At 74.1% G+C, this 56751-nt stretch carries 53 protein-coding genes and 1 tRNA gene (2 of these 54 running past the window's edge); 31 read left to right on the forward strand and 23 right to left on the reverse strand.

Going from position 1 to position 56751, the window contains the following annotated elements; genetic code table 11:
* The 3 genes from ACMXGY_RS02570 to ACMXGY_RS02580 form a co-directional block, all read left to right on the forward strand.
* Positions 1-1942: the 3' end of a GH92 family glycosyl hydrolase gene (locus tag ACMXGY_RS02570; protein ID WP_483775321.1), read on the forward strand. Its footprint begins 3491 nt before the window's first position; only the last 1942 of its 5433 coding nucleotides appear in the window; its start codon lies off the left edge, out of view; its stop codon occupies positions 1940-1942.
* Between the two features lie 165 nt (positions 1943-2107).
* Positions 2108-3406 carry an AGE family epimerase/isomerase gene (locus tag ACMXGY_RS02575; RefSeq protein ID WP_483775322.1) on the forward strand — a complete coding sequence of 433 codons (1299 nt, stop codon included), beginning with the start codon at positions 2108-2110 and terminating at the stop codon, positions 3404-3406.
* A 511-nt stretch (positions 3407-3917) separates the two neighbouring features.
* Positions 3918-4883: a DUF4190 domain-containing protein gene (locus ACMXGY_RS02580; RefSeq protein WP_483775323.1), complete on the forward strand. Its 966-nt coding sequence runs from the start codon at positions 3918-3920 to the stop codon at positions 4881-4883.
* A 51-nt stretch (positions 4884-4934) separates the two neighbouring features.
* On the opposite strand, the gene ACMXGY_RS02585 is transcribed toward ACMXGY_RS02580, so the two are convergent.
* Positions 4935-5005, reverse strand: a tRNA-Gly gene (locus tag ACMXGY_RS02585).
* Between the two features lie 143 nt (positions 5006-5148).
* Here ACMXGY_RS02585 and ACMXGY_RS02590 point away from each other — a divergent pair.
* From ACMXGY_RS02590 to ACMXGY_RS02640, 11 genes are all read left to right on the forward strand, one after another.
* Positions 5149-5748 (forward strand): TM2 domain-containing protein, encoded by a 600-nt coding sequence (locus ACMXGY_RS02590; protein WP_483775324.1) that lies wholly within the window; start codon positions 5149-5151, stop codon positions 5746-5748.
* A 140-nt stretch (positions 5749-5888) separates the two neighbouring features.
* Positions 5889-6464, forward strand: a complete 576-nt coding sequence (gene dcd / locus ACMXGY_RS02595; RefSeq protein ID WP_483775325.1) for a dCTP deaminase — start codon at positions 5889-5891, stop codon at positions 6462-6464.
* Between the two features lie 62 nt (positions 6465-6526).
* Positions 6527-7600: a hypothetical protein gene (locus ACMXGY_RS02600; protein ID WP_483775326.1), complete on the forward strand. Its 1074-nt coding sequence runs from the start codon at positions 6527-6529 to the stop codon at positions 7598-7600.
* A gap of 206 nt (positions 7601-7806) precedes the next feature.
* On the forward strand, positions 7807-10863 hold the full coding sequence (locus tag ACMXGY_RS02605; protein ID WP_483775327.1) for a Na+/H+ antiporter subunit A: 3057 nt from the start codon (positions 7807-7809) through the stop codon (positions 10861-10863).
* A complete protein-coding gene (locus ACMXGY_RS02610; protein ID WP_483775328.1) occupies positions 10860-11408 on the forward strand; it encodes a Na(+)/H(+) antiporter subunit C in 549 nt (182 codons plus the stop codon). The genes ACMXGY_RS02605 and ACMXGY_RS02610 overlap by 4 nt, the downstream gene beginning before the upstream one ends.
* Positions 11405-12967 carry a Na+/H+ antiporter subunit D gene (locus ACMXGY_RS02615; RefSeq protein WP_483775329.1) on the forward strand — a complete coding sequence of 521 codons (1563 nt, stop codon included), beginning with the start codon at positions 11405-11407 and terminating at the stop codon, positions 12965-12967. The genes ACMXGY_RS02610 and ACMXGY_RS02615 overlap by 4 nt, the downstream gene beginning before the upstream one ends.
* Positions 12964-13563, forward strand: coding sequence for a Na+/H+ antiporter subunit E (locus tag ACMXGY_RS02620; protein WP_483775330.1), 600 nt, complete (start codon positions 12964-12966; stop codon positions 13561-13563). The genes ACMXGY_RS02615 and ACMXGY_RS02620 overlap by 4 nt, the downstream gene beginning before the upstream one ends.
* Positions 13560-13967, forward strand: a complete 408-nt coding sequence (locus ACMXGY_RS02625; RefSeq protein ID WP_483775331.1) for an MrpF/PhaF family protein — start codon at positions 13560-13562, stop codon at positions 13965-13967. Before ACMXGY_RS02620 ends, ACMXGY_RS02625 begins: the two co-directional genes overlap by 4 nt.
* Positions 13967-14362 (forward strand): monovalent cation/H(+) antiporter subunit G, encoded by a 396-nt coding sequence (gene mnhG, locus ACMXGY_RS02630; protein ID WP_483775332.1) that lies wholly within the window; start codon positions 13967-13969, stop codon positions 14360-14362. The genes ACMXGY_RS02625 and mnhG overlap by 1 nt, the downstream gene beginning before the upstream one ends.
* A gap of 47 nt (positions 14363-14409) precedes the next feature.
* Positions 14410-15408, forward strand: coding sequence for a cation diffusion facilitator family transporter (locus tag ACMXGY_RS02635; protein ID WP_483775333.1), 999 nt, complete (start codon positions 14410-14412; stop codon positions 15406-15408).
* A 138-nt stretch (positions 15409-15546) separates the two neighbouring features.
* Entirely contained in the window at positions 15547-16617 is a 1071-nt protein-coding gene (locus ACMXGY_RS02640; RefSeq protein WP_483775334.1) for a CAP domain-containing protein, read from the forward strand.
* A 51-nt stretch (positions 16618-16668) separates the two neighbouring features.
* On the opposite strand, the gene ACMXGY_RS02645 is transcribed toward ACMXGY_RS02640, so the two are convergent.
* The 5 genes from ACMXGY_RS02645 to ACMXGY_RS02665 all read right to left on the reverse strand — a co-directional run bounded on the left by ACMXGY_RS02645 (position 16669) and on the right by ACMXGY_RS02665 (position 21411).
* Complete coding sequence (locus tag ACMXGY_RS02645; RefSeq protein ID WP_483775335.1) at positions 16669-17322, reverse strand: CatA-like O-acetyltransferase; 654 nt, start codon at positions 17320-17322, stop codon at positions 16669-16671.
* Between the two features lie 53 nt (positions 17323-17375).
* Complete coding sequence (locus ACMXGY_RS02650) at positions 17376-17948, reverse strand: methylated-DNA--[protein]-cysteine S-methyltransferase (RefSeq protein WP_483775336.1); 573 nt, start codon at positions 17946-17948, stop codon at positions 17376-17378.
* On the reverse strand, positions 17945-19621 hold the full coding sequence (locus ACMXGY_RS02655) for an AlkA N-terminal domain-containing protein (RefSeq protein WP_483775337.1): 1677 nt from the start codon (positions 19619-19621) through the stop codon (positions 17945-17947). The genes ACMXGY_RS02650 and ACMXGY_RS02655 overlap by 4 nt, the downstream gene beginning before the upstream one ends.
* 33 nt (positions 19622-19654) lie before the next feature.
* Positions 19655-20332 (reverse strand): YczE/YyaS/YitT family protein, encoded by a 678-nt coding sequence (locus ACMXGY_RS02660; RefSeq protein WP_483775338.1) that lies wholly within the window; start codon positions 20330-20332, stop codon positions 19655-19657.
* A gap of 80 nt (positions 20333-20412) precedes the next feature.
* Positions 20413-21411 (reverse strand): alpha/beta hydrolase, encoded by a 999-nt coding sequence (locus ACMXGY_RS02665; RefSeq protein WP_483775339.1) that lies wholly within the window; start codon positions 21409-21411, stop codon positions 20413-20415.
* 116 nt (positions 21412-21527) lie between these two features.
* Between ACMXGY_RS02665 and ACMXGY_RS02670 the strand changes: the two genes are divergently transcribed.
* A complete protein-coding gene (locus ACMXGY_RS02670; protein ID WP_483775340.1) occupies positions 21528-22601 on the forward strand; it encodes an enoyl-CoA hydratase/isomerase family protein in 1074 nt (357 codons plus the stop codon).
* 88 nt (positions 22602-22689) lie between these two features.
* Here ACMXGY_RS02670 and ACMXGY_RS02675 read toward each other — a convergent pair whose 3' ends face one another.
* A complete protein-coding gene (locus tag ACMXGY_RS02675) occupies positions 22690-24060 on the reverse strand; it encodes an LppM family (lipo)protein (protein ID WP_483775341.1) in 1371 nt (456 codons plus the stop codon).
* Between the two features lie 203 nt (positions 24061-24263).
* Here ACMXGY_RS02675 and clpB point away from each other — a divergent pair, with 203 nt between their 5' ends.
* Entirely contained in the window at positions 24264-26888 is a 2625-nt protein-coding gene (gene clpB / locus ACMXGY_RS02680) for an ATP-dependent chaperone ClpB (protein ID WP_483775342.1), read from the forward strand.
* Between the two features lie 41 nt (positions 26889-26929).
* Complete coding sequence (locus tag ACMXGY_RS02685; RefSeq protein WP_483775343.1) at positions 26930-27904, forward strand: diacylglycerol/lipid kinase family protein; 975 nt, start codon at positions 26930-26932, stop codon at positions 27902-27904.
* Between the two features lie 197 nt (positions 27905-28101).
* On the opposite strand, the gene ACMXGY_RS02690 is transcribed toward ACMXGY_RS02685, so the two are convergent.
* Together ACMXGY_RS02690 and ACMXGY_RS02695 are read right to left on the reverse strand one after the other, a co-directional pair.
* Complete coding sequence (locus tag ACMXGY_RS02690) at positions 28102-29847, reverse strand: SpoIIE family protein phosphatase (RefSeq protein WP_483775344.1); 1746 nt, start codon at positions 29845-29847, stop codon at positions 28102-28104.
* A gap of 41 nt (positions 29848-29888) precedes the next feature.
* Positions 29889-30518 carry a PAS and ANTAR domain-containing protein gene (locus ACMXGY_RS02695; RefSeq protein ID WP_483775345.1) on the reverse strand — a complete coding sequence of 210 codons (630 nt, stop codon included), beginning with the start codon at positions 30516-30518 and terminating at the stop codon, positions 29889-29891.
* 227 nt (positions 30519-30745) lie between these two features.
* Here ACMXGY_RS02695 and ACMXGY_RS02700 point away from each other — a divergent pair, with 227 nt between their 5' ends.
* The gene (locus ACMXGY_RS02700; protein WP_483775346.1) at positions 30746-31207 is read left to right on the forward strand and encodes an ATP-binding protein; all 462 of its coding nucleotides are present in this window, start codon (positions 30746-30748) and stop codon (positions 31205-31207) included.
* Positions 31208-31374: 167 nt separating this feature from the next.
* A complete protein-coding gene (locus ACMXGY_RS02705) occupies positions 31375-32040 on the forward strand; it encodes an ANTAR domain-containing protein (protein ID WP_483775347.1) in 666 nt (221 codons plus the stop codon).
* Between the two features lie 51 nt (positions 32041-32091).
* Here the strand turns inward: ACMXGY_RS02705 and ACMXGY_RS02710 are convergent, their stop codons facing one another.
* Positions 32092-32769 carry an ANTAR domain-containing protein gene (locus ACMXGY_RS02710; protein WP_483775348.1) on the reverse strand — a complete coding sequence of 226 codons (678 nt, stop codon included), beginning with the start codon at positions 32767-32769 and terminating at the stop codon, positions 32092-32094.
* Positions 32770-32881: 112 nt separating this feature from the next.
* On the opposite strand from ACMXGY_RS02710, the gene ACMXGY_RS02715 reads away from it, so the two are divergent.
* Both ACMXGY_RS02715 and ACMXGY_RS02720 read left to right on the forward strand, forming a co-directional pair.
* Positions 32882-33574, forward strand: a complete 693-nt coding sequence (locus ACMXGY_RS02715) for a UdgX family uracil-DNA binding protein (RefSeq protein ID WP_483775349.1) — start codon at positions 32882-32884, stop codon at positions 33572-33574.
* A complete protein-coding gene (locus tag ACMXGY_RS02720; RefSeq protein ID WP_483775350.1) occupies positions 33571-34380 on the forward strand; it encodes a YqjF family protein in 810 nt (269 codons plus the stop codon). Before ACMXGY_RS02715 ends, ACMXGY_RS02720 begins: the two co-directional genes overlap by 4 nt.
* A 30-nt stretch (positions 34381-34410) precedes the next feature.
* On the opposite strand, the gene ACMXGY_RS02725 is transcribed toward ACMXGY_RS02720, so the two are convergent.
* The 4 genes from ACMXGY_RS02725 to ACMXGY_RS02740 all read right to left on the reverse strand — a co-directional run bounded on the left by ACMXGY_RS02725 (position 34411) and on the right by ACMXGY_RS02740 (position 38140).
* Positions 34411-35070, reverse strand: a complete 660-nt coding sequence (locus ACMXGY_RS02725; RefSeq protein WP_483775351.1) for a response regulator transcription factor — start codon at positions 35068-35070, stop codon at positions 34411-34413.
* Positions 35067-36425 carry a sensor histidine kinase gene (locus ACMXGY_RS02730; protein ID WP_483775352.1) on the reverse strand — a complete coding sequence of 453 codons (1359 nt, stop codon included), beginning with the start codon at positions 36423-36425 and terminating at the stop codon, positions 35067-35069. The genes ACMXGY_RS02725 and ACMXGY_RS02730 overlap by 4 nt, the downstream gene beginning before the upstream one ends.
* Positions 36426-36533: 108 nt before the next feature.
* Positions 36534-37427 (reverse strand): hypothetical protein, encoded by an 894-nt coding sequence (locus ACMXGY_RS02735; RefSeq protein ID WP_483775353.1) that lies wholly within the window; start codon positions 37425-37427, stop codon positions 36534-36536.
* Complete coding sequence (locus ACMXGY_RS02740; protein WP_483775354.1) at positions 37427-38140, reverse strand: ABC transporter ATP-binding protein; 714 nt, start codon at positions 38138-38140, stop codon at positions 37427-37429. Before ACMXGY_RS02740 ends, ACMXGY_RS02735 begins: the two co-directional genes overlap by 1 nt.
* Before the next feature lie 313 nt (positions 38141-38453).
* Between ACMXGY_RS02740 and ACMXGY_RS02745 the strand changes: the two genes are divergently transcribed.
* The gene (locus tag ACMXGY_RS02745; RefSeq protein WP_483775355.1) at positions 38454-39248 is read left to right on the forward strand and encodes a peptidoglycan-binding domain-containing protein; all 795 of its coding nucleotides are present in this window, start codon (positions 38454-38456) and stop codon (positions 39246-39248) included.
* 145 nt (positions 39249-39393) lie between these two features.
* Positions 39394-40062: a TetR/AcrR family transcriptional regulator gene (locus ACMXGY_RS02750; RefSeq protein WP_483775356.1), complete on the forward strand. Its 669-nt coding sequence runs from the start codon at positions 39394-39396 to the stop codon at positions 40060-40062.
* A 32-nt stretch (positions 40063-40094) separates the two neighbouring features.
* Here ACMXGY_RS02750 and ACMXGY_RS02755 read toward each other — a convergent pair whose 3' ends face one another.
* The 4 genes from ACMXGY_RS02755 to ACMXGY_RS02770 all read right to left on the reverse strand — a co-directional run bounded on the left by ACMXGY_RS02755 (position 40095) and on the right by ACMXGY_RS02770 (position 44752).
* Complete coding sequence (locus ACMXGY_RS02755; RefSeq protein WP_483775357.1) at positions 40095-42419, reverse strand: aryl-beta-d-glycosidase; 2325 nt, start codon at positions 42417-42419, stop codon at positions 40095-40097.
* A 129-nt stretch (positions 42420-42548) separates the two neighbouring features.
* Complete coding sequence (locus ACMXGY_RS02760; protein ID WP_483775358.1) at positions 42549-43223, reverse strand: DUF4190 domain-containing protein; 675 nt, start codon at positions 43221-43223, stop codon at positions 42549-42551.
* Between the two features lie 140 nt (positions 43224-43363).
* Positions 43364-43939 (reverse strand): DUF4190 domain-containing protein, encoded by a 576-nt coding sequence (locus tag ACMXGY_RS02765; protein WP_483775359.1) that lies wholly within the window; start codon positions 43937-43939, stop codon positions 43364-43366.
* Between the two features lie 27 nt (positions 43940-43966).
* Positions 43967-44752 carry an exodeoxyribonuclease III gene (locus ACMXGY_RS02770; protein WP_483775360.1) on the reverse strand — a complete coding sequence of 262 codons (786 nt, stop codon included), beginning with the start codon at positions 44750-44752 and terminating at the stop codon, positions 43967-43969.
* Between the two features lie 73 nt (positions 44753-44825).
* On the opposite strand from ACMXGY_RS02770, the gene ACMXGY_RS02775 reads away from it, so the two are divergent.
* Both ACMXGY_RS02775 and pyrE read left to right on the forward strand, forming a co-directional pair.
* Entirely contained in the window at positions 44826-45590 is a 765-nt protein-coding gene (locus ACMXGY_RS02775; protein ID WP_483775361.1) for an SDR family NAD(P)-dependent oxidoreductase, read from the forward strand.
* Positions 45591-45624: 34 nt separating this feature from the next.
* Positions 45625-46212: an orotate phosphoribosyltransferase gene (gene pyrE, locus ACMXGY_RS02780; protein WP_483775362.1), complete on the forward strand. Its 588-nt coding sequence runs from the start codon at positions 45625-45627 to the stop codon at positions 46210-46212.
* Between the two features lie 25 nt (positions 46213-46237).
* Here the strand turns inward: pyrE and ACMXGY_RS02785 are convergent, their stop codons facing one another.
* Entirely contained in the window at positions 46238-47011 is a 774-nt protein-coding gene (locus tag ACMXGY_RS02785) for an HAD-IIA family hydrolase (protein WP_483775363.1), read from the reverse strand.
* Between the two features lies 1 nt (position 47012).
* Positions 47013-47828: a VTT domain-containing protein gene (locus ACMXGY_RS02790; protein WP_483775364.1), complete on the reverse strand. Its 816-nt coding sequence runs from the start codon at positions 47826-47828 to the stop codon at positions 47013-47015.
* Between the two features lie 105 nt (positions 47829-47933).
* Between ACMXGY_RS02790 and ACMXGY_RS02795 the strand changes: the two genes are divergently transcribed.
* The 3 genes from ACMXGY_RS02795 to fbaA all read left to right on the forward strand — a co-directional run bounded on the left by ACMXGY_RS02795 (position 47934) and on the right by fbaA (position 50616).
* Positions 47934-48776 (forward strand): SDR family oxidoreductase, encoded by an 843-nt coding sequence (locus tag ACMXGY_RS02795; RefSeq protein WP_483775365.1) that lies wholly within the window; start codon positions 47934-47936, stop codon positions 48774-48776.
* Positions 48755-49522, forward strand: coding sequence for a TrmH family RNA methyltransferase (locus ACMXGY_RS02800; RefSeq protein ID WP_483775366.1), 768 nt, complete (start codon positions 48755-48757; stop codon positions 49520-49522). Before ACMXGY_RS02795 ends, ACMXGY_RS02800 begins: the two co-directional genes overlap by 22 nt.
* Positions 49523-49593: 71 nt before the next feature.
* Entirely contained in the window at positions 49594-50616 is a 1023-nt protein-coding gene (gene fbaA / locus ACMXGY_RS02805; RefSeq protein ID WP_483775367.1) for a class II fructose-bisphosphate aldolase, read from the forward strand.
* 194 nt (positions 50617-50810) lie between these two features.
* Here the strand turns inward: fbaA and ACMXGY_RS02810 are convergent, their stop codons facing one another.
* Complete coding sequence (locus tag ACMXGY_RS02810; protein WP_483775368.1) at positions 50811-51137, reverse strand: STAS domain-containing protein; 327 nt, start codon at positions 51135-51137, stop codon at positions 50811-50813.
* A gap of 137 nt (positions 51138-51274) precedes the next feature.
* On the opposite strand from ACMXGY_RS02810, the gene ACMXGY_RS02815 reads away from it, so the two are divergent.
* Positions 51275-53497 carry an ATP-binding SpoIIE family protein phosphatase gene (locus ACMXGY_RS02815; protein ID WP_483775369.1) on the forward strand — a complete coding sequence of 741 codons (2223 nt, stop codon included), beginning with the start codon at positions 51275-51277 and terminating at the stop codon, positions 53495-53497.
* Between the two features lie 19 nt (positions 53498-53516).
* On the opposite strand, the gene ACMXGY_RS02820 is transcribed toward ACMXGY_RS02815, so the two are convergent.
* Together ACMXGY_RS02820 and ACMXGY_RS02825 are read right to left on the reverse strand one after the other, a co-directional pair.
* Positions 53517-53879 carry an STAS domain-containing protein gene (locus tag ACMXGY_RS02820; RefSeq protein ID WP_483775370.1) on the reverse strand — a complete coding sequence of 121 codons (363 nt, stop codon included), beginning with the start codon at positions 53877-53879 and terminating at the stop codon, positions 53517-53519.
* A 58-nt stretch (positions 53880-53937) separates the two neighbouring features.
* On the reverse strand, positions 53938-54372 hold the full coding sequence (locus ACMXGY_RS02825; protein WP_483775371.1) for a DUF3151 domain-containing protein: 435 nt from the start codon (positions 54370-54372) through the stop codon (positions 53938-53940).
* A 358-nt stretch (positions 54373-54730) separates the two neighbouring features.
* Between ACMXGY_RS02825 and ACMXGY_RS02830 the strand changes: the two genes are divergently transcribed.
* Complete coding sequence (locus ACMXGY_RS02830; protein WP_483775372.1) at positions 54731-56017, forward strand: adenylosuccinate synthase; 1287 nt, start codon at positions 54731-54733, stop codon at positions 56015-56017.
* Between the two features lie 73 nt (positions 56018-56090).
* Positions 56091-56751: the 5' end (the start) of a phosphoribosylamine--glycine ligase gene (purD, locus tag ACMXGY_RS02835; RefSeq protein ID WP_483775373.1), read on the forward strand. It continues 662 nt past the right edge of the window; only the first 661 of its 1323 coding nucleotides appear in the window; its start codon is at positions 56091-56093; the stop codon falls past the right edge of the window.

Consider the following 56751-nt stretch of genomic DNA (forward strand, 5'->3'; position numbering starts at 1 on the left):
GCTCACCGAGGGCGACGAGCCCCCGACGCCGGTCGAGGACGCGACGACGGCAGGCCTCGGCACGACGACCGTCGCGGACGGCGACGCGTCGACGAGCGCCGCGGCGCTGACGGACAACACGTCCGGCACGCGCACGACGTTCGCCACGGGTACGCCGACGATCACGTGGGAGGGCAACGGCATCCGGCCCACGGTCGGGTCCTACACCCTCACCTCCGGCGCGAGCGGGACGGCGTCGCCGTCCGCGTGGACCCTCGAGGGCTCGGACGACGGCGAGACGTGGACGACGCTCGACGAGCGGTCCGGCGAGCAGTTCCGCTGGGCGCTGCAGACGCGGCCGTTCACGGTCGCGGAGCCGACGGCGTACGCGCAGTACCGCGTCGTCGTCACCGACACCGCCGGTGAGGGCGCGCTCTCGCTCGCCGAGGTCGAGCTCCTCGCCGACCCGCGCGAGTCGGGCGCCGAGGAGCTCACGCTCTCGGCCGCGGCGGACCGCGACACCGTCACGGGCCGCGAGGTCTCGGGCTCGTTCGCGACCCTCACGGGGGTCGAGGGCGACCCGGCCGCGCTCGACGTGCAGGTGTCGTTCGGCGACGGCTCCGAACCGGTGGCCGGGACGCTCAGGGAGGGCTCGTTCGGCGGGTACGCGGTGGACGCCGCGCACACGTGGACGGCACCGGGGGTCTACCCGGTGACCGTCACCGTCTCGGGCGAGGGGACCGAGCCCGTCTCGGCGGCCTCGTACGTCACCGTCGCGCTGCAGCGCGAGGGCTCGCTCGTGGGCGCCTACGACAACGTGTGCATCGGCGACGCCGGGACCACGGTGGGCAGCTGCGACGGGCAGGGCGTGTTCTTCGACCGCGCCCAGCTCGCCGCGAAGGGCTTCGTCCAGGGCGAGCGCGGCACGGTGCCCGGCACCGACCTCGCGTTCGACGTCCCGGCGATCCCGGCCGGCCAGCCCGACAACGCGACCGGCGACGGGCAGACCATCGAGCTCGAGATCCCCGCGGACGCCGAGCAGCTCTCGGTGGTCGGCACGGGTACCGAGAAGAACCAGCAGGCCTCCGGCACGCTGACGTTCGACGACGGCTCGACGCAGGCGATCGACCTGGGCTTCGGCGACTGGTCGGGCGCGGCCCGCAACCCGGTGTTCGGGAACATCCCCGTGGCCGTGACGGACCACCGCCTGCGCGGTGGCAGCCCGCAGACCGGGACGCCCGCCGCGTTCTTCGCGACGGCGCCGATCACGCTCCCCGAGGGCAAGCGGGCCGTGAGCCTCACGCTCCCGGACCAGCCGGGCGTGCTCGAGCGTGACGGTCGCATCCACGTGGTCGCCGTCGCGCACGACGGCACGTTCGTCGAGCACCCCCCGCTCGAGGTGACGGCCGCCGACGGCGTGAGCCTCGTCGTCGGGCAGGCCGCGGACACCGTGCTCGCCCAGGTGACCGGTGGCCGCGAGGGCGCCGAGCTCCGCGCGGCGGTCACCTGGGGTGACGGCTCCGACGTCACGGCCGGTACCGTGACCGACGGGTCCGTGACCGGGTCGCACGCCTACGCCGCGGCCGGGACGTACACCGCGTACGTCGTGGTCGACGACGGGTGGACGAGCCAGGTGGTCGAGGTCCCCGTGACCGTGACCGACGGCGAGCCCTCCCTCGCGATCGACGTCACCGCGAGCGCCCGGTGCCTCGCGGGCAAGGCCTACGTCGCGGTCCGGGCCACCAACGGCGAGGACGTGCCCGTCGCGATCCGGCTCGTCACGCCGTTCGGCACCAAGGAGTTCCCGGCGGTCGCGCCCGGCACCAACGCCTACCAGTCGTTCGCGACGCGGGCGACGTCGGTCGAGGCCGGCACGGTCACCGTCGAGGCGACCCGCGGCACCGGCGACGAGGAGGTGACGGCGTCGATCACCGCGGACCACGCGGCCGTGAACTGCGGCTGAGAGAAACCCGGCACGCCTGATGGTGTGGACGTCCAGGTGACGTCCATGTCGTGAGGCGAGCCTGCACCACCGGCGGTGCCCCGGGATGATCGTCCCGGGGCACCGCGCCGTACCGGCACCGCGCCCGGTGCGGCACCACGTTCCCAGGACGAGAAGGACCGAGAGATGACCGAGCACCCGACCGAGCAGCAGCCCACGACCGCGGCCGACCCCCGGGTCGACCTCGCGGCCGATCTCACGGCATGGCGTCGCGACCAGCTCGCCGACCTCCTGTACTTCGGCGCGGCCTCGCTGCGGTCGGACGGCGCCGCGCAGTGGCTCGACGACGACGACGTCCCGGACGTCACGAAGCCGGTGCACACCTGGATCACGGCGCGCATGGCGCACGTCTACGCGTTCTCGTCCTTGCTCGGCGTCCCCGGCGCGGGCGAGCTCGCGGACAAGGCGCTGCAGGGCCTGCGGGGCGTGCTCGTCGACGCGGAGTACGGCGGCTGGGTGTCCTCGCGCGGTCCGGGCCCTCGTCCCGGGGACCTCGCCGCGACGGAGGAGGGGTCGGTCGACGGGACCAAGAGCGCGTACGCGCACGCGTTCGTGGTGCTCGCCGCGGCGTCGGGAACGATCGCGGGCCGGGAGGGAGCGCGCGAGCTGCTCGACGCGGCGCTCGCCGTGCTCGACGAGCGGTTCTGGGAGCCCGGCCCCCGGATGCACGCGGACGAGTGGTCGCGCGACTGGTCCGCGCTCGACGAGTACCGCGGGGTCAACGGCAACATGCACGCGGTCGAGGCGCTGCTCGCGGCCCACGACGCGACGGGCGACGCCGAGTGGCTCGGCCGCGCCGCGTCGATCGCGGACCGCGTGATCGGCTGGGCGAGCGAGAACGAGTGGCGCATCCCCGAGCACTTCGACGCGGACTGGGACCCGCTGCCGGACTACAACGCCGACCGCCCGCGCGACCCGTTCAAGCCCTACGGGTCGACGCCGGGGCACGGGCTCGAGTGGGCGCGTCTCCTGCTCCAGGTCGACGTCGCGTCCGGCACGCCCGGCGCGCGCACCGAGGCCGGGGTCGCGCTGTTCGACCGCGCCGTCGCCGACGGCTGGGACGGCGAGCACGGCGGCGGGTTCGTGTACACCGTCGACTGGTCCGGGGTGCCCGTCGAGCCGCGCCGCTACCACTGGGTCGCGGCCGAGGCCGTGGCCGCGGCCGAGGTGCTCGGCCGGGTCACCGGGGAGTCGCGCTTCGCCGAGGCCGCCGCGGGGTGGTGGGCGTGGATCGACCGGTTCCTCGTCGACCCCGAGCGCGGGTCCTGGCACCACGAGCTCGACACCGCCAACCGGCCCGACGGCGTCACCTGGGTCGGCAAGCCCGACGTCTACCACGCCGCCCAGGCCGTGATCCTCCCGGACCTGCCGCTCACGGGCTCCCTCGCGGCGTCGGCCAAGGCGGCGGGCAGCATCCTGGGCTGACCCGGCCGCCGAACCCCGGGTTGCGCGTCACCCCAGCGCCGCAGGGACGCACAACCTGGGGTTCGACGCGCCCCTTTCAGGGGTGTGGACGGCTGACGACCTGCTCAGGGGGTGCCGTGAGCCGGGGATCAGCGCAGGTCGCCGCCCAACGGCAGGGGAGCGCGCTGGACGGGCAGGCGGTAATTCACCCGCGCTCAGGGCTGGGAGCACATCGGGGCACGCCATAGTCTTCTGCCCGTTCTGTAGGTCTTCATGAAGAGAGTCCTCGATGTCGCAGAGTCCGATCGGTTACAGAGTCGGCGACGTCGTCGATGGTTGGCGGCTCCGGCCCGACGGCTCCTGGGAGCCGGCGACAGCACCACCGGCTCCGCAGATCATCGCGGGGGTACCGCAGTTCGCTCCTGCTGCGAGCACGCTGCACGATGCGTCCGGGACGTGGGCGCAGCCGCCGTACGAGGGCCCCTCCGGAGCGGTGCCGGCTCCTGGATGGGCTTCGGCACCGGCGAGTGGAGTGTCCCACCATCGTCGCGATCGGAACACGCCCGCGGTCGTCAGCCTGGTTCTCGGGATCGTCGCCGTCCTGGGCAACTTCTTCTTCATCCCGGGGCTCTTCGCTCTGATCGTCGGGATCTTCGGGATCGACATGTCGAGAAATCTCCCGTCCCGTCGGGGTCGGGCGATGTCCGTGTGGGGAATCGTCCTGGCGTTGCTGGGTGGCGTGTCCGGCGTCATGTGGCTCGGGATCCTCGCTCCGCAGGACACGCCGACGACCTGGGTCTCGGGTGCCGTGCCCACGACGGACACGGAGGCCACCGAAGAGGCGACGCCCCCTGGTCCTCCAGAGGCCGTGGAGTTCGTGCCCGTCGATGCGCACACCTGGGCGCAGATCGTGAAGGACCCCGACGGCTCGTCCGGCTCGACGATCACCGTCTACGCCGAGGTGACGCAGTTCGATGCCGCGACCGGCACGGAGATGTTCAGGGCCAGTGCGGGCGCCGAACAACCCGCGGCCGAGTTCGAGCTCGTCGACAACGCCCTCTTCTTCGGCGGGGCCGACATCCTTGGCGGCGTGATCGCGGGTGACGTCGTCAAGGTCCAGGCGACGGTCGACGGGGCGGAGACCTACGACACGGCCATCGGCGGTGCCATGACCGCCCCGAGGCTCCTCGTCGAGAGCGTGGAGGTCGTCGGATTCCGAGACCTCTCCGGGGACGTCACGGTCGCGCCGGCCTCGCGCGACGAGTTCGGCTACGTGTCCGTGCCGGTCACTGTCGTCAACTCCGGCTCGAAGCCGATGTCCTACACCGTCGATCTTGCCGCCGAGAGCCCGGACGGGGCGCGCCAGCTCGCGACGACCACGGCGTTCGTCGAGAACCTCGCTCCGGGACAGTCTGCGACGGTCGCGGCCGACTTCTACGAGGAGCTGCCGCCCGACGCGACGTTCAGGGTCGTCGCGGTCGAACGATACGACTTCTGAGCAGACGACGAGAGCCCCGCACCTGACCGGTGCGGGGCTCTCGACGCGCTGAGCGGGTGACGGGAATCGAACCCGCGCTATCAGCTTGGGAAGCTGAAGTTCTACCATTGAACTACACCCGCGTGGCGCTGGTGGCGCTCGCCCCCGACCCTCTGGGAGGATCCTCGGCGAACCAGCGCGCGCCCCGATCATAGCGGACGACGCCGGGGATGCCAGAACCGACCGTGGCCCGTGAGGGCCCGGCCCCACCGTCGGAGGAGACACCGTGTCCGAGAACCCGTACCAGCAGCAGCCCGACGCGTCGCAGGGCGCGCCGTACGGGCAGCAGCCCGCGCAGGGCGACCAGGGGTACGGAGGCTCGGAGACGCCGTCGGGCGGTCAGGGCGGGCACGAACAGCCGTACGGCGCCCAGCCCGGCTACGGCCAGCCGCCGCACGGTCAGACGTACGGCGAGCCCACCGGGCAGCCCGGGTACGGCCAGGCGCCCCAGGGGCAGGCCTACGGCTCGGCGCCGCAGCCGGGCTACCCGCAGCAGGGTTACGCGCAGCAGGGTTACCCGCAGCCGGGCTACCCGCAGCAGGGTCAGCCGTACGGCCAGCCCGGGTACGACCCGGCCTACGACCCGCAGGCCAAGTCGCGGCTCGCGGCCGGGCTACTGGGCATCCTCGTGGGCAGCCTCGGGATCCACCGGTTCTACCTCGGCTACACCGGGATCGGCCTGACGATGCTGCTCGTCTCGGTGCTCTCGTTCGGGTTCGCCGCGCCGATCATCGCGATCTGGGGCCTCGTCGAGGGCATCCTCTACCTGACGTCGAAGCAGGGCTACTACTCCGTCGACTCGACGGGCCGCCCGCTGCGCGCCTGACCCCGCGCCGAACCCGGGGTTGCGGGGCGTCTCGGCGTCGGGAAGACACGTAACCCCGGGTTCGACAGGGCGCGGTGACCGCGGATCCAGGGTTCGGCACAGCGGTCCGGGCGGTCACCGGCGTCGGTTAGCGTTGCCCCGTGCTGCTCTCCGACCGTGACATCCGTGCCGAGCTCGACGCCGGTCGCGTCCAGCTCGAGCCGTACGACCCGGCGATGCTCCAGCCGTCGAGCATCGACGTGCGCCTGGACCGGTTCTTCCGGCTCTTCGACAACCACAAGTACCCGTTCATCGACCCGTCGCAGGACCAGCCGGACCTCACGCGCCTCGTCGAGGTCGACCCCGCGGAGCCGTTCGTGCTGCACCCGGGCGAGTTCGTGCTCGGGTCCACGTTCGAGGCCGTCACGCTGCCCGACGACGTCGCGGCGCGCCTCGAGGGCAAGTCCAGCCTCGGCCGGCTCGGGCTCCTCACGCACTCCACGGCCGGGTTCATCGACCCGGGCTTCTCCGGGCACGTGACGCTCGAGCTGAGCAACGTCGCGACGCTGCCGATCACGCTGTGGCCCGGCATGAAGATCGGCCAGCTGTGCTTCTTCCGCCTGTCCTCGCCCGCCGAGAACCCCTACGGCTCGAGCGTGTACGGCTCCCGCTACCAGGGCCAGCGCGGCCCGACGGCCTCCCGCTCGTGGCAGAACTTCCACCGCACCGACGTCTGAGCGCGGCACGCCGCGCCGGACGCCGCACGACGACGCAGAGCCCGACCCGAGGAAGGTCCAGCATGAGCCCGCTCCCGCCCCTGCCGAACCCTGACGGTCCCGGCGCCGCGCAGTCCTACCAGGCGCGGCACCTGCTCGGGCTCCCGGCCGACGTCGTCGTCGACGAGGTGGAGACGCTCGCGCTGTCGCGCTTCGCGGGGGCCCGGTGGGACGTGGCGCCGGAGGGGACGGACCCGCTCGTCGCCCCGGCCCGCACGGCCGGCCCGGGCGAGCCCGGGACGCTGCGGACCTCGCGCCACTCCACGTTCACCGGCCCGTACGCCGCGACCGGCTCGGGGCTGCCGCCGGGGACCACGCTCGTGTTCGACGTCGTGTGCCCGCGCGAGCGGGGCGACGCACCCTACCCGGGCGGCGGGGACCGCGACGGCATCGGACGCGCGTTCCCGGCGGGGCTCCCGGTCCGCGAGGAGGAGCGCGTCGTCGCGTTCCTCGTCGCCGCGGCCCGCCGGCTCGGGGGTTCCCTGCGCACCGACGTGGGCAACCCGGCGTCCGCGGGCGTCGTGCTCACGCCGGACCCGGGCGTCACGATCGACATGACCCTCTACTCCGACGTGTGGCTCGACCCGAACGCCGCGCTCGCGCTCGTCGCCCGCCAGCAGCCCCGCACCACGCTCGCCACCGAGGGCAAGCCCTACGAGGGTCCGCCGAAGGGCATCACCGAGCTCCCGCTCTACCCCGGCGAGAAGATGGACCCCGACCTGCGGCGCAGGCTCCACGCGGCGGCGGACGACGTCGACATCAAGGCGCTCACGACGCGCGCGATCCTCGACGGCTACGGCCTGCTCGTCGACCTCGGCCTGGACGGGCTCGTGGCCGTCGAGGTCGGTGGCGAGGACCAGCTGCCGCTCCTGCTGCGCGGGCTGCCGTGGACCGCGGACGGGGCCGTGAGCTACCGGGTGCGGTGGGAGCCTCGCGACCTCGTCGAGTCGCAGCAGGAGCAGCCGTCGCTGGACCTCCAGGTCGCGCGCAAGCGCGCCGCGGAGGTCGTCACGCAGATCACGCGCACGCTGCACGGCGCCGTCGGCGGGGAGATCGCGGACGAGTCGGAGTTCCTCGTGGACCCGGACGACCTCTGAGCGGAGCGGGCAAGGCTGAGGAATCGGTCACGGTCGGGGCTGTGGGGAGGGAAGCACCCCTGAGCAGTCGGTAAAATGGGTCGCGGCCCGGCTGTGCCGGCGCCGTGAACAGTCGTGCCCGCCGCTCGGTGGGCGAACGACGCTGACAAGTCAAGGCAAGTCCGGCAAGACCCGCCCACCCGCCCCCGACCCGGACGGAGCGGCCCGTGCTCTACGTGCTCGTTGCCCATCTCGTGATGGCACTGGGCGCGCCCGCACTCGTCTCGCTCCTCGGCCGCCGAGCGTTCCTCGTCCTGGCCCTCGCCCCGGCGTCCGCCGCGGTGTACGCGCTCGCCTGGACGGACCGCGTCATGGCGGGCGACCACCCGACGCAGGTGGTCGAGTGGGTGCCCGGGCTGGGGCTCGAGCTCGCCTTCCGCATGGACACGCTGTCGTGGCTCATGCTGCTGCTCGTCGGCGGGGTCGGCGCGCTCGTCCTCGTCTACTGCTCCGCCTACTTCTCGCCCACCGCGCAGGGCCTGCGGCGGTTCGGGGGCGTGCTCACCGCATTCGCGGGTGCGATGGTCGGCCTCGTGGTCGCGGACGACATGCTGCTCCTGTTCGTCTTCTGGGAGCTGACGACCGTCTTCTCCTACCTGCTCATCGGCCACTACGCCGATCGCAAGGCGAGCCGGCGCGCGGCCATGCAGGCGATCGTCGTGACGACCGCGGGCGGCCTCGCGATGCTGGTCGGGGTCGTGATCCTCGGCGTGCAGGGAGGGACGTTCCGGCTCTCGGAGATCATCGCGAACCCCCCGACGGGCGGCGCGGTCACCGCGGCGATCGTGTGCATCCTGGTCGGCGCGGCGAGCAAGTCCGCGCTGATCCCGCTGCACTTCTGGCTCCCCGCGGCGATGGCCGCACCGACCCCGGTGAGCGCGTACCTGCACGCCGCGGCGATGGTCAAGGCCGGCGTCTACCTCGTGGCGCGCTTCGCACCGGCGTACTCCGACACGACGGTGTGGCGGACGCTCGTCATCGCGCTCGGCGCGGGGACGCTGCTCGTCGGGGGCTACCGCGCGCTGCGCCAGTACGACCTCAAGCTCGTGCTCGCGTTCGGCACCGTGAGCCAGCTCGGCCTCATCATCCTGCTCGTGGGCCTCGGGACGCGCGGGGCGGCGCTCGCGGGCCTCGCGATGATCGGCGCCCACGCGATGTTCAAGGCGTCGCTGTTCCTCGTCGTCGGCGTGGTCGACGCCGCGACGGGAACGCGTGACCTGCGCCGGCTCACGGGCGTGGGCAGGGCGCTGCCCTGGACAGCGGTGGCCGGCGGCCTCGCGACCGCCTCGATGATCGGGCTCCCGCCGTTCGCGGGCTACGTCGCGAAGGAGGCGGCGCTCGAGGCGCTCCTGCACGGCGAGGGGCCGGTGTGGGTCGACACGGTCGTCCTGTGGTCGGTCGTCGTGGGGTCGATGTTCACCGTCGCCTACGGGCTGCGGTTCTGGTGGGGCGCGTTCGTCTCCAAGCCGCACCTCGGCACACCGCCCGCGCGGGCGAACGCGCACGTCGACCTGCGCGCGAGCCTGGCCCGGCGCCCGGCCGTCGAGGCCGACGAGCCGCCGATCGACCCGGCGCGCATCCACCGCCAGCCCGCGCTCCTCGTGATGCCGGCCGTCGTGCTCGCCGTGCTCGGGCTCGCGGCGGCGCTCGTGCCGCACTTCGGCGAGGACCTGCTCGCGCCGTACGCGGACACCTACCCCGTCGGCGAGCCAGGGCACCTGGTCCTGTGGGCGGGCTTCACCCCAGCGCTGGCCCTCACGGTGCTCGTGCTCGTGGTCGGCGTCGTGCTCTTCTGGCAGCGCGCCCGCGTCGAGCGGTTCCAGGCGTCGCTGTGGACGGGGCCCGAGGCGGACGTCACGTACCGCCGCGTCATGCGCAAGCTCGACGACCTGGCCGCCGACGTCACCGCCGTCACGCAGCGTGGTTCCCTGCCGTTCTACCTCGGCGCGATCCTCCTCGTGCTGATCCTCGGGCCGGGCGTCGTGATGGTCGCCCAGACGGCGTGGCCCGAGCAGCTCAAGGCCTGGGACCGTCCGGCACAGCTCGTCGCGGTCGCCGCGATCTGCGTCGCGTCGGTGCTCGCGGCGCGCTCGCGCCGCCGGCTCAAGGCCGTGATCCTCGTCGGCATCGCGGGCTACGGCAACGCCGTGCTGTTCCTCCTGCACGGGGCGCCCGACCTCGCGCTCACCCAGGTCCTCGTCGAGACCATCACGCTCGTCGTCATGGTGCTCGTGCTGCGGCGCCTGCCCGCCTACTTCTCGAACCGGCCGCTCGCGGCGAGCCGCTGGGTCCGCCTGGGCATCGGCCTCGGGGTGGGCGTCGTCATGATGGGCTTCGCCGTCGTGGCGCCGCTCGCGCGCGTCGCGACGCCGATCTCCGTCGACTTCCCGGCCGAGGCGTACGAGTTCGGCCACGGCAAGAACATCGTCAACGTCACCCTCGTCGACATCCGTGCGTGGGACACGATGGGCGAGATCTCCGTGCTCCTGGCCGCGGCGACCGGCGTCGCCTCGCTCGTGTTCCTGCGCACCCGGAGCGGCGAGATCCTGCGCGCCTCGCGGGCGAAGCAGGCGACCCTCTCCGAGGACTCGGGCGTGTGGAGCGAGGGCGACGACCCAGGGGCCGCGCTGCGCCGCCGCGGCGTCACCGAGCAGGACCAGCCGCGCATGCTCGTGTGGCTCAGCGCCGGCCGCACGCTCGCACCGCAGCGCCGCTCGGTGATCTTCGAGGTCGTCACGCGCGTGCTCTTCCACGCGATGGTCGTGTTCGCGCTCTTCCTGCTGTTCTCCGGGCACAACGCGCCGGGCGGCGGGTTCGCGGCCGGGCTCGTCGTGGGCATCGCGCTCATCGTGCGCTACCTCGCGGGCGGTCGGTACGAGCTGGGCGAGGCCGCCCCCATCCACCCCGGCATCCTCCTCGGCACGGGACTGTTCCTCTCGGCGGGCGTCGGGCTCGTCGCGTTCCTGCTCACCGGCAACGTGCTGGGCAGCGAGGCGTACGACATCCGGCTGCCCCTCGTCGGGGAGATCCACCTCGTGACGTCGCTCTTCTTCGACCTCGGCGTGTTCCTCGTCGTCGTCGGGCTCGTCCTCGACATCCTGCGCACCCTCGGCGCCGAGATCGACCGCCACGCCGAGCGCGCCGCGGCCGGCCGGGAGCCCGGTGAGGACACCGGCCCGCTCGAGGCGATGGAGCCGGACGCGATCGGGGGTGGGCGGCGATGAACGTCATCGACATGACCCCGAGCATCGTCCTCGTCCTCGCGATCGGCGTGCTCTTCGCGGCGGGCGTCTACCTGCTGCTCGAGCGCAGCCTCACGCGCGTCCTGCTCGGCTTCATCCTCATGGGCAACGGCGCGAACCTGCTGTTCCTCGTGGCCGGCGGGCGCGCCGGCGGCGCGCCGCTCATCGGCACGACGCCCGAGGACGAGATGAGCGACCCACTGGTCCAGGCGATGGTGCTCACCGCGATCGTCATCACGCTCGGCATCACGGCGTTCGTGCTCGCGATGGCCTACCGCTCGTGGCAGCTCCACGGCCACGACGAGGTGCAGGACGACCTCGAGGACCGCCGCGTCGCGCGGCACGCCGCCCGCAACGCCCCGGCGTTCGCGGACCTCGACACCGAGGAGAGCGGCGCGAGCCTCGACGACGAGGCCGCCGAGGTCCGCGACGAGACCGACGGCGACGGCGACGGGATCACGGACGGGCAGGAGCCGCCGCACGGACCCGACCAGCACGGACCGGACGAGGGGAGGGGGACGCCATGAGCCTCACCGCCACCGCGCTCGTCCCGCTGCCGGTCGTCCTCCCGCTCGTCGCCGCGGGCCTCACGCTCGCACTGTGGCGCCACCCGCGCGCCCAGCGGATCATCACGGTCGCCACGCTCGCGCTCGTCCTCGCCGCCTCGGTCGGGCTGCTCCTCGCGGCGGACTCGGGCCCGATCGTCGTCGACGTCGGCGGGTGGGCCGCCCCGGTCGGGATCGACCTCGTCGCGGACCGGCTGTCCGCGCTCATGCTCACCGTGTCGAGCTTCGTCATGCTGTGCGTCCTGCTGTACTCGCTCGCGCAGGGCGTGGCCGACGGCGACGAGGAGGCGCCGGTCGCGATCTACCACCCGACGTTCATGGTCCTCGCGGCGGGCGTGTTCAACGCGTTCCTCTCGGGCGACCTGTTCAACCTGTACGTCGGGTTCGAGATCTTCCTCGCGGCGAGCTACGTGCTGCTCACGCTCGGGGGGACGGGCGAGCGCATCCGGGCGGGGTCGATCTACGTCGTCGTCGCGCTCCTGTCCTCGATCGTCTTCCTCGTCGCCATCGCGCTCACGTACGCGGCGACGGGCACGGTCAACCTCGCCCAGCTCTCGGAGCGGTTCGGCGAGATCGATCCCGGCATGGCGCTGACGATCCAGCTCCTCCTGCTGCTCGCGTTCGGCATCAAGGCCGCGATCTTCCCGCTCTCCGCATGGCTGCCCGACTCCTACCCGACCGCTCCCGCGCCGGTCACCGCGGTGTTCGCCGGCCTGCTCACCAAGGTCGGCGTGTACGCGATCATCCGCACGCAGACGCTGCTCTTCCCCGACGACAACGTGGTCGACGACGTCCTCATGTGGCTCGCGCTGCTCACCATGGTCGTCGGGATCCTCGGGGCCGTCGCGCAGAACGACATCAAGCGACTGCTGTCGTTCACGCTCGTGAGCCACATCGGCTACATGATCTTCGGCATCGCGCTCGCGTCCGAGCCGGGCATGGCGGCCGCGATCTTCTACGTCGTGCACCACATCACCGTGCAGACGACGCTCTTCCTCGTCGTCGGGCTCGTCGAGCGGCGTGGCGGGTCGACGTCGCTCGACCGGCTGGGCGGCCTCGCCAAGCTCGCGCCCGGGCTCGCGATCCTCTTCTTCGTCCCGGCGATGAACCTCGCCGGCATCCCGCCGCTCTCGGGCTTCCTCGGCAAGGTCGGGCTGCTCCAGGAGGGCGTCGCCCAGGGCACGGGGCTCGCGTGGGCGCTCGTCGTCGGGTCGGTCGTCACGTCGCTCCTCACGCTCTACGCCATCGTCAAGGCGTGGAACAAGGCGTTCTGGCAGACGGCGCCCGTCGAGATCCCCACGGACGCGCGCCTCCCGCGGGGCATGGTCGGGCCGGCGACGGCGCTCGTCGCGTTCGGCGTCGCGCTCACCGTGGTCGCGGGCCCGCTCTACTCGTACACCGAGCGTGCGGCCTCGACGCTGCTCGACGGCCACACCTACGTCGACGCCGTGTTCCGCGACGACTCGGGGCGCGGCCAGGGCGAGTCGAACGAGGTCGCGACCGGGGGTGAGGGCGGATGAGCCTGCACCGCCGCCGTCGCACGCCCGCGTCCGGGTGGTTCGAGCGCGCCACGACGCAGTGGCGCACCGTCCTGTGGCTCACGATCGTGTGGGTCATGCTCTGGGGCGACCTGTCGTGGGGCAACGTCCTCGCGGGAGTGCTCGTCGGGACCGCCGTGATCACGTTCTTCCCGCTGCCGTCGATCGCCGCGCGCGGACGGTTCCGCCCGTGGCCGTTCCTCGTGCTGGTGGGCCGCTTCGTGGCCGACCTCGTCGTGGCGTCGTTCCAGGTGAGCATGCTGGCGCTCAACCCTCGGCACACGCCGCGCGGCGCCGTCGTCGGGGTGCGGCTGCGCAACCCGTCGGACGTCTACCTCACCCTCACCGCGGAGCTGAGCTCGCTCGTGCCGGGGTCGATCGTGGTGGAGGCGCACCGCCTCACGGGCATGCTGTACCTGCACGTGCTCGACCTCGACGCGGCGGGCGGGGCGGAGCAGGTGCGCAGCGACACGCTCGCGCTCGAGGCGCGCGTGCTCCGGGCGCTCGCGTCCAACGACGACCTGCGTGCGGCAGGGCTGTACACCGCTCGCCCCACGCAGGAGGCGGTGCAGGCATGAGCGACACCCTCTACCTCGTCGTCGTCATCGCGAGCGCGGTCCTGCTCGCGGGCGCGGCGAGCCTCGCGATCGTCCGGGCAGAACGCGGCCCGTCGATGCTCGACCGCACCATCGCCCTCGACGTCTTCGCGACGACGCTCGTCGGGGCCATCGCGCTCGAGGCCGCGTTCTCGCGCCGCACCGACACGATCCCCATCCTCGTCGTCCTGTCGCTCGTCGGGTTCGTGGGCTCGGTGACGATCGCGCGGTTCGCGTCGGTCGAGCCCGAGGACGAGGGCCGCATCCGCAGCGCCGAGGAGATCGCCGCCGAGGACGCCGCGCGCCGCGACGCGGAGGAGTCGGACCGCGACGCCGCCGTCGACCCCGAGCACCACGGCGGCCCGCCCGAGGGGGAGGTGCGCTGATGGACCCGAGCAACCCGTGGGACGTCGTGGCGGACGTCGTCTCCGCCGTCTTCCTGCTGTGCGGCGCGTTCCTCGCGTTCGCCGCCGGGGTGGGCGTCGTGCGCTTCCCCGACCTGCTCGCGCGCATGCACGCGGCGACCAAGCCGCAGGTCCTCGGCCTCATCCTCGTGCTCGCGGGCCTGAGCCTGCGGCTGCGGTCGTGGGGCGCGGTCGCGACGCTCTTCCTCGTCGTCGTCTTCCAGCTCCTCACGTCGCCGGTCGCGGCGCACATGGTGGGGCGTGCGGGGTACCGGACGGGCAAGGTCCGCACCGACCTGCTCGACGTCGACGAGCTCACGCGCGACCAGGAGGCCGCCGAGCGCGAGGACCAGGGGGAGCACGAGCCCGGTCGCTGAACGGTGCTTCCCGCGCGCCGCGGACGGCGGGCTGGTAGACCGGCACCATGGTCGACGCCACGCCGCCCGGTACCGCCCCCCAGCCGCCGGAGTCGCGCAACCCGCGCGTCGCCCGGCCGAGCGAGAGCGGGGACAGCACGCTCACCGTCGTGATCGCGTTCGTCGCCAACGCCGTCATCGCTGGGGCGAAGACCGTCGCCGCGATGATCACGGGATCCGCGTCGATGCTCGCGGAGGCCGTGCACTCGTGGGCGGACACGGGCAACGAGGTGTTCCTGCTCGTCGCCGACCGCCGCTCGCGTCGAGCGGCCGACCCCGACCACCCGCTCGGCTACGGCCGCGAGGCCTACGTGTGGTCGATGTTCGCGGCGATCGGCCTGTTCGCCGTCGGTGCGGGCGTGTCGATCACGCACGGGATCCAGGAGCTCGTGCACCCCGAGCCCGCCGGCGACTTCGGCGTGGCCTACGCCGTGCTCGCGCTCGCGTTCGTGCTGGAGGGCGTGTCGTTCCTGCGGGCTCGGCGCCAGGCCCGGGACGAGGCACGAGCCGCCGACCGCGACACGCTCCACCACGTGCTTGTCACGTCCGACCCGACCCTGCGCGCCGTGTTCGCGGAGGACGCCGCCGCGCTCGTCGGCCTCGTCGTCGCGTTCGCGGGCGTGCTCGCGCACCAGCTCACGGGCTCTCCGGTGCCCGACGCGATCGGCTCGATCGTCGTCGGCCTGGTCCTCGCCGTCGTCTCCGTCGTGCTCATCGACCGCAACCGGCGCTTCCTCGTGGGCGAGGTCGCGCTGCCCGCGACGCGCGCCGCCGTCCTGCAGAAGATCCGGGAGCTGCCCGAGGTCGAGCGCGTGACGTACCTGCGGCTCGAGTTCGTCGGGCCGCGCGCGCTGTACCTCGTGGCGAGCGTCGACCTGCGCGGGAACGAGTCGGAGGAGTCGGTCGCGCGCCGGCTCGACGACCTCGAGCGGCGCGTGACGTCGGTGTCGCTCGTCGCGGGTGCGGTGTTCACGGTGTCGACACCGGAGGAACCGTCCCTCGCCTGAGCGGCCGCTGCCGAACCCGGGGTTGTGTGCCACTCACCGCGCTGGTCGGCGCACAACCCCGGGTTCGGCGGCTCGGTGGGGGCCGTCGAAACGTACGAACCGGTACACATCCGGCCGTGCGGTCGCTAGGGTCGGACGATGCCTCCGCAGCACACGCCCCGGCACCGCGCGGGCACCCCGACAGCGTCGTCCGGGGTGCCCGGGGCGCCGGGGGTGTCGGCCCGACGGCGCGGGGGTCCGTTCGCCAGGCACCTTCGGTCCGCGCCGCGCGTCGCGATCACGTCCGGCGTGGCCGCGGCGGTGCTGCTCGGCCCGCCGCTCGGGCTGACGCTCGCGACGGCCACCGGGGAGGTGCGGCCGGAGCACGCGGGGCCGTTCGGACCCGTCGTCGCGGCGATGCCCTGGCACGGGGCCGACCCCGGAGCGTGGATCGCGGAACGGCTCTCGCTCGGCCCCTCACGAACCCTCGCCGGTGACGGTCGCGACGGCGTCGAGCCGGCGGGCGGGTCCGACGACACGGGTGGTGCGCGCGAAGACGGCGGCGCCCGGGACGGGGGCGCGGGAGCCGAGGCCGCGGGGGGCGGCGACGGGACCGTGGCCGACGACGCCGCGCCACCGGCCGGGAGCGACCCGGCCCCGGGCGGGGGTTCGGGGGCCGACGACGGTTCGGGAAGCGCGAGCCCCGAGGGTGCCGGCCCGGCGCCGTCGGCCGGGGAGGCGGGCAGCGGCGAGGCGGGCGCCGGCGCCGACACCCCGGCCGGTTCTGCAAGCGGGACCGCGCCGTCGTCCCAGGGACCGACGGACGGGCTCGCCGCCGCCCCGCCCGCCGGGCCGGGCACGATCACGACCGAGGGCGCGGCCGTCGTCGAGCTGACGAACGCCGAGCGGGCCGCAGCCGGGTGTGCTCCGGTGACCGTGGACGAGCGGCTCACCGCTGCCGCCCAGCTCCACAGCGAGGACATGCTCGCGCAGGACTACTTCGACCACACGAGCCTCGACGGGCGCTCGCCCTGGGACCGCGCCGAGGCGCAGGGCTACCCGAGCCCGGGTGCGGAGAACATCGCGCGGGGCCAGGCGACCGCGGCGGACGTCGTGCGCGCGTGGATGGACTCGCCGGGGCACCGTGCGAACATCGTCGACTGCGACCTGCGGGAGATCGGCGTCGGGCACGCCGACCGCGTGTGGACGCAGCTCTTCGGGTGGGGCTGAGCCTCGCCTGACCCCGTCTGGGCGGCGGGCGTGAGGTCGCGGACTGTCCGGTCAGGCGACCCAGCCCGGGTCGCCGACGAGCTCCTCGAGCTCCTGGACGAACCGTCCGGCATGGAAGCCGTCGACGGCCGCGTGGTGCACCTGGAGAGCGAGGGGCAGGACGGTGCGGTCGCCGCGATCCTCGTACCGGCCGAGGGTGAAGATCGGCAGGAGGTGGTCCCACCCGGACTGGATCTGCAGCGTGAAGCTCGTGAACCGCGTCCACGGCAGGCTCGAGACGTCGAACGCGTTGGGCGGGGCGTCGGCCTGCGGGAAGAACGTGGTCGCGTCCCGGTGCTCGGCGAGGAGAGCCGCGGCGTGCTCGTGGAAGCGGTCGAAGTCCGGGTCGAACGGAGCCCAGACGCGCGCGAAGGTCTCGCGTGCGGGGTTCAGCACGGTGAACGCCGGGTGCACGACGTCCCAGACGGCCGGGGAGCCGTCCTCCGTCAGGCTCATCCGGAACTCGTCGTGCCGGTTGACGACGGTCGCGAGCGCCCACACCTGCGCGACGTAGCTCTTGCGGGACGACGCACGCAGCGCCGTGGTCAGGGTCGTCACGTCGAGGTCCACGGTCATCGCGTAGGTGCACGGCACGCGCTCGCGGTAGTGCGTGAAGTGCTCCCGGCGGGGCCAGGAGGCGGTGTCGATCGGCCGGAGGAGGTCCACCGGGCGATTCTCCGCCGCCGCGGCACGTGGGCACAGCGCTTTTGCCGCGTGCGTCAGACGGCGAGCGTCTCGCCCCGGCCCGCCGCGACCTGCTCGCGGTCGAGCAGGCGGCGCTTGACGTCGAGCCCGTACCGGAACCCGCCGAGGCTCCCGTCCGTGCGGAGCACACGGTGGCACGGCACGAACAGCGCGGCGGCGTTCATCGCGCACGCTCCCGCGGCGGCACGCACCGCGGCCGGGCGGCCCGAAAGCTCGGCGTACCGCGTGTACGTCACGGGGTCGCCGGCCTCGACCGTGCGCAGCACGTCCCACGCGTGCGCGCGGTAGGGCCCGGAGACCTGGCGCACGGGGACGTCGTCGATGGCGTGGACGTCTCCCGCGTAGTAGGCGCGGACGGCGGCGACGGCGGGTCGGACGGCGGGGTCGTCGTCGGGCACGGGCGTCACGTCCGCGGGGCGCAGGTCCGGGTGCACGAGCGCGACGAGCGCGTCGGCGTCGGTGGTCCAGCCCGAGGCGAGGACGGCACCGTCGGGAGCCACGACGACGGTGAACGGGCCGTCGGGCGTCGTGAGGGTCGTCGTGACGGCAGTCGTCGTGGTGGTCGGGGTCGGCAGGGTCGTGGTCACGGGGTCTCCTCCGGGAGGGTCGTGGGTCGGTCGGACGGCCGGGTGGACGGGCGGGCGGGTGACGGAGCGGTGGGCCGGGCCGAGGGCGCGGCGCGCCACAGGTGCATCGCGGCGTAGGAGCGCCACGGGGCCCAGCGCTCGGCGCGGGCGACGAGTGCTCGGCGGTCGTCGGGGAGGCCGAGGGCGGCGGCCCCGGCGCGGAGCGCGAGGTCACCGTCGAGGAGGACGTCGGGGTCGTGCAGGACGCGCATCGCGACGTACCCGGACGTCCAGGGACCGATGCCAGGCAGCGCCTCGAGCGCCGCGCGGAGCGTCGCGGGGTCGTCGGCGTGGGAGAGCCGCAGGTCGCCGTCGGCGACCGCTCGCACGGCCCCGAGGATCGCGGCGGTCCGGCGCGCGGGTCCGCGCACGTGGTCGGCCCCGCCGTCGGCGAGCTGTGCGGGCGTGGGGAACAGTCGCGTCGGGCCGAAGCGCGACGAGGACGGCGTGCCGAGAGCGGCCGCGAGGCGCGACAGGTGGGTGCGGGCGGCGGCGACCGAGATCTGCTGGCCGACGAGCGCGCGGACGAGGATCTCCGTCGCGTCGACCGCGCCGGGGACCCGGATGCCCGGCGTCGCTCGGACGGACGCGGCGAGCGCGGGCTCGGTCGCGAGGGCCGCGTCCACCGCCGCGGGGTCGGCGTCGAGGTCGAAGAGCCGCCGGATCCGGGCGATCGCCGCGGGCAGGTCGGCGACGGAGGTCAGCTCGAGCTCGACGTGGAACCGCGGGGGGCGGCGCGAGGCGCCTGGGGGCGGGCCGTACGTGGCACGGAACGCCCCCGGCCCGTGCGGCAGCGCGACGGTCCGCGCGTAGGAGAGGACCGGTCCGTCGAGGTCGGCCACCTCGACGCCGTCGACCGCGCGTGCAGCGAGGAACGCGAACACGCCCCGCGCGTCGAAGGGCTCGCGCAGCGGGAGCGTGAGGTCCAGGACCGCTGCCGTGCCGTCGTCGGTCAGGCCGGCGGTGCTGTCCGGGCCCGACCCTCGGCTCTGTGCCGGACGCGCCCGGCGACGGAGCTCGCTCGGGGTCGTGTCGAACACCTCGGTGATGGTGTCGTTGAACTGCCGGATGCTCCCGAAACCCGCCGCGAACGCGACGTCCGCGAGCCGCAGGTCGGTCCCGGTGAGCAGGGCGCGGGCGGTCTGGGCGCGCAGCGCGCGGGCGAGCGCGACCGGGCCCGCGCCGAGCTCCGCGACGAGCACGCGGTGCACGTGTCGGGCCGAGTAGCCGAGGCGGGCAGCGAGACCCTCGACGCCCTCGCGGTCCACGACGCCGTCCGCGACGAGACGCATGGCCCGCGACGAGAGGTCGTGGGTCAGGTCCCAGCAGGGCGTGCCCGGCACTGCCTCGGGCAGGCACCGCTTGCACGCGCGGTACCCGGCCTCGTGCGCGGCGGCCGAGGTGAGGTAGAACGTGACGTTCTCCGGCTTCGGGGTGCGCGCCGGGCACGACGGGCGGCAGTAGATGCCGGTGCTGCTCACGGCCGTGATGAACTGCCCGTCGAAGCGCTTGTCGCGCGACGCGATGGCCCGGTACCGCTCGGCGAACACCGGGTCGGTCGCGCGCGTCGGCTCGGTGGTGGAGCCGGTCGCTGCGCCGGTCGCTGGTCGCGGTGGGTCGAGAGCCGTGGTCATGGCTCGATCCTCACCCGGTGGGCGGGGTGTTGGCTAGCGGGATTCGGACACGGCGGTGGCCTCGTCCTCGGGCAGCGCGCGGCGCAGCAAGGGCTTGTTCACCCGCTCGGTGAAGAAGTCGATGAGCGGGCCGGCGAAGAACGCCGTCATGACCGTCCCGACGCCCACCGGGCCGCCCAGCGCGATCGCCAGGCCCACGAACGCGAGATCCTGCACCACCCGGACGACGCGGTACCGCGCGCGCGTCCGGTCCACGACGATCGGGGCGATCGCGTCGTACGGCGCCGTCCCGACTCCCGCGGTCATGTACGCGGACGCGCCCGCGGTGAACAGGAGGATCCCGACGACGAACAGAGCGGTCTGCAGCAGGTGGTTCGGCGGGTCCGGGACGAGCGGTTCGAGGAGCGCGGAGAACCACTGCACGAAGAACCCCGTCATGACCATGTTGATGATCGTCCCCACCCCGACGTACCGCCGCCCCCACACGAGGACGGGCACGAGCAGCACCACGTTGACGGCGAGCTGGTAGAGGCCGAGGTCGACGCCGAGGAGAGAGCTCGCGCCGATGTTCGCGGCCGTGAACGGGTCGACGCCGACGTGCGCGGACAGCAGCACCGCAGACCCGAGGCCGAGGACCGCTACCCCGAGGAACGCCCACCCCGCGCGCAGGACGACGTGGGAGGGCGGGCTCGGCCGCGCACGCGTGGTCACGGACCGACGCTAGGTGCGAGGTCGTCCGGGCGCGACCGCACGGACCGTCCTGGCCCGGGTCGGCGGGTCCCGGCCGGCCGTCAGGCGCGCGCGTCGAGCCAGTCGAGCACCTCGCGCAGGTAGGTCGAGCGCGCGGGCTCGGGCGAGAGCGCGAGGTCGTGGGCGCCGCCTTCCACCGCGACGACCGTGACGTCGTCGCCGAGCCGCGCCGCGCGCGAGGTGATGTGCTCGACGTCGAGCACGCTGTCGGTGGTGAGCAGCGCGTCGTGCCACCCCGACGCCGGTCCGCTGCGCGCCGAGGCGAGCACGAGCACCGGGCAGTCGACGTGCAGCCCGCGGGCCACGCGCGCGTGGCCCCGCCGGATCGTGCGCACGAACCCTGCCCGCGCCGGGAAGCCCTCGAGCGGCTTCCACGCGAGGTCGAAGTCCCACTCGCCGCCGGTGCTCGCGTGCAGCGCCTGCGCCCAGTTCGGGTCCAGCTTCCCGACGACGACCCGCGGCGCCACCCGCCCGACGACGTCGATCGCCCGCGTGACCGGGACGCGGTACACCCACGACCTGTTGAGGTCGAACCACGGGCTGTTGAGCACGAGCGCAGCGAGCCGTCCGGGGCGCGCGTCGGCCCACAGGCTCGCGACGAGACCACCGGTCGAGTGCCCGAGCACGACGAGTCGTTCGTGCCCCTCGGCGCGCATCGCGCGCGCGGCGGCATCGAGGTCCTGGGCGTAGACGGCCAGGTCCGTGATGAAGTTGGGGTCGTCGTCGGCTCGTGACGGCGCGCCCGAGCCGCGGCCGATCGAGCGGCCGTAGCCCCGCAGGTCGAGCGCGTAGAACCGGTACCCGCGGGCCTCGACCGCCTCCGCGACGTGGGTCTGGAAGAAGTAGTCGATGTAGCCGTGCACGTACAGGACGGCGGGCCGCGGGCCCTCGTCCACCTCGGGCGCCGGGTCGGGCACCGGGTCACGGCGCCGCACGAGCGTGGCCACCGCGCCGTCGGGCAGGTCGAGGTCGCGTGCGACCCAGCCCTCGCCCAGCACGTCCGGCCGCCACCCCGGCCCTGCCTCGGTCGTCTCGTCCACCGTCGCCTCCTCGCTGCCGGCCCGTCCGACGTGTCAGCGTCCCACCGGACGGGAGAGCCGTCGAGCCCTGCCACGTCTTCGCGCTGCCAGCCGGTCGCGGCGGTACCGTGACGCGGGTGACGAGCGAGATCCTCGCCCGCGTCGACGACGGCGTCGGGCACCTCACCCTGGACCGGCCGCGCGCGCTCAACGCCCTCGGGTACGGCATGCTCGGCGAGATCGCCGACGTCCTCGACGCGTGGCGCACCGACCCCGAGGTGCGGGTCGTGCTGCTCGACGGCGCGGGCGACCGCGGGTTGTGCGCGGGCGGCGACATCCGTGAGCTGCACGCGTCGATCGTCGCGGGGCGGCACGCGGACGCGCGGCGCTACTTCCGCCGCGAGTACGCCGTCGACGCGGCGCTCGCCGAGCTGCCCGTGCCCGTCGTGTCGGTCATGGACGGCATCACGATGGGCGGCGGCGTGGGGGTGAGCGCGCACGCGACGGTGCGCGTGGTGACCGAACGGTCGCGCGTCGCGATGCCGGAGACGCGGATCGGCTTCACGCCCGACGTCGGCGGGTCGTGGCTGCTCGCGCGTGCACCCGGGCGCCTCGGCGAGCTGCTCGCGCTCGGCGCGGTCACGATGGACGCCGGGGACGCGATCCACGCCGGGCTCGCCGACCACCAGGTGCACAGCGCCCGGCTTCCCGACCTGCTCCCGCTGCTGCAGCGCGCCACGTCGGCAGGTCCGCTCGCGCCCGACGCCGCGCGCGCCCTGGTGCGGACCCTCGCCACCGAGGCGCCGCCGTCGGGCCTCGCGGCGCGCCAGGAGCAGATCGACGCGGCCTACTCCGCGCAGACCGTGCCGGAGGTCGTGGCCCGGCTTCGGGCCGCCGCCCAGGACGGCGACGAGCGCGCGGGGGTCGAGGCGGACGAGCTCGAGCGGCTGTCGCCGACCGCCGTCACCGTCGCGCTCGCGGCCGTCCGCAGCGCGCGCACCCTGCCGGACCTGCGCGCGGCGCTCGAGCAGGAGTACGGGATCGTCTCGTGGTTCGTCGACACGCAGCCCGACCTCGTCGAGGGCATCCGGGCGCAGGTGATCGACAAGGACCGCGACCCCGCCTGGCGGCCTGCGACGCTCGCGGAGGTCGACCCCGGCCTCGGAGCGACCGTGCTCGCGTACGTCCCTGCGGAGGCGCTGTGGGGGTGACGGCGGGTCCCGACGCCCGCACGGACGACGGCCTGCACCGGAGCACCGGTGCAGGCCGTCGTCCTGCCTCTCGCGAGCGGGGTGTGCGTCAGTCGCGCGGCGGGCGCAGCCGGGTCGCGTCGTCGATCTCGTCGTCCGGACCGCTCTGGCCGTCAGGACCGGTCGATCCGTCGGGGCCCGGCTGCGGCGGGAGCGGCTGCGTCGGCGCCGGCTGCTGGTACGGCGGCAGAGGCTGTGTCGCCGCGGGAGGAGCGGGCGGGAACGGCGTGGTCGGAGACGGCTGCGGGTGCGCGCCCGGTGCCGGCGGCACCTGCTGCGTCGCCCCCGGAGGGGCGAAGGGTGCCGACGTGCCCGGGTAGCCGCCCTGCTGCGGCGCGGGCGGCGGGGTACCGGGCTGCTGCGCGCCGTACGCCTGCGGGCCGCCCTGCTGACCGGGGTACTGACCGGGTTGACCCTGCTGGCCGGGGTACTGACCGGGCTGGCCCTGCTGACCGGGGTACTGCCCCTGCTGGCCGGGGTACTGACCGGGCTGGCCCTGCTGACCGGGGTACTGGCCCTGCTGCGGCTGGCCCGGGACGCCATAGGGTCCTTGCTGGCCGGGCTGCGTCGGGTAGCCGCCCTGCTGGTACGCGTTGGCCTGACCGTCCTGCGCCGGCTTCGACCGGAGCACGAGCCACAGCACCAGGCCGATGATGCCGAGAAGCAGGATCCCGCCGACGAGGAACAGGACCCACCAGGGGAAGCCCGACTCGGAGCCCGAGCCGGAGTCGGCGTTGTCGGTGGTGCCGGCCGTGCCCTCGTCAGTCCCCTCGTCCGTCGTGTCGTCCGTCGACTCGCTGCCGGTTCCGCCGGACCCGCCGGCGACGGCCGAGCCGCGGGCCGTCATCTCGTTGACCTCGCCCACGACGGGGGTCCACGTCACGGTGTTGCCGTCGACCTCACCGTTGGACTCCGAGACCTCGCCCGGGAACGTGATGGCGACCTGGATGTCCAGGCTCTCCATCATCTGCTGGGTCATCTCGTCGCTCGTCGCGTCGCCGGTCTCGGGGTTGAACTCCTCGCCCGTCATGTCCATCGACCCGGACACGACGTACTCGTCGCCCTCGCGGACGACCGAGATCGAGTCGCTGCCCGCGGAGGCGAGCTGCGAGATGGGCTGGCCTGCGTAGGTGACCTTGGTGCCGGTGTACCCGTCCTGCGCGTAGGGCTCCTGCGTCGCGCCGGGCGGGAGGTCGGACTCCAGCTCGGAGCCCATCGAGTCCCACATCTCCTGCGGGTCCATGTTCGCGGACTCGGCGAGCTCGTCCGAGAACGCCATGACGACGCTGCCGTCGAACGTGTCGTCCTCGTTGAGGGTCAGCGCCATGTCCATCCTCATGCACCCGGTGAGGAAGAGTGCGAGGGTGGCGAAGAGGGCGCCGAGGCCGAGTCGTCTGCGCAGGGTGGGGGTGGTGGTCACCCGCCCAGCATGTCGCGGATCGGCGCCCGAAGCGAGGTTCGATGCCGATTTGAGACGGAATGCGGCGCGAGTTCATCCGCTCGACGCTCGGCGGTCGCGTCCCCGACGCCGTCGAGGGTGCCGGATGGAAGTTGAGCGGAATACACTCAACTTCGGAGCCGTTCCACTGGTCAGACCAGACTTTCGAGCACCCCGGAGCACTGATGGAGACGAAGTTCACGACGATGTCGCAGCAGGCGATCGGCGAGGCGATCCAGACCGCGTCGGCCGCCGGAAACCCCCAGCTCGAGCCCACCCACCTCCTCGCCGCGCTGCTCACGCAGGACGGCGGGGTCGCCGTCGGCCTGCTCGACGCGGTCGGCGCGGACAAGCAGGCGATCGGCCAGAAGGTCCGCGCCGCGCTCGTCGCGCTGCCCACCGCGAGCGGGTCCGCCGTCGCGCAGCCGACGCCCTCGCGCGCCACGTCCGCGGCGCTGGAGAACGCGTCGAAGGAGGCGCAGGGGCTCGGGGACGAGTACGTCTCGACCGAGCACCTGCTGCTCGGGATCGCCGCCGGGTCGTCGCAGGCCGCGACGATCCTCCAGCAGGCCGGCGCGACCGCCGACGCGCTGCGCTCGGCGCTGCCCGCCGTGCGCGGCAGCGCGCGCGTGACGAGCCCGAACCCCGAGGGCACGTACAAGGCTCTCGAGCAGTACGGCACCGACCTCACGGCCGCCGCCGCGGAGGGCAAGCTCGACCCCGTGATCGGGCGCGACTCGGAGATCCGGCGCGTCGTGCAGGTGCTGAGCCGCCGCACCAAGAACAACCCGGTCCTCATCGGCGAGCCGGGCGTCGGCAAGACGGCCGTCGTCGAGGGTCTCGCGCAGCGCATCGTCGCGGGCGACGTCCCGACGTCCCTCCAGGGCAAGCGCCTCGTCTCGCTCGACCTCGCGAGCATGGTCGCGGGCGCGAAGTACCGCGGCGAGTTCGAGGAGCGGCTCAAGGCCGTCCTGGAGGAGATCCGATCGTCCGACGGCGAGGTCGTCACGTTCATCGACGAGCTGCACACGGTCGTGGGGGCCGGTGCGGGCGGAGAAGGCGCGATGGACGCCGGCAACATGCTCAAGCCCATGCTCGCCCGCGGCGAGCTGCGCCTCGTCGGCGCGACCACGCTCGACGAGTACCGCGAGTACATCGAGAAGGACCCGGCGCTCGAGCGCCGCTTCCAGCAGGTGTTCGTGGGCGAGCCGTCCGTGGAGGACACGGTGGCGATCCTGCGCGGGCTCAAGGAGCGGTACGAGGCGCACCACAAGGTGACCATCGCCGACTCTGCGCTGGTCGCCGCGGCGTCGCTCTCCGACCGGTACATCACCGGCCGCCAGCTCCCCGACAAGGCGATCGACCTCGTCGACGAGGCGGCGTCGCGCCTGCGCATGGAGCTCGACTCGTCCCCGGTCGAGATCGACGAGCTGCAGCGCGCGGTCACGCGCCTCGAGATGGAGGAGGTCGTGCTCTCCGAGTCGACCGACCCGGCGTCCCTCGAGCGGCTCGAGAAGCTGCGCGCCGACCTCGCCGACCGTCGCGAGGAGCTCTCCGCGCTCACCGCGCGGTGGGAGGCCGAGAAGGCGGGGCACAACCGCGTCGGCGACCTGCGCGCCAAGCTCGACGAGCTGCGCGTCCAGGTCGAGCGCGCGATCCGCGAGGGCGACCTCGAGACCGCGGGACGCCTCCAGTACGGCGAGATCCCGCAGGTCCAGCGCGAGCTCGACGAGGCCGAGCGCCAGGAGGCCGCCGGCGACGCCGCGGACGCCCTCGCCGACCCGGCCCAGGCGCCGATGATCGCGGACAAGGTGGGCGCGGACGAGATCGCGGAGGTCGTCTCCGCGTGGACCGGCATCCCCGCGGGCCGCATGCTCCAGGGCGAGAGCGAGAAGCTCCTGCACATGGAGGACGTCATCGGCGAGCGTCTCATCGGCCAGCAGGCCGCGGTGAGGTCCGTGTCCGACGCCGTCCGCCGCTCGCGCGCGGGCGTCGCCGACCCGGACCGCCCCACGGGCTCGTTCCTCTTCCTCGGCCCGACGGGCGTGGGCAAGACCGAGCTCGCCAAGTCCCTCGCGGACTTCCTGTTCGACGACGAGCGCGCCATGGTGCGCATCGACATGTCCGAGTACTCCGAGAAGCACTCGGTGGCACGGCTCGTCGGCGCGCCCCCGGGGTATGTCGGGTACGAGGAGGGCGGCCAGCTCACGGAGGCCGTGCGGCGTCGTCCGTACTCCGTCGTGCTGCTCGACGAGGTGGAGAAGGCGCACCCCGAGGTCTTCGACATCCTGCTGCAGGTGCTCGACGACGGCCGCCTCACCGACGGCCAGGGCCGCACGGTCGACTTCCGCAACGTCATCCTCGTGCTCACGTCGAACCTCGGCTCGCAGTTCCTCGTCGACCCGATGCTCGACGACGCCGCGAAGCGCGAGGCCGTGATGGGCACCGTCCGGGCGAGCTTCAAGCCCGAGTTCCTCAACCGCCTCGACGACGTGATCGTCTTCGACCCGCTCACGCTCGACGAGCTCGGCCGGATCGTCGACATCAGCGTCGTGCACCTCGCTCGGCGCCTCGCCGACCGTCGCATCACGCTCGACGTGACCCCGGCGGCGCGCGAGTGGCTCGCGCTGGAGGGCTTCGACCCCGCCTACGGGGCGCGCCCGCTGCGCCGGCTCGTGCAGCGCGAGATCGGGGACCGGCTGGCGCGGATGCTGCTCTCGGGCGACGTCGCCGACGGCGACGTCGTGGTGGTGGACCGCGAGCCGGACACGGAGGGCTTGACCCTCTCCACGGAGGTGCTGACGGCCTGACCGCCGGGCGACCGCGCCGCCGTCGGGACATACTCGGGGGCGTGCCGACCGACGAGACCACCGAGCCCACCCACCGCCGGCGTGCCGACGAGGCGCCGCGGCGATCCGCCGTGATCGTCAACCCGAACCGCGTCGAGGGGCTCGACGAGCTGCGCGACCTGATCGTCGCGCGGCTGGGCGACGCCGGCTGGCCGGAGCCCGCGTGGCTCGAGACGACGGCGGAGGACCCCGGTACCGGTCAGGCGCGCCAGGCGGTCGACGACGGCGCGGAGGTCGTCTTCGTCAGCGGCGGCGACGGGACCGTCCGGGCCGTGGTCGAGGGGCTCGCCGGGACGGAGGCCGCGCTGGCTATCCTGCCCGGCGGGACCGGCAACCTCCTCGCCGCGAACCTCGGGATCCCGACGGACCCCGAGGAGGGCATCCGCGTGGTCCTCGGTGGAGGCCGCCGCACGATCGACGTCGGCGACGCGGACGGGCAGATCTTCGCCATCATGGCCGGGATGGGGCTCGACGCCGCGATGATGGACGACGCGCCGACGGCGCTCAAGGCCAGGGCCGGCTCCATCGCCTACGTGTTCTCGGCGCTCAAGCACCTCGCGGACGACGAGATGCACGTCGAGGTGACGGTGGACGGGCGCACCCGCCGGCGGCGGGCGCGGACCGTCGTCGTCGGCAACGTGGGGCGTCTCCAGGCCGGGACGAACCTCCTGCCGGACGCCGAGCCGGACAACGGTCAGCTCGAGGTCGCGATCATCGCGCCCCAGAACCTCCAGCACTGGGTACAGCTCCTGTGGGGCGTCGTGCGCGGAAAGAGCCGCGTGCCGAGCCGCGAGGTCGTTCGCGGGCGGGAGGTCTCGGTCGTCTCGGACCGGACGCAGCCGCGCCAGCTCGACGGGGACGTGATCGAGCCCGCGGAGCGGCTCGACGTGTCCGTGCGGCCCGCGGCGCTGCACGTGTGCGTGTACCAGCCCGAGGAGTCCGAGGACCTCGCCGAGGGTGCGCCGTCGGGCACCTGACGCGCGCCGCGCGGGAGCGTCTTGGGCCCGTCGTCCCGTCGTGCTGGCTCGGTGCGGTGCGGGGGCGGCGCTCGCCGCGGCCGGGACCGCGCTCGGTGCTGCGGCCCTGTGGGGCCTGCTGGTCGGCCTCGCCCAAGGCCTGGTCGCGCAGCTCGCCTGACCTGTGGTCGGGCCGTCCGTGGCGCGGGCTTCCTCGGTCAGCCCGACGAGACGGCCCCCGCCGGGACGCTCTGTGCGGGGTAGACGACCAGGTCCTGCGGACCGGTGCGGAGCGCGACGATGGCGACGTCGTCCTCGCCGTCGCCGGGGAGCATGCGGGCCAGCGCGGTCCGGACGAGCTCGTCGAGCGTGCTGCGGTGGGTGCCTCGCAGAGCGTTCGCGAGCGTGACGATGTCCTCGCGCAGGCTGTTCCCTCGTCGTTCGACGAGCCCGTCGGTGTAGAGGACGAGGGTGTCGTCGGTGCCGAGCTCGACGGTGTGGTCGTGGCGCGTCGCGTCGTGTCGGATGCCGAGCGGCAGGTCGTTGCGGACGGTCAGGATGTCGACGGAGCCGTCGGACCGGACGCGGATGGGGGGCGGGTGACCCGCGCTCGACCATCGCACCGTGCGGACGCCACGCGAGCGCTCGTCGTCGCTCTGCTCGATGCGAGCGACGATCACCGTCGCCACCGCCCGGTTGCCGAGAGCGAGCCCGTCGATGGCGTCGTCGACGCGTTCGAGCAGGCGTGCCGGCGGTTCCTGGCTGTCGTAGCCGATGGCTCGGACGAGGCCGCGCAGCTGGCCCATGGTCGCGGCGGCCGCGAGGTCGTGCCCGACCACGTCGCCGATGACGAGCGTCGTGACGCCGTCGCGCGACACGAACGCGTCGTACCAGTCTCCGCCGATGTCGCGCTCGAGCGCGGCAGGCTGGTAGTGCACCGCCACCTCGAGATGGTTCGGCTGGGGCGGTTCGGTGAGGACAGCCTGCTGCAGGGCGAGCGCGAGCTCGCGCGCCTGCGCCGTCTCCTCCTCGGAGCGCTCGGCGCGCCGGCGGAGGGCGTCGAGCGTCGTGCGGAGCCGCACGGCGTCTCGCAACGCTGCCCCGACCGTGGTGGCGAGGCCGGTCAGGTAGCGGGCGTAGTGGCCGTCCCACGGTCGACCGGTCGACGCTCTCAGGACCAGGACGCCCGCGACGCCTCGCCGGCTCGTGTCGCGGAGGGGCTTGACCACGAGCCCGTCCGAGACCTCGCGCTGTCCGGTGACGAGGCAGCGGTCCACGGCGTCGACCTCCGCCTCGTCCGGTGCCTCGCCCGTCTGGAGGAGCACCTGGGGGCGAGGGCCGCTGATGTCGTAGAACGCTGCTCGTGCGATGTCCGCACTGCTGGCGAGGACGTCGACCACGGGCCGTGCGAAGGCGCGCAGGGTGGTGAACGACGTCGGGAGCGCCGCCTGCAGCTCCCCGAGCGTGACCAGGCGGCGCTGGGTGACGACCTCGCGCGTGGTCTCGGTCGCGATGTCCAGGACGCCGGCGATCCGTCCGTCGTCGTCGAGGATCGGGCTGTAGGAGAAGGTGAAGTAGGTCTCCTCCTCGAAGCCGGAGCGGTTCATGACCAACGGCATGTCCCGGCTCCAGGTCGCCTTCCCGGTGCTCAGGACCTCCTCGAACAGCGGCCCGACGTCGTCCCAGATCTCCGACCACACGGCACGGGCGGGCGTCCCGAGCGCGCCGGGGTGCTTGTCGGTGCCCAGCATGGTGCGGTAGCCGTCGTTGTAGATGAGCGTGAGTTCAGGTCCCCAGACGATCATGACGGGGAAGCGGGTCGAGAAGCACAGGCGCACGGCATGGCGCAGGGCGAGCGGCCAGGTTCCCGGCGCGCCGAGCGACGTAGCCTCCCACGCGACCTCGCGCGCGTACCGGCCGACGGCACTGTGTGCGGTCGCCTCGAGGAACCACTCTGCGTTCACGTGCGAATAGTAGGCGGCGTGAGGTGCGGGTACAGGCGGGATCAGCGCAGGAGGACGCCGATACCGTCCGCGCAGTCACCGGCGTTCCGCTCCGCCTCGTCGACGACGAGACGCGCGAGCTGGCGCAGCGGGACGTTGTGGTTGTTCGACGTCTGCCTGAGCCGGGCGAACGCCTCGTCGGCGTCGACGCCGAGCACGGCGATCAGGATGCCCTTGGCCTGCTCGATCGGCCCGCGGTGCTGCGCTGCCGCGGCGATGTCCCGTCGGGCGAGCTCCTGGACGCGGCCGGAGACCGGGGCGGTGATGTCGACGAAGTAGCCCATCAGCTCCACGACGTCCCCGGTGGCCTGGTCCCGGCGTCCCTGGCCGACCACGACGAGCGTCCGGTCCTTGCCCCGCGCGTCCATGATGCGGTGCATGCTGGAGAACGGGTCCCCGGTGACCTGGGCATCCTCGAGGAGCCGACGCACGCGCTCCCGGTCCTCGGGGTGCTTGTGCGCCAGGACGAGCGAGCTCGTCGGGACGACCTCGCCAGGCTCGAAGCCGTGCATCCGGTACGTCTCCGCCGACCACCACCAGACGCCGCTCTCGACGTCGAGGCGGAACTGGCCGACGGCGGGTCCGGCTGCGCGGGCGAGTGTCTCGCCGATCGCGTGGTCTTCCACGGACATGGGTCTTCTCCTGTGGTTTCAGAGAGGGTGAGCCAGGTCCAGACTCGGTGAACCGACCCTAGCTGCGACGCCGTCGACCGCAACCCGAGCACGGCAGGGACTGCGTCTCACGGGGGGCGTCTCCGCAGACCGCGCGAGGACCCCCGGTGCGTGCCAGGCTCGGAGGCTCTCCCATCAGCACGGGCCGAGGACGTCAGCCTCGAGCCGTCGATCGAGAGGAGCACGTCGTGTCGAACGAGAGCCAGCACATCGAGATCCCTGGTACCGACGCCACCCTGCCTCGCACGCTCCCGCCCGGCAGCCACGGGCCCGTGGGCCGGTGGACCCTCGACACCCTCGACGAGCTCGCCGGCCTGCGGGCAGACCTGACGCAGCTGCTGCACTCCGAGGACGGAGGGGACACCGGGCTCGCGCAGACGCGCGAGAGGGTCGTCCTCGTCGCCTCCGAGCTCGCGACGAACGCGCTCCGGCACGGGCGCCCGCCGACCGACGTCACGCTCCTGCTCGACGGCACGTGGCTGCTCGACGTGGCCGACGGCGCCCACGACTCTCCGCCGGTGTTCGCGGGCCGCCGCGAGCCCGGGGTCGGCGGGATGGGCCTGCACCTCACGCGCCGTCTCGCCCTCGACGTGGGGTGGTACACCACGCACGACCACAAGCACGTCTGGGTCACGTTCCCCCTCAACTAGTGCTGGGTCGCGCATCCCGCCGCCTCCTACGGGACCGCACGACGCCGCCGGCCCTCCGCTCCGGCGTGGCTCGACCCGGCGCGTGGGGTCCGGGAGGCGAGCGCGCGAGCGTGCGACGAGACTGGCGGGGCTCCCAGGAGATGGTGCTCGTGGACGATGCTCAACGGATGACGCTGCTGGCGCACACTCTCGCGCGCCTCGATCCCGGCTTGCCGCTCGCGTCGCGCCTGTGTCGTGCCTGCGTCCAGGTCCTGGGCGTGCACGGTGGTGCGCTGACCTTCGCCCCGACGGGTCTCGACCGTGTGAGCGCCAGCACGGAGGACCTGCTGACGAGGCGTCTGGAGGACCTGCAGGAGGTGCTCGGCGAAGGGCCGGGGCGCACGGCGTTCGCCGAGGACCGGATCGTGCGGACCCGCCTGGACGGCGCCGGGGACCGCGACGACTTCTCGACGGCTGCGCTGGCGGCCGCGTCTCCTGCCTGGCCGGTGACGATCGTCGCCGTACCCGTGCGGCCCCAGGGGCGCGTCCTGGCAGTCCTCACCCTCTACGACACGACCGGGACGCTCGCGGAGCACGGGGACCAGGTGCGGCTCCTGGCGGACGTCGTCGGCGCCATGCTCCTGGGCTCCCGGGCATCGTTCGACGAGATCTGGCCCGACGACGGGAACCGGCACCGTGCGATCGGGATGGTCATCGCCCAGCTGAGGGTCGGACCCGCCGACGCGCTGGCCGTCCTGCGGGCGCGTGCGCTGGCGCAGACCTCCTCGCTCGAGTCGGTGGTGGAGGAGGTCCTCGAGCGTCGTCTCACCTTCACGCCGGACGACGTGACCTAGGCGGGTCCACCGGGACGCGCTCCGGGGCACGGGCCAGGCCCGGGCGCACCGTCAGACGTCGCTGCTCGAGCGCCCCGGGTCGTCGTCCTCGTCGACGACGACCAGCGTCCGGAGGATGGACTCGGCGACGTCCCGCGCACCGAGGTCGCCACGCCGCGCTGCGGCCTCGATGATCTGGCGCGCCTGCGTCGCCGTGCAGCCGTTGGCCTGCATGACGGCGCCGACGGCCTGCTCGACCACGACGGAGTCGGACATCTGACGGTAGAACCCCGCGACGGCGTCCTCCATGTCGGCGAGGTCCAGTCGCAGCAGCACCGAGGCGGCCACGATCTGGGCGTACGAGTCGGCCGCCGTCAGCAGGTCGGGCGTCCACGGGTCGGCACGACGGGAGTACAGGTTCAGGGCGACCGCGACGTCTGGCGCGACGACCGCGGGCACGGCCGCTGCGGAGACGAACCCCTCCGCGAGGGCCTGGTCGTGCCACGCGGGCCACCGCGGGTCGGGCGCGATCTCGGGCACCACCTGCACGCTGAGCTGGTCCATCGCCTCGATGCAGGGACCCGCACCGGCGAGCGACTCGGCCTGGTCGCACCGGGCGGAGGACTCGGTGCTGCTGCCGGCACGCAGGGCGACGCCGTGCTGGCGCACCGTGATGCTGACCTCCACGTCGGCACCGAGGATCGTCGCGGCCCGGACGGCGAACTCCTCCGGGTAGCCCGAGATGGTCATGTCAACGTCCTCTCCTGGCACGTGGCGCCGTCGTCCTTCACCGTACGCGCGAAGACCTGCCGGTGCCGCTCCGCGGCGTGCGAGGACCTCGTCCCCGGCGCACCGTTGACCCGTGAGCCCACGACGCGGACCGTCCGCCCCCGAGCGCCCCGGCGCGCAGGAGTGGGTGCCCGACGGCGCAGCCGCGCGCGACGTCGACGCCCTCGCCCGGGCGGCGCACGCGTGCCACGGGTGCGAGCTGTGGGTCGACGCGACGCAGGTCGTGTTCTCCCGGGGTCCCGACGACGCGCGCCTGGCGCTCGTGGGCGAGCAGCCGGGGGACCGCGAGGACCGCGACGGCGAGCCGTTCGTCGGGCCTGCTGGCCGGGTGCTCGACGACGCGCTCGAGGCGGCGGGGCTCTCGCCCGACGACGTCTACCTGACGAACGCCGTCAAGCACTTCCGGTTCGAGCGGCGCGGCAAGCGGCGGCTGCACAAGACGCCGGACGTCGCGCACGTCCGGGCGTGCCTGCCGTGGTTGGAGGCGGAGGTCGCCGCCGTCGGGCCGCGCGTCGTCGTCGCGCTCGGCGCCACCGCCGGGCGCGCGGTCCTCGGGCGCGCGGTGCGGGTGACCGCGGAGCGCGGGACGGTCCTCGAACCGGGCGACGGTCCGGGCGACCGGGTATCGCCGCTCTTCGTGCTCACCACCCACCCGTCGGCGCTCCTGCGGCTGCGCGACCGGTCGGGCTGGGACGACGCGTTCGCGGCGCTCGTCGCCGACCTGCGGGTCGCGGCCGACGCCGCGGCACCGGGCGCCGCCGGGTGACGTCGGAGCCGCTCGGGCCGGCACCGCGCTTCCCGGTCAACGCCCAGCGCTGGCAGTCGTTGACGTTCCTGCACTGGCCGGTCGACCCGGCCGTGGTCCAGGGCTGGTTGCCGCCCGGCCTCTCGGTCCACACACTCGACGGCGGGACGTGGCTCGGCGTCGTGCCGTTCGTCATGGCCGACGTCCGCGTGCCGCCGCTGCCCGCGCTGGGCGCGTGGTCGACGTTCCCCGAGCTCAACGTCCGCGTCTACGTGCGCGACCGGTCGGGCCGGGCGGGGATCTGGTTCTGCGGTCTGTGGGCGACCCGACGCGCGTTCGTCGCGGCCACGCGCGCGGCCGGCCTGCCGTACCACCCCGCGCACGCGGACGTCTCGACCGGCGGCCCGGCGGTGCCCGCCGTCCCGATGGCCGCCGCGTCGGGCGTCCCGTCCGCCGTCCGGTACGCCTTCGTGGCCGACGGCGGTGCCGGGCCGTTCCGCGTCCCGTACGAGCACCCGGGCCTGCGGTCCGGGCGCTTCACCGCCGTCGTGCGCACGCACCCGGACGCGGACGCCGGAAGCCCTGGCGCGTCGTCGGACCTCGACACGTGGCTCACCGCGCGCTGGAACGCGTACGGCGTGCGCGCGGGCGCGCTGTGGCGGTTCCCCGTCCATCACGAGCCCTGGACGCTGCGTCGCGGCACGCTCGACGCGCTCGACACCGACCTGCACGCGCGCCTCGGGCTGCCCGCCCCGACCCACCCGCCCCTCGTGCACCTCACCGCTCCGGTGCACGCACGGCTCGGCCTGCCGCGCCGCGTGCCGTGACCGTCGCGGCCGCAGACCGGGGCCTCGGGGTCAGCGTCGGGCGGCGACGAGCCCGTGCTCGAACGCCCACACGACGAGCTGCACGCGGTCGCGCGCGCCGGTCTTCGTCATCGCGCGGCTCAGGTGGGACTTGACGGTGCTCGGCTCGAGGAAGAGCGCTGTCGCGATCTCCGCGTTCGACGACCCGCGGCAGAGCAGCTCGACGATGTCGTGCTCGCGCGGCGTGAGCAGGGCGGCCGCGTCCTCGTCGCGCGCCGCGGGCGAGCGGCGGCGCGAGAACTCGTCGATGACGCGCCGCGTGAGGGACTGGTCGACGAGCCCGTCGCCCGACGCGACCCGGCGGACGGCGTCGACGAGGACGTCCGGCTCCGCGTCCTTGAGCAGGAACCCGCTCGCGCCGGCCTCCAGGGCCCCGAACACGTAGTCGTCCAGGTCGAACGTGCTCACCACGAGCACGGGCACCGGGTCGACGACGTCCGGCCCCGCGAGCGCGCGCGTCGCCGTGATCCCGTCGCCGCCGGGCATGCGGACGTCCATGCACACGACGTCGGGGCGCTCCCGACGTACGACGCGCACCGCGTCGGCCCCGTTGGACGCCTCCCCGACGACCTCGATCCCCTCGCTCTGCAGGATCACCGCGAACCCCGCGCGGACGACCGCCTGGTCGTCCACCAGCACCACGCGCGTCACGCGACCTCCTCGTTCTCGACAGCGGACCCCGGTCGGAGCGTCCCGGGCTCGCGCCCGTCCCGGCCGGGGGAGCGCGGGACCACGAGGCGGACGAGCCACGCGCCGTCGGGCATGCGGCGCGCCTCGACCGCGCCGCCCAGCATCGCGGCCCGCTCGCGCATCCCCACGAGCCCGTGCCCGGGGCGGGCAGGGTCGGGAGCCGGGGTCACGGAGGCCACCGAGGCCGCCGAGGGGTTGCGCACCGTGAGGGTGACGTCCGACGGTGTCCACGCGAACCGCACCGCGACCGGCCGCCCGGGTGCGTGCCGGCGTGCGTTGGCGAGCGACTCCTGGAGCACGCGGTAGACCGCGATCTGCGTGCTCGGCGCGGCGTCCCACGGGTCGCCCGTCGTCTCGACCGTCACGGTCGTGCCCGCGGCGCGGGCGGTCTCGACGAGCGCGGGCAGGTCCGCGAGCGTCGGCTGCGGGTCCTCCCGGCGGTCGCCACGACCCTCGTCCTCGCTGCCGCGCAGGATCCCGACGACGAGCCGCAGGTCGTCGAGCGTGTCCTTGCCCTGGGCGCGGATCCAGCGCAGCGCTTCCTTGGCGCGGGCCGGGTCGGCGTCGACGAGGCGCTCGGCCGCCGACGCCTGCACGACGATGCCGGACAGGTGGTGGGCCGCGACGTCGTGCAGCTCGCGCGCCATGCGACCCCGCTCCTCGAGCACCGCCTGGGCCGCGAGCGCCTCGCGCTCGCGCTCCGCCGTCTCGACCCGGTCGCGCAGCTGGGCCACGAGCTCGCGGCGCGTGGCCACGTAGGACCCGACGAGCGCCGACCCGAGGTACGCGAGGAGCGCGGAGAGCAAGGTCCCACCGATCTGCAGGGCGTGCTGCACGGGGCTCGCGCCCGCCGGGATCCCGAGCCCGCCGAGCGCGAAGACGAGCAGCACCTGGACGACGGCCGCACCCGCAGGGGCGACGAGCCGCGCCCGCCGGGGCCCGTAGGCGCCGACCGAGTACGCCGCGACGACGGTCGCGGGCGCCTGGAGCTGGACGTACGGCGGCAGGAGCGCGGTGATCGCGACCTGGCCGGCGACGGTCAGTGCCAGGCACGTCAGCGGGGCCCGCCGGCGCAGCGCGAGCGCGAGCGCCTGCACCACGACGAGCACGAGGACGGCCGCCCGCACGGGCGGCGGGACGACGACGGTCCCGGGGCCGAGTCCGAAGGCCGTGCCGGCGTCGGTCAGGAGCGCCCGCTCGGTCCCGAGGAACAGCACGGCGGTCGCGACCCCCAGGACGGCGCCGAGGACGGCGTCGCGCCCGGTGGCGGTGCGCACGCCGACGGCCGCGAGCGCGCGGCGCAGGGCGTCGGTCACGACGGGACCTCCTGGGGCGGGAAGAACAGCGGGGACGGCGGGGCGGCGCCGGGCCCGACCACCCTAGGTGACCGGGCCCGGCGCCGTCAGGCGAGGCCTGACGGGCTCTCACACGAGGTCGCGCCGCTGCAGGCTCACGGCGCCACCGCCGAGGAGCACGAACGCCCAGGCCGCGAGCCCCGCGAGGGCGGCGAGCGCGCCGAGCGGTGCGGCGCCGCCGAGGAGCGCGGCGCCGGACTGACCGGTCGAGGCGAGGGCGCCGAGGCCGAGCGGGAGCCATTCCGCCGCGGCGGACTCCCCGCCGGACAGCAGCGTCACCGCTCCGCGGACGATCGGCTCGGCGAGCGCGAGCGCGCCGACCGTCACGACGGCCGCCACCTGGCCGCGCACGAGCGTCCCGATGCCGAGGCCGAGCCAGCTCAGGAGGACGAGGACGGCGAGACCGCGCGCCCAGATCCCGAGCACCTCGAGCGCGTCGAGCGCGAGGCCCGCACCGGGCGTCGTGACGATCGCGACGAGCAGGCCGGCCGCCCCGAGCACGGCGAGAACCGCGCCGACGGCGAGCGCGACCGTCGCCGTCGCCCCCGCCTTCGCCGCGAGGATGCGCAGGCGGGCCGGCTGGACGAGCGCGGTCGGCACGATGCCGCCCGTGCGGAAGTCGGTGGTCACGGCGAGCACGCCGAGCAGGAGCATGCAGACCGTCGCGACGCCGACCGACCCGGAGCCGCCCATCCCGTTGCCGAGCAGGTCGAGCATGCTGCGCTGGAACGCCGGGAGCGAGACGTCCGTGAGGGCGCCGAGGTCGGGAGCGAGCTCCTCGACCATCTCGGGCGGCGCCTGGAGCCCGACGGTCGTGCCGCCCCCGAGCGCCTCGGTGCTGCGCAGGATCGTCGGGAGCAGGAGCGTGAACGCCTGGACGACGAGCATCCCGGCGACTGCGACGGCGGCGACGATCCACGTCGCGCGCGTCGTGCGGAGCTTGAGCATCTCGGCGCGGTACATCAGCGCACCCCTTCGGTCGTGGCGGTCAGGTCGAGGTAGAAGTCCTCGAGGGACTCCCCGCGCAGCAGGTCGTCGAGCGGCCCGTCGGCGACGACGCGCCCCTGCCCGACGACGACCAGGTCGTCCGCGACCTGGCGCACCTCGGACAGGACGTGGCTCGCGAGGAGGACCGTGCCGCCGTCGTCGGCGAACGCGCGCACGAGGTCGCGCAGCCAGCGCATCCCGGCCGGGTCGAGCCCGTTGGCCGGCTCGTCGAGCACGAGCACCTCCGGGTCGCCCAGCAGCGCGGCGGCGATCCCGATGCGCTGCCGCATGCCGAGCGAGTACGTGCGCACCCTCCGGTCGGCCGCGGGCATCATGCCGACGAGCGTGAGCACGTCGTCGACGCGGCGCGACGGGAGCCGTCCCGCAGCGGCGAGCACCCGCAGGTGGTCGCGACCGGTGCGCCCCGGGTGCAGCCCGCCCGCGTCGAGCAGCGCGCCAACCGTCCGTGCCGGGTGCGCCAGCTCCGCGAACGTGCGGCCGTCGAACGTCGCGCCGCCTGCCGTCGGTGCCGCGAGGCCGAGCAGGACGTGGAGCGTCGTCGACTTCCCGGCGCCGTTCGGGCCGAGCAGCCCGACGACGCGGCCGGGCCGGGCGGTGAACGTCACGTCGTGCACGGCGTCGAACGCGCCGTACGACTTGCGCAGCCCGGTCACCTCGATGGTGGCCATGGCAGACCCCTTTCTCGTGTTCCTGGTCCCCGTCGCGTGCTGTCCGAGCGGAGTGCCTCCAGGCTCCCGTCCGGGGACCTGCCGGGTCTTGTGGCGCAGGACGGAACCTCGGCTCCGACTTCCGGCGGAGGCCGCGGCCCGGTGATGCCGTCCCGGGAGGTCGGGGCGGCAGGGGCGCACGCGTCGTCCCAGGTGAGGGGAGCGGGCGTGACAGACCGCCGCGCGATGGGGCAGTGTGGGTCACCCACCCGACCCGCTCGGTGTGCTGCGTGCTGCGCGGTCCGCCGGTCCCGAGACGCCGGAAGGAGGCGACGTGCGCCCCCGATCACGACCTCTCGACGAGCCCGGGACGTCGCGGCCGCTCGCTGCCGCGACCCGGCACCGCTCGTCCCTGCCGTGGGTCTCCGTCGCCGCCGGTGCGAGCGCCGTGACGCTCGTCGTGGCCGTCGCCGGGATGGTGGGTGCGGCGACGGGCGGCGGCGAGGCGGTCGTCGTCACGGGGTCGACGGCCGAGGGCCTGGCCGAGACCGAGACGGGCGTCCCCGCCGTGACGCCGCGCCAGGACGCTCCGCGTCCCACCGTGACCCGCATCCCCGCTCCGGGCACCACGACCGACCGCCCGGAGCGCGACGAGACGACCGACGAGGCCGACGGCGGCGCGGCTGCGGCGCCCGCTCCGGGGCCTTCCGCACCGAGCGCCCCCTCCGCGCCGGGAACGCCTGCACCCGCCCCGTCGACGAGCCCGACCACACCGGTCCCGGACCCGACGCAGGCGCCGACCGGCGACGCCGACGCGACGTGGGTGCAGGAGCGCCTGGTCGTGCACGGCGCGACCGTCGACGTGACCGGGGTGCTCGACGACTCGACGGTCGCCGCCCTGCGCGCGTTCCAGGAGGCGCACGGACTGGCGGTGACGGGATCGGTGACGGCCGAGGTCGCTGCGGCGCTCGCGGCGGCGCCCGACGGGGATGGCGAGGAGTCCGGCGAGGGCCCGGGCGGTCCAGCCGAGCCCACCCCGACCACGCCGCCCACCCCCGACCAGCCGTCCGTCGCACCCGGTTCCACGGGCACGACGACCCCCACGGCCGACGCCACCCCGGTCGAGTAGGGGCGGAGCCGGCCACGGAGGTCGCCTCGACCGCGGCGGTCGAGCGCGGCAGGTCGAACGGCAGCCGGCCCTCCGGCTCGCGCGGCAGAACGTTGCACCTTCCACTCGGTAAGGTCTTCTCGTCGGACGAGCGGACGGAGCAGTGATGACGAGCGCGGCGATCGGGGCGGGACGTGACGGTGCCGCACGCCGCCGGGGCGCCGCAGCGCCCACGGACGCGGGGCGCGGGTACGCCAAGGGGCGTGCCAAGCGCGAGCAGATCCTGCAGGCCGCGATCGTGCTCTTCGGGGAGGTCGGTTACCACGCCGCGTCGCTGCGCGAGCTCGCCTCGCGCGTGGACATGTCGCACCCGGGCCTGCTCCACCACTTCCCGACCAAGGTCGCCCTCCTCGAGGCCGTCCTCGAGCACCGGGACGCCGTCGACGAGGACGACCTCGAGCAGGACCTCGCGCGGGGGACCGACTTCTTCGACGCGCTCGTGCGCCTCGTCGAGCGCAACGCCCTGCGACGGCCGATCGTCGAGGTCTTCACGGCGCTCGCGGCCGAGGCGACGTCGCCGGACCACCCGGCCCACGAGTACTTCGTCCGGCGCTACGAGTCGACGCTCGTCCGCACCGGTGCGCAGCTCGCGGTGTGCGCGCGCGCGGGTCGGCTGCGCGACGGCATCGACCCGGACGCGGCGGCGCGCCAGCTCGTCGCGCTCATGGACGGTCTCCAGATCCAGTGGCTGCTCTCGCTCGACCGGCCGCGCTCGGAGCGCGTCGACATGGCCGCCGACCTCCGCGCGTACCTCCGGCTGATCCTCACGGACTGACGCGCCCGTCCGCCCGGCGCGCGCAGACTGCGTCAGCCGGCGTTCGCGGTGCGGACGAGAGCGTCGAGCGCGGCCCGGTCGAACCCGGCCATACCGAAGTCGGCGATGACGACGAGCGGCATGTCCTGCATCATCGCGACCATCACCGGGTCGAGCGCGGGCGCGTCCTCGCCCTCGAGCGCCTCGCGCACGACGGGCCCGGCGACGGGGTGCGCGAGCGCCTCTGCGACGGTCGACAGCTCGGTGAGGGGCAGGACGACGTCCTCCCCGTCGACCTCGACCGCCACCGTCGCGCGCAGGTCGCGCGACGACGCGCCCACGGACACGACGAACTCGCCGCCCTCGACGACCCAGCGGCGCAGCACGGGGTGCCAGTAGGACAGCGCGCGGGCGTCGAGGTCGACCGTGACGACCTGCGAGGCGCCCGGCTCGAGCTCCACGCGCTCGAACCCCTTGAGCTCGCGCACCGGCCGCGCCACCTGGGAGTCGGGGTCGCCCACGTACACCTGCACGACCTCCGCCCCGGCGAGGTCGCCCGTGTTCGTCACGCGGACGCTCACGCGGACGGCGGCGTCCGCACCGGAGCCCGTGACCTCGGCGGTGACGTCGTCGTAGGCGAACGTCGTGTACGACAGGCCGTGCCCGAACGGGTAGGCCACCGCGACGTCGCGCGTGTCGTACCAGCGGTAGCCCACGAGCAGGCCCTCGCCGTAGCGCACGTGGCCCAGCTCCCCGGGGAAGCTCCCGAGCGCGGGGGTGTCCTCGAGCCGCAGGGGGATCGTCTCGGTGAGCCGCCCCGACGGGTTGACGGCCCCGGTGAGCACGTCCGCGACGCCCGACCCGCCGGCCTGGCCACCGAGCCACCCCTCGACGATCGCGGGCGCGAGGTGCTGCCAGCCCGCGACGGAGACGACCGACCCGTTCGCCAGCACGACGACGACCCGCGGGTTCACCGCGGCCACGGCCTCGAGCAGCGCGACCTGGTCGGCCGGCAGGTCGAGGTGCTCGCGGTCGTACCCCTCCGACTCGTACGCCGCGGGCAGGCCGAGGAACACGACCACGGTGCTCGCGTCGCGCGCGAGCCCCACGGCCTCGGCGACGAGCTCGCACGCGGTGCGGTCCGTCGCCGGGCCCTCCGCCACGGCGTAGCCGGGGGCGAAGGGGAGGTCGTGCCCGACGGCGGTGCGCAGCGCCGTGAGCGCGTCGTCGAGCCGCGTGGGGTGCACCTGGGACGACCCTGCGCCCTGGTAGCGCGGCGTGCGAGCGAGCTCGCCGACGACGACGAGCCCGTCCGCGTCCGGGTCGAGGGGCAGGAGCGGTGCACCGTCGCCGGCCGGCTCGTTGCGCAGCAGCACGGTGCCGGCAGCGGCCGCCTCACGGGCGAGCGCATGGTGCTCGTCGAGGTCGCGGCTGGTCGCCGCGGTGGGTGCGCCGTCGAGGGCGGGCCGGGACCGGGCGACCAGCTCCAGCACCCGGCGGGCCGCGGTGTCGACGACCGACTCGTCGAGGCGTCCCGCGCGCACCGCCGCGACGACCTCGGCGTCCGTGCGGCCACCGGCCGCGGGCATCTCGAGGTCGAGCCCTGCCGCGACGGCCGCGACGCGGTCGCGCACCGCGCCCCAGTCGGAGACGACGAGGCCCTCGAAGTCCCACTCGTCGCGCAGGACCCGGGTGAGCAGCCACGGGTCCTGCGACGCGTACGTGCCGTTGACCTTGTTGTACGAGCACATGACGGTCCACGGCTGGGCGTCCTTCACGACGCGCTCGAACGCGGGCAGGTAGATCTCGCGGAGCGTGCGCTCGTCGACGTCGGCGGACACGCGCATGCGGTCGGCCTCCTGGTTGTTCGCGGCGAAGTGCTTGAGCGAGGTGCCGACGCCTTGCGACTGGATGCCCTCGACGAGCGGCGCGGCGAGCTCGCCCGCGACGAGCGGGTCCTCGGAGAAGTACTCGAAGTTGCGCCCGCACAGCGGCGACCGCTTGATGTTGACGCCCGGGCCGAGCAGGACGGCGACGTCGTTCGCGCGCGTCTCGCGGCCGAGCGCCACGCCGACGCGGAACAGCAGGTCGCGGTCCCAGGAGGAGCCGAGCGCGGCGGCGGTGGGGAAGCATGTCGCGGGGACGCTCGCGCCGATGCCCAGGTGGTCGGCCGACGCGGACTGCTTGCGCAGCCCGTGCGGCCCGTCGGTGACCATGACCGCGGGGACGAGGGTCTCGCCGTCGCGCTCGACCGCCTGCGTGTTCCAGAAGTCGCTGCCCGACAGCAGCGACGCCTTCTCCTCGAGCGTGAGCCGCGCGAGCACGGCGTCGACGTCGATCGGTCCGGTGGTCCGGCGGGTGTCGGCGGTCGCGGTCATGGTGCTCCTTCGGTTCCCGGCGTGGGCACGCCCTGCTGCTCCGCCCCACGGTAACCCAGAAACCAACCGCTCGGTAGGTAACGTGGCCGGTCGCACGGAGGCTCGCGTGCCACCGCGCTCAGCGCGTCGTCAGGAGGACCCTCGGCCCAGGAGGTCGCCGGGCAGCGCGTCGTCGCTGCCCGCCAGGCACAGGCCCGTGCGGTCGCCGTCGCGCCAGGACGCCTCCGTCGGCGACCACACGACGAGCGCGACCCCCTCGGGCGCGTCCGGCCCGAGCACGTCGGCCGTGCACACGCGTGCGACGCGTCGGTCCACCGCCTGCTGACCCGGCCAGACCTCGTCGGCCCCGAAGTCGGTGCGCGCGACGACCTGCGCGCGGTGCTCGTCCGCGCACGGGACGGCGCGGACGTCGGACACCTCGCCGTCCGGGGGCAGCTCCGCGAGGCACGAGCCGAGCACGAGCTGACGCGCCGACACGGTCCGGGGGGCGTCGACGTCGCCCGCGAGCGGGGTGCGGGCCTGCTCGCCCTGCCACCACAGGAGCGCGCCGAGGCCCCACGCGACCGTGACGACGGCGCCGACCACCATTCCCGCGACGGCGAGGCCGCGCCCGCGCGTGCCGCGCGCCCGCACGCGCGACAGCGCCGCGCCACCGAGGCCGATCCCGACCGGACCCAGCACGACGCCCGCCGGCACGCTCGCCACGGCGAGCGGCTCGACCCGCGGTTCCTCGGGCTGCCAGCCCGGCGCGTAGTACGTCCCGACGGCGAACCCCGGTTCCGCGGGATGCGCGGCCTCGGGCACCGGCGGAGCCGGCGAGGTGCCTCCGGGCGGGGGTGGAGGCGGCGGTCCGGGGACCGCGCCGGTCGGTGCCGGTGGCGTCGCGGGGCGTCGCGCTCCGGCCGGGCCGCCGGGCGGGGCGAAGAGGTCGTCGTCGGCCATGGTCAGGCGTCGCTCGTCGTCGCGGCGAAGACGACGAGCATCGCGAACAGGGTGCAGACCGCCCCGACGACGATGCCGGTGATCGCGAACCCGCGGCCGCGCGTCCCGTCGCGCATCACCTGGTTGAGCGCGACGATCCCCAGCACCAGCCCGACGACGCCGGGGAAGCCCGCGCACAGCACGAGGCTCGCGATCGACACGATCATCGACGCCAGCGCCAGCCCGTTGGTGCGCGGCGGCGGCGCGTACCCGTAGGCGCCCGGGTACCCGGGCGCGGGGTAGGGAGACCCGTACGCCGCCGGCGCGGCGGGGCCGTACGGCGAGGCAGGCGGCCCGAAGCCGGCAGAGGGCCCGTACCCGGGGGGTACGCCCGGCCCGGGCGGAGTTCCGTACCCGGAACCGCCGCCGGCTCCCGAGGGCGCGACGAAGCCGCCAGGCTCCGTCGGCGGGGGCGTGGCGGGCGCCGCGTCCGAGGGCAGGTCGTACGGGGTGAGGGGCGGCTGGTGCGGCCGGGGTGCGGCGTACGGGTCCGACGGCTCGTCGGGAGACCCGTACGGCGGGACGGGCGGTGTCGTCATGCACACACCGTAGCGACGCCGCGCGGCTCAGCCGTCCAGGTCCACGACCACCGGCACGTGGTCGGACGCGCCCTTGCCCTTGCGCTCGTCGCGTTCGATCGACACCCCGGCCACCCGGGCGCGCGCGGCAGGGGAGAGGTACGCGAAGTCGATCCGCATGCCCTGGTTCCGCGGGAACCGCAGGCGCTGGTAGTCCCAGTAGGTGTACGTGTGCTCGGCCGGGATCGCCTCGCGCGTCACCTCGGTGTACCCGGCGGCGCCGAACGCGGCGAACGCGTCACGCTCCGCCGGGGTCACGTGCGTCTTGCCGGCGAAGTACCCGACGTCCCACACGTCGGTGTCGAGCGGCGCGACGTTCCAGTCCCCGACGAGCGCGACCTGCGCCGTCGGGTCGTCGGCGAGCCGGCCCGCGGCCTGGGCGCGCAGCGCGTCGAGCCAGGCCAGCTTGTACGTGTAGTGCGGGTCGCCGACCGCACGCCCGTGCGGGACGTACAGGCTCCACACGCGCACGCCGCCGCACGTCGCGCCGAGCGCACGCGCCTCGACGCGGCCGTCGAAGGCGGGCTGGCCCGGGAAGGAGGTCGCGACGTCGTCCAGGCCGACGCGCGAGACGACGGCCACGCCGTTCCACTGGTTCACCCCGACGTGCGCCACCTCGTAGCCCGCCGCCTCGAACGGCGCGACGGGGAACTGCGCGTCGGCGCACTTGGTCTCCTGGAGCGCGAGGACGTCGGTCCCGGACCGCTCCAGGAAGTCGACGGCCCGGTCGACCCGGGCACGGACGGAGTTGATGTTCCAGGTCGCGAGGCGCACGGGCCCCAGCCTAGGTCGTGGCGCGCCCCGCCACGCGGGGCCGCGGATGGCTCGCGAACCGTAGGCTGTGGCCATGGCGACAGCACTCATCACCGGCGCGAGCGCCGGACTGGGCCTGGAGTTCGCGTGGCAGCTCGCCACGGCGAAGCACGACCTCGTGCTCGTCGCGCGCGACGAGGCCCGTCTCGACGAGGTCGCGCGGCAGATCCGGGCCGCTGCAGGCGTCGGCGTCCAGGTCCTGCCGGCGGACCTCTCCGTGCCCGACGACGTCGCGCGCGTCGCTGGACGGCTCGCCTCGACCGGTGGCCCGGACGAGCGCCCGGTCGGCCTGCTCGTCAACAACGCGGGCTTCGCGACCCACCAGCACTTCGTCGGCGGCGACCTCGAGGTCGAGATCCGCGCGCTCGACGTCATGGTCCGCGCCGTCATGGTGCTGTCGCACGCGGCCGCCGGGCAGATGACGACCCGCGGACGAGGTGCGGTCCTCAACGTCGCGTCCGTCGCGGCGCTCACCGCGGGCGGCACGTACGCCGCCGCGAAGGCCTGGGTGCGGTCGTTCACCGAGGGCCTCGCCGTCGAGCTCGCCGGCACCGGCGTCACCGCCACGGTCCTGTGCCCCGGGTTCACCCACACCGAGTTCCACGAGCGCGCGGGCATCGACAAGTCCACGCTGCCCGACGTCGCGTGGCTGAACGCCGACCGCGTCGTCGCGACGGCGCTCGCGGACGTGCGGCGCGGGGTCGTCATCTCGACGCCCTCGGTGCGCTACCGCGTCGCGTCCGCCGCGCTGCGCGCGATGCCGCGCTCCGCCGTCCGCGCCATCGGCAAGTACCGCTGACCCGCGCCGCTGACGGCGACTACCCTTGGCGGTCGTGACCAACGACTCCGCACCGACGCTCTCCTCGACGCCCCGTGAGCAGCTGCTCGCCCTCATCCGCGAGCTCGCCGTCGTGCACGGCAGGGTGACGCTGTCCTCGGGCAAGGAGGCGGACTACTACGTCGACCTGCGCCGCGTGACCCTGCACCACCGTGCCGCGCCGCTCATCGGGCACCAGCTGCTCGACCTCCTCGAGGAGCGTGGTCTCGGCACGGCCGAGATCGACGCCGTCGGCGGCATGACGCTCGGGGCCGACCCCATCGCGACCGCGCTCCTGCACGCCGCCGCGTCGCGCGGGCAGGACCTCGACGCGTTCGTCATCCGCAAGGAGGCCAAGGCCCACGGCATGCAGCGCCGCATCGAGGGCCCGGACATCGCGGGCCGCAGGGTCGTCGTCGTGGAGGACACGACGACCACCGGTGGCACGCCGATCACCGCGATCGAGGCGGTGCGCGAGGCGGGCGGCGAGGTCGCCGGGGTCGTGACGATCGTGGACCGCGCGACGGGCGCGGGCGAGAAGATCGAGGCGCTCGGGGTGCCCTACCACTTCCTGTTCGGCCTGGACGACCTCGGGCTCGCCTGACCGGACGGGCCGGTCGTCGCGTCCGTCAGACCAGGTCGACGAGGTCCGCGACGGAGTCGACCACCTTGCTCGGCCGGAACGGGAAGCGGTCGACCTCGGACGCGCGCGTCGACCCCGTCATGACGAGGTAGGTGTACAGGCCCGCCTCGATGCCCGCGACGACGTCGGTGTCCATGCGGTCGCCGACCATCGCGGTCTTCTCGGAGTGCGCGTCGATGCGGTTGAGCGCGGACCGGAACATCATCGGGTTGGGCTTGCCCACGAAGTAGGGCTTGCGGCCCGTCGCCGCGGTGATCATCGCGGCGACGGCGCCGGTCGCGGGCAGCGGGCCCTCCTGCGACGGGCCCGTCGTGTCGGGGTTCGTGCAGATGAAGCGCGAGCCGCCGCGGATGAGGCGGACGGCCTTCGTGATGGCCTCGAACGAGTAGGTACGGGTCTCGCCGAGCACGACGTAGTCCGGGTCGGACTCCGTGAGCGTGTACCCCGCCTCGTAGAGCGCCGTCGTCAGCCCCGCCTCGCCGATCGCGTACGCGCTGCCACCCGGCACCTGGTCGTGGAGGAACTGGGCGGTCGCGAGCGCCGACGTCCAGATCGCCTCCTCGGGCACGTCGATCCCCGACGTCGCGAGCCGGGCGCGCAGGTCGCGCGCCGTGAAGATCGAGTTGTTCGTGAGGATGAGGAACGGGCGCTCCTTGTCGCGCAGCGCGCGCACGAACTCCGGGGCGCCGGGGATGGCGTGCCCCTCGTGCACGAGCACGCCGTCCATGTCCGTCAGCCAGCTGGAGATCTCGCGGGTCATCTCAGGCGTCCTTCCCGTTCTGCTCGCCCTGCACGACGGCGGTCGCGTCCTCGGCGAGGTCCGCGCGGCCGGCGTCACCGGCGTCCGCCTCGATCTGCGCCACGAGCGCCGCGGCACGCTTCTCGGCGCGTCGGGCGCGCCACACCTCGACGACCATCGGGAGCACCGAGAGGAACACGATCAGAAGGACGAGCGCCTCGATGTTCTCCTTGACGAACGTGATGTTGCCGAGCAGGTAGCCGAGCCATGTGAGGCCCACGGCCCACAGGAGCGCGCCGAGCGCGTTGAAGCCGACGAAGTGCCTGTACCGCATCTTGCCGACGCCGGCCGCGACGGGCGCGTAGGTCCGCACGATGGGGACGAACCGCGCGATGACGATCGTCCGGCCGCCGTACCGCTCGAAGTAGGCGTTGGTCTGGTCGATGTACTTGCGCTTGAAGAACCTCGAGTCGGGCTTGTCGAAGATCTTCGGCCCGACCGTCCGGCCGATGAGGTACGCCGTCTGGTCGCCGAGGAAAGCCGCGGCGAACAGCAGCGCCAGCAGGACGGGCAGGCTGATCTGCAGCGAGTCCTGCGCGACGAGCGCGCCGGCGGTGAACAGCAGCGAGTCGCCCGGGAGGAGGGGGAACAGCAGGCCGGTCTCGATGAAGATCACGACCACGATCCCGACGAGCGCCGCGTCGCCGAACCGCTCGATGAGCGTCATCGGGTCCATCCAGTCGGGGCCCAGGGCGGCGACGGGTCCGGCCGCGCCGAGGCTGGCGGCGTGGGCGACGCCGTCGGGCAGGGCGCTCGCGAGCGCGGCGAGGGTGTTCACGGGTCACCAGCGTAGTGGGGCCTCCGCGACGTGCCGTGGCGCCGGGCGCTCGGCGGCCGTGCGTGCCGGCGACCGGTCCGCGGACGCCGGGGCAGAATGTCCGGCATGGCGACGATCGCGGTGGTGGGCGGCACGGGCGCGGCGGGCCGCGCCGTCGTCGAGGAGGCTGTGGCGCGCGGCCACGAGGTGCTGGTCCTGTCCCGGCACGTGCCCGACGACGGGGCGCTTCCACCCGGTGCGACGCACCACCGCGTGGACCTCCTCGCGGCCGACGAGGCGGCGGTCTCCCGGGCCCTGGACGCGGCGCTCGCGGGCGCGGACGCGGTGGTCGACGCGAGCAACGGCCAGACACCGGGTGCGATGCGGGTCTTCACCGTCGGTGCGCCTCGTCTCGCGGACGCGGCCGGTCGTGCGCGCGTCGGGCGCGTCGTCGTGCTCTCGATCGCGAACGTGGACCGCGCCGACTACGGCTACTACCGCGCCAAGACGGAGCAGGAGCGGATCCTCGCCGAGCGCGGCACGACCACCACGATCGTCCGGGCGACGCAGTTCCACGAGTTCCTCGAGATCTTCCTCGGCCGCGACGGTCGCCTGGGGCGCTGGGCGCGGCTCGGGCTGCTGCCCGTGCCCCGGGGTGTGCGGTTCCAGCCGATCGCGCTCGTCGACGTCGCGCGTGCGCTCGTCGACGCCGCCGAGGGGACGCCCCCCGAGGGCGGGCTCCCGGGCCCCGGACCGGACGCCAGGACGGTGACGATCGGTGGACCGGAGATCCTCGACTCCCGTGCGATGGCACGCGCGTGGCGGGCAGCGCACGGGTCGCGGCGGCCGGTCGTCGGCGTCCCGCTGCCCGGCGCGCTCGGCGCGTTCTTCCGGGCCGGGCACAACCTCGTGCCGGACCGCCGCTACGGGACGCTCACCTACCGCGCATGGCTCGTGAGCCGTCCGTGACGGGCGCCTCGGAGAACGACGCCCCGGCGGGCGACGCGCCGCGGGACGACGCGGAGCGGGAGGTCGGGGTGGGCCCGTGGCCCGGCGGGCCCGACGCCTGGCCGCGCGTGCCCGACCCCGCGGGGCCACCGGGGGCGACGGCGATCGACCCCCGGTACGACCCCGAGCTGCTCGCCCACGGGGACCGCCGCAACGTCGTCGACGCCTACCGGTACTGGACGGTCGAGGCGGTCGTCGCGGACCTGGACGCACGGCGCGACCCGGCCCGCTCGCTGCACGTCGCGATCGAGAACTGGGCCCACGACCTCAACATCGGCTCGGTCGTGCGCACGGCCAACGCGTTCAACGTGGCAGGCGTCCACGTCGTCGGCCGACGGCGCTGGAACCGGCGCGGCGCGATGGTCACGGACCGCTACCTGCACGTGCACCACCACGCCTCCGTCGCCGAGCTGGCCGCGTGGGCCGCCGACGCGGGGCTGCCCCTGCTCGGCGTCGACAACCTCCCGGGCTCGGTGCCGATCGAGGGGTACCCGCTCCCGCCGTCGTGCGTGCTGCTGCTCGGCCAGGAGTCGTCCGGCCTGACCGCGGAGGCGGTCGAGGCGTGCCGCGACGTCCTGCACATCACGCAGCACGGGTCGACGCGCTCGATCAACGCGGGCGCCGCGGGCGCGATCGCGATGCACGCCTGGGCGCGCGTCCACGGGGGCAGCGCGGACGCCGGAGGACCACGGGTCGAACGGCCCTGACGGCCTCCGAGGCATCCGTGCCAGACTTTGCCTGACAACAACCACCCCGCACGACTCCCCAGGAGCTCCGCATGCCCATCGCAACCCCCGAGGTCTACGCCGACATGATCGACCGGGCGAAGGCAGGCAAGTTCGCCTACCCGGCCGTCAACATCACGTCGTCGCAGACCATCACCGCCGCGCTCCAGGGCTTCGCCGAGGCGGAGTCCGACGGCATCATCCAGGTCTCGGTGGGTGGCGCCGAGTACGGCTCGGGCGCGACGATCAAGGACCGCGTCACGGGCTCCCTCGCCCTCGCGGCGTACGCGGCCGAGGTCGCGAAGAACTACCCCGTGCAGATCGCGATCCACACGGACCACTGCGCCAAGCAGAACCTCGACTCCTGGGTCCGCCCGCTGCTCGCCCTCGAGGCGGAGCAGGTGAAGAACGGCGGCCTGCCGACCTTCCAGTCGCACATGTGGGACGGCTCGTCCGTGCCGCTCGACGAGAACCTCCAGATCGCCGAGGAGCTCCTCGCGCTCTCGGTCGCCGCGAACACCATCCTCGAGATCGAGGTGGGCGTCGTCGGTGGTGAGGAGGACGGCCACGAGGCCGCGATCAACGACAAGCTCTACACGACGGTCGAGGACGGTCTCGCGACGGTCCGCGCGCTCGGCACGGGCGAGAAGGGCCGCTACCTCACGGCGCTGACCTTCGGCAACGTGCACGGTGTGTACAAGCCGGGTGCCGTCAAGCTCCGCCCGTCGCTCCTCAAGGAGATCCAGGACGGCGTCGGCGCCGAGGTCGGCAAGGAGAACCCGTTCGACCTCGTGTTCCACGGCGGCTCCGGCTCGACGGCCGAGGAGATCTCCGAGGCTGTCGACAACGGCGTCATCAAGATGAACATCGACACGGACACGCAGTACGCGTTCACGCGCCCGGTCGTCGGCCACATGTTCTCGAACTACGACGGCGTGCTGAAGATCGACGGCGAGGTCGGCAACAAGAAGGCGTACGACCCGCGCGCGTGGGGCAAGCTCGCCGAGGCCGGCATGGCCGCCCGCATCGTCGAGGCGTCGCAGCAGCTGCGCTCGGCGGGCAACAAGCTCCGCTGACGCTCGCGGCCTGAGCCGGCGCCCGGCGTCGGCCGTGCTCGCGCGAAGGCCCCGGTCCCTACGGACCGGGGCCTTCGTCGTCTCTGAGGAGTGCGACGCCGCGCGTCAGCCCGGCGTGGGCGTGCCGCCCGGGCGCTCCTCGATGTCGAAGCCGGGGTCGACGTCCACGATGTCGAGGAGCTCGCCGATGCGGGTCACCTCGAGGAGGAACCGGACGGTCGGCGGTGCGCGCAGGACCCGCACGCGGTGCGGACCGCGCGACGGGCGAGGAACGCCACGCCGGAGGAGTCCATGAACGTGACGTGGTGCGCGTCGATCTCGACCGGCAGACCGGAGTCCTCCGCCGCGGCGGTCGCCTCCTGGAGGTCCGCGCCCAGGTCGGCGTCGATCTCGCCCGAGAGCACGATGCGCGCGCGCGACGTCCCCACGATGACGTGCACGCTTGCCGGGTCGCCCGCTCGTGCGGGCTCGCCGGCGATGCCGACCGGACGGTCGGCGGCCGAGGATGTTCCTTCGCGCACCGGCTCTCCTTTCCGCGGATCCGGACCGGTTCCGGTCTCGGGAAGCACCAATCTACGGTTGAATGTCCAGTCGGGACAGTAACGCGACCGATGCGTGGGAAGCCAGACCGCCCACGCACGAACTGCCGGAGGTGACGATGGGCGGCTCGCCGGGACTCGGCACCGACCTGCCCGCGCACGTCCAGGAGCTCTGCACGCGTGCGATGGAGGGCGCCGGCGTCGCGATGTTCGTCACCGGACCCCGGTCGGCCGAGATGCCGATCGTCTGGGTGAACCGGGCGTTCGAGCGGCAGACGGGATTCTCCGCGGCGGAGCTCGTGGGCCGCAGCCCGCACGTCCTCGAGGCGCTCCTCAGCGAGCCCGTGGACGCGGAGTCGCTGCGCGAGGCGATCGTCGCGGAGCGGGAGGTCACGCACACGGTCCGCGCGCTGCGACGCGACGGCGCGCCGGTGTGGAGCCAGCTGTCGCTCGCCCCCCTGACCGACCAGAGCGGTGAGGTCACCCACTGGGTCGGCGTGCAGGTGGACGTCTCCGAGCACCTCGAGCGCTACGCCGACCAGGTCGCCTCGCTCGCGCACGAGCGGCGAGAGCGGGCGGTGCTCGACGTCGTCGCGCGCACGTCGGACCTCCTGGCCGACCTCGACCAGCCCTACGCGCTGCGCGACATCACGGCGCTCCTCACGGGGTACGTCGTCGACTGGTCGGGGTTCTACCTCAACGACGACGGTCTCCGGTTCGCCGAGGGCGTGGACACCGCGGCGCCGCCGAGCGGTCGTGGCCAGCGCCACGGCCGGTACACGCCCGGGGCGCACCCCTCGATGTCGGGGATCCAGGACACCGACGCGCTGGGTGACGCGGCGACCGAGAGCGCCTCGACCCCGCGGGCGCGGCTCGTGGACGTGCCCGACCGCGTGCAGGACGTCCTCGACGGCCGGATCGAAGGTCCCGTGACGCTCGACCTGTCGTCGAGCTACCCCCAGTGGTCCGCGTCGGGCTGGCTCCAGCGCGACCTGCTGCACCGGCTGGGCGGCCTCGGGCACCGGCCCGAGGTCGTGACGGTCTCCGCGGTCCCCGGCCGTCGGCGCATCCTCGGGCTCCTCGTCACGGGCGAGGCCCCGGGAGCGCCGGACGGCCCGCTGGGCCCGGACACCGAGGGGCGCGGCGGCGTCCGCACGCTCCTGCAGGTCATCGCACGGCGCGCGGGCGCGGCCATCGACAACGTGCGCCTGTACGCGCGCGAGCACCGCCTCGCGGAGACCCTGCAGCGCGCGATGCTCCCCGAGCAGGCCGACGTCACCGGGCTCGACGTGTGGACGTACTACGCGCCGAACTCCGAGCACGCACAGGTGGGCGGCGACTGGTACGACGTCCTGCAGATCGCGCCCGACGTCGTCGGGCTCGTCATCGGGGACGTGGTGGGGCACGACGTCGAGGCGGCCGCCGCGATGGGCCAGCTGCGCTCGGTCGTGCGCTCCTACGCGTACGAGCTCACGACGCCCGGGCCCGTGCTGGAGCGCGTCGACCAGCTCGTGCAGGGGATGCGCATCCCCCGGTCGGCGAGCCTCGTCTACGCGGCCCTCACGCAGCCCGACGCGGAGGAGCCGACCGACGCGTGGCGCATCGAGTACTCGCGCGCCGGGCACCTGCCGCCGCTCCTGCTGCGCGAGGGCACGGTGACCCAGCTGGACGACGCCGGCGGCGCGCTCGTCGGCTTCGGGGGGCGCAGCCGGTCGACCGGCGTCGCGACCCTGCGGCCGGGCGACACGCTCGTCTTCTACACCGACGGGCTCATCGAGCGCCGCGACCGCGCGCTCCGGGTCGGGCTCGACGCCCTCGTCGCCGCGACCGCGGCCGTCACCGCCGTCGACGCCGCCGGCGTGGGCGAGGAGCTGCTGTCGCGCCTCGCCGACGCGCCCGAGGACGACGTGGCGCTCGTCGTCGTGCGCATCCCGGACCCGGTGCACGACCCGTCGGCGGTCGTGCTGAGCCCGCGCAGCCGCCGGTGGCTGCTGCCGAGCGAGCCGGCGTCGATCGGGCGCGCGCGGCACGCCGTCGTGCGCACGTGCCAGGCGTGGGGCGTCCAGGACAGCGCGAACGCGGAGCTCGTCGTGTCGGAGCTCGTGGCGAACGGCGTGCTGCACGGGTGGGGGCACCTGGCGCTGCGTCTGTTCGACACCGGCGACGGGATCCGTGTCGAGGTCGAGGACTCCAACCCGGCGCCGCCGGTGCCCACGGACGGTCACCCGAACCGCATGGGCGGGTTCGGCATGCAGATCGTCGAGCGGCTCGCCGACTGGGGCTGGCGGCCGACGGCGTCCGGCAAGCTCGTGTGGGCGACGCTGCGGCCCTCCGGGCGATAGCCGGTCGGCAGGGCCGACGTCAGGCCGGGGGCTCGACCTTCGCGAAGCCGGACGGCGGCGTCGCGGGCTCGCAGCGGTGGTCGGCGTCGATCCGGAACAGCTCGAGCGCGCCGCAGACCTCGAGCACGAAGAGGTCGCGGTCGTCGCAGCCGCGCAGGACGGTCGCGCCGCCGCGCTTGCGACCGGCGTCGGCGAGCGAGATGAGAAACGCCGCCCCGGTGGAGTCCATGAACGTCACGCGGCACATGTCGATGACCAGGAGCTGACGGCGCAGGCCGACGACCCGGGCGGCGATCTCGGGGAACTGGTCGCGCTCGGCGAGGTCGAGATCACCCGCGATGACGAGGGTCGTCGTCGCGGGGGACGTGGCGATCTCGATCATGCGGTCGACTCTAATCGGCGCCCGGGTGGGCCGCCCGTCCGGGCCGTGCGCGCGCTCGTCAGCGCAGGGCGCGGACCTCGTCGGCCGACGTGCCCGAGTCGCGCAGGAACTGCTCGCACCGCTGCGCCTCGTCGACCTCGCCGATGTACGCGGCGCACTCGGCGAGCGCGAGCAGCGAGCGGAGGAAGCCCTGGTTGGGGACGTGGTCCGCCGGGATCGGCCCCTGGCCGCGCCACCCGGCCCGACGCAGCGAGTCGAGGCCGCGGTGGTAGCCGGTGCGCGCGAACGCGTACGCGGTGACGGCACCCTTCGACCCGTTCTCGTGGAGGAAGTCCTCCGCGAGGTGCGCCCACGCGAGCGAGCTCGACGGGTACCGCCCCGCGATCTCGTACGGGTCGCCGTCGGCGGCGATCGCCTCACGGACGGCGGCGAAGTCGTCGGGCAGGCGGACGGGTGCGGGGCCGTCGAGGAGGTTCGCGTGGGAGTCGCTCATGGGGCCATTGTGCCCAACCCGGGGTTCGGGGGCACGAGCCACCGCCGAACCCGGGGCTACACGGCACGACGGGCTTCCCGTGACGCGAAAGTCCGGGTTCGGCGGAATGGGTGGCCCGCAACCCCGGGTTCGGCGGAGGACGCGACGGCGCGCCGTGGACCAGCGGCGCCCGGAAGGTCAATATCGGTCGTTGGACCGGTAAACTCGGCGCCGGTCCCCGGGTGACTGCCGCCCGGGTGACGCCTCGGGCCCGCGGGCCCTGCGCCGTCGGGCACGACCTGCCCGCGCCGCTCCGGACGCCGGTGCGCCCCCGACCATGACCGGCCCGAGGAACAGGCAGTGCGAAAGTGGGGATTCCATGCCAGGCGTGGTGCTCGTCGGTGCCCAGTGGGGCGATGAGGGCAAGGGCAAGGCGACCGACCTGCTCGGGTCCCGAGTCGACTACGTGGTCAAGTTCAACGGCGGCAACAACGCCGGGCACACGGTCGTCATCGGGGACGAGAAGTACGCGCTCCACCTGCTGCCGTCGGGCATCCTGTCCCCGGGCGTCACGCCGGTCATCGCGAACGGCGTCGTCGTGGACATCGAGGTCCTGTTCCAGGAGCTCGACGACCTGATCTCGCGCGGTGTGGACGTCTCCCGCCTGCTCGTCTCGGGGTCCGCGCACGTCATCGCGGGGTACCACCGCACGATCGACAAGGTGAGCGAGCGGTTCCTCGGCAAGCGTCGCATCGGCACGACCGGGCGGGGCATCGGCCCGGCGTACGCGGACAAGATCAACCGCGTCGGCATCCGCATCTGGGACCTGTTCGACGAGAAGATCCTCGCCGAGAAGATCGAGGGCTCGCTCGACCAGAAGAACCACCTGCTGGTCAAGGTCTACAACCGCCGCGCGATCACGGTCGACGAGACCGTCGCCGAGCTGCTCCAGTACGCCGAGCGCCTCAAGCCGATGGTGGCCGACACGGCGCTCGAGCTGAACAAGGCGCTCGACGCCGGCAAGAACGTCCTGTTCGAGGGCGGGCAGGCGACCATGCTCGACGTCGACCACGGCACCTACCCGTTCGTGACGTCGTCCAACGCGACGGCCGGTGGCGCCCTCACGGGGTCGGGCGTCGGGCCGACGCGCATCAGCTCCGTCATCGGGGTCATCAAGGCCTACACGACCCGCGTGGGCGAGGGCCCGTTCCCCACCGAGCTGTTCGACGCGAACGGCGAGTACCTGCTCAAGCAGGGCGGCGAGTACGGCGTGACGACGGGTCGCGCGCGCCGCTGCGGCTGGTACGACTCCGTCATCGCGCGCTACGCGACCCGCGTCAACGGCATCACGGACATGGTGCTCACCAAGCTCGACATCCTCACGGGCTTCGAGAAGGTGCCCGTGTGCGTCGCGTACGACGTCGACGGCGTCCGCTACGACGAGATGCCCCTCGACCAGACCGCGTTCCACCACGCGAAGCCGATCTACGAGGAGCTCGACGGCTGGTGGGAGGACATCTCCGGCGCCCGCACCTTTGAGGACCTTCCCGTCAACGCGCAGCGCTACGTCCTCGCGCTCGAGGAGATGTCGGGGACGCGCGTCTCGGCGATCGGCGTCGGCCCGAGCCGCGACGCGATCATCCCGCGCCACGACCTCATCCACTGACGAGCCTCGTACCGCCGACCACGGCCCGGACGCCCCGAGGGGCGCCCGGGCCGTCTCGGTAGACTCGGCGCCCGTGAAGATCCTCGTCGTCGGGACCGGTGCCCGCGAGCACGCCATCGTCCACACCCTCGCGCACGAGGCCGACCGCACGGGAGCGGACCCGCACGAGCTCCACGGCGCGCCCGGGAACCCGGGCATCGGCGCGCTCGCGACGCTCCATGCGGTGGACCAGAACGACGGCGCCGCGGTGACCGCGCTCGCGACGCGGCTCGCCGTCGACCTCGTCGTCGTCGGGCCGGAGGCGCCGCTCGTCGCGGGTGTCGGCGACGCGGTGCGCGAGGCCGGGATCCCGGTGTTCGGGCCGGGGGCGGAGGCCGCCCGCCTCGAGGGCTCCAAGGCCTTCGCGAAGGACGTCATGGCCTCGGCGTCGGTCCCGACGGCGCTCGCGCACGTGTGCGCCGACGTCGACGAGGTCGCCGCCGCGGTCGACGCGTTCGGCCCGCCCTACGTCATCAAGGACGACGGTCTGGCCGCTGGAAAGGGTGTCGTCGTCACGGATGACCGCCAGGCGGCGCTCGAGCACGCGGCGGCGTGCTTCGCGTCGCCGCGCGTCGGGCCGGACGGCTCGCCCGAGGACCCGCGCGTCGTCGTGGAGGAGTACCTCGACGGCCCCGAGGTGTCGCTGTTCTGCATCAGCGACGGCGCGACCGTCCTCCCGCTCGCCCCGGCCCAGG

The organism is Cellulosimicrobium sp. G4 BAM 1002 (assembly GCF_057126935.1).

Bases quoted from the DNA above. Each gene is read 5' to 3' on its own strand.
- ACMXGY_RS02575 (WP_483775322.1), top strand. From the start codon at position 2,108: ATGACCGAGCACCCGACCGAGCAGCAGCCCACGACCGCGGCCGACCCC.
- ACMXGY_RS02600 (WP_483775326.1), top strand. From the start codon at position 6,527: ATGAGCCCGCTCCCGCCCCTGCCGAACCCTGACGGTCCCGGCGCCGCG.
- ACMXGY_RS02610 (WP_483775328.1), top strand. From the start codon at position 10,860: ATGAACGTCATCGACATGACCCCGAGCATCGTCCTCGTCCTCGCGATC.
- ACMXGY_RS02615 (WP_483775329.1), top strand. From the start codon at position 11,405: ATGAGCCTCACCGCCACCGCGCTCGTCCCGCTGCCGGTCGTCCTCCCG.
- ACMXGY_RS02620 (WP_483775330.1), top strand. From the start codon at position 12,964: ATGAGCCTGCACCGCCGCCGTCGCACGCCCGCGTCCGGGTGGTTCGAG.
- ACMXGY_RS02625 (WP_483775331.1), top strand. From the start codon at position 13,560: ATGAGCGACACCCTCTACCTCGTCGTCGTCATCGCGAGCGCGGTCCTG.
- mnhG (WP_483775332.1), top strand. From the start codon at position 13,967: ATGGACCCGAGCAACCCGTGGGACGTCGTGGCGGACGTCGTCTCCGCC.
- ACMXGY_RS02635 (WP_483775333.1), top strand. From the start codon at position 14,410: ATGGTCGACGCCACGCCGCCCGGTACCGCCCCCCAGCCGCCGGAGTCG.
- ACMXGY_RS02640 (WP_483775334.1), top strand. From the start codon at position 15,547: ATGCCTCCGCAGCACACGCCCCGGCACCGCGCGGGCACCCCGACAGCG.
- ACMXGY_RS02655 (WP_483775337.1), bottom strand. From the start codon at position 19,621: ATGACCACGGCTCTCGACCCACCGCGACCAGCGACCGGCGCAGCGACC.
- clpB (WP_483775342.1), top strand. From the start codon at position 24,264: ATGGAGACGAAGTTCACGACGATGTCGCAGCAGGCGATCGGCGAGGCG.
- ACMXGY_RS02695 (WP_483775345.1), bottom strand. From the start codon at position 30,518: ATGTCCGTGGAAGACCACGCGATCGGCGAGACACTCGCCCGCGCAGCC.
- ACMXGY_RS02705 (WP_483775347.1), top strand. From the start codon at position 31,375: ATGACGCTGCTGGCGCACACTCTCGCGCGCCTCGATCCCGGCTTGCCG.
- ACMXGY_RS02710 (WP_483775348.1), bottom strand. From the start codon at position 32,769: ATGACCATCTCGGGCTACCCGGAGGAGTTCGCCGTCCGGGCCGCGACG.
- ACMXGY_RS02735 (WP_483775353.1), bottom strand. From the start codon at position 37,427: ATGTACCGCGCCGAGATGCTCAAGCTCCGCACGACGCGCGCGACGTGG.
- ACMXGY_RS02740 (WP_483775354.1), bottom strand. From the start codon at position 38,140: ATGGCCACCATCGAGGTGACCGGGCTGCGCAAGTCGTACGGCGCGTTC.
- ACMXGY_RS02750 (WP_483775356.1), top strand. From the start codon at position 39,394: ATGACGAGCGCGGCGATCGGGGCGGGACGTGACGGTGCCGCACGCCGC.
- ACMXGY_RS02755 (WP_483775357.1), bottom strand. From the start codon at position 42,419: ATGACCGCGACCGCCGACACCCGCCGGACCACCGGACCGATCGACGTC.
- ACMXGY_RS02765 (WP_483775359.1), bottom strand. From the start codon at position 43,939: ATGACGACACCGCCCGTCCCGCCGTACGGGTCTCCCGACGAGCCGTCG.
- ACMXGY_RS02775 (WP_483775361.1), top strand. From the start codon at position 44,826: ATGGCGACAGCACTCATCACCGGCGCGAGCGCCGGACTGGGCCTGGAG.
- ACMXGY_RS02785 (WP_483775363.1), bottom strand. From the start codon at position 47,011: ATGACCCGCGAGATCTCCAGCTGGCTGACGGACATGGACGGCGTGCTC.
- ACMXGY_RS02795 (WP_483775365.1), top strand. From the start codon at position 47,934: ATGGCGACGATCGCGGTGGTGGGCGGCACGGGCGCGGCGGGCCGCGCC.
- ACMXGY_RS02800 (WP_483775366.1), top strand. From the start codon at position 48,755: ATGGCTCGTGAGCCGTCCGTGACGGGCGCCTCGGAGAACGACGCCCCG.
- fbaA (WP_483775367.1), top strand. From the start codon at position 49,594: ATGCCCATCGCAACCCCCGAGGTCTACGCCGACATGATCGACCGGGCG.
- ACMXGY_RS02815 (WP_483775369.1), top strand. From the start codon at position 51,275: ATGGGCGGCTCGCCGGGACTCGGCACCGACCTGCCCGCGCACGTCCAG.
- ACMXGY_RS02820 (WP_483775370.1), bottom strand. From the start codon at position 53,879: ATGATCGAGATCGCCACGTCCCCCGCGACGACGACCCTCGTCATCGCG.
- ACMXGY_RS02825 (WP_483775371.1), bottom strand. From the start codon at position 54,372: ATGAGCGACTCCCACGCGAACCTCCTCGACGGCCCCGCACCCGTCCGC.
- ACMXGY_RS02830 (WP_483775372.1), top strand. From the start codon at position 54,731: ATGCCAGGCGTGGTGCTCGTCGGTGCCCAGTGGGGCGATGAGGGCAAG.